Origin of the sequence: Aphanizomenon sp. UHCC 0183, assembly GCF_009712065.1 — a bacterium.
GTDB lineage: Bacteria > Cyanobacteriota > Cyanobacteriia > Cyanobacteriales > Nostocaceae > Dolichospermum > Dolichospermum heterosporum.
Genome location: NZ_VILC01000007.1, coordinates 1 through 48,384 on the forward strand (window position 1 = coordinate 1; position 48,384 = coordinate 48,384).

Sequence of the window (48,384 nt, forward strand, 5' to 3'; positions counted from 1 at the left end):
TAAATTTGACGAACTACTAGTTCCCTCCAAAACCATCCCCTATCGCTGGGTAGAAATTGCTGTAGGCATTTATTTAATATCTAACTTTTGGTAGATGACGATGGATATACTTAGTGCATATTTCGATTTTATCCAATTCAAACATCAAAGAAAACTAAAAAACTAGCGAATTCTCGGAAAATTGGCGGTTTTTGCTATTGCTTTTATTTTTAAATGTGCTTATTATATCAGAATATATAATACTTGTTACATCAGGCAATGAACCAGATATTAAAAAGACCATTGGTGGTCAAAAAAACCGAAATTGGGGGCTAATCACGAAGCACTCCGTAGGAATCTCAGCCCTCACCAATAAACAGCCCCGTATTCGGTTTTTACTTGCTGATGATCCTGGTGCTGGGAAAACCATCATGGCAGGATTATTAATTAAAGAACTAAAAATTAGAGGATTAGTTAAACGCATCCTGATTATTACTCCTGCTAATCTAACATTTCAATGGCAACGAGAACTCAAAGACAAATTTCGAGAAGAATTTGAAGTGGTACGCGGAGATGTCCTTCGGGCTAATTATGGTTCTAATCCCTGGCAAGAAAAAAATCAAGTTATCACTTCCGTATCTTGGATTCCTTTTAATGATGAATTAACCCCTAAAGAAGAAGAATGTATTGTAAGTCCAAGTAGAGGAAAAGATAAAGCCTATTTTGAAAGACAAATGGGAAAAGCAATGGCGGAAGGATGCCATATTTTATCCCCAGAAGGAATTGGGGTAATTGTTTTTGCCCATAAATCTACATCTGGATGGGAAGCACAATTACAAGCAATGGTAGATGCGGGTTGGACAATAACAGGTTCGTGGCCTATTGATACAGAATTAAATAACAACATTTAGAACAACTTACTCGCTTAGTAGAATTCAAAGGCAGCACCGCCAGACTCTTACCAGTATTAGAACGTACACAATATTTATTTGGTAAAGAAGAAGCCCAAACCCCCAGCAAAACCAAAGGTAAAAAAGGCAAAAACAAAGAACCTGAACAACTCAACTTATTCGCAGTGCTAGGTATCACCGAGACAGAAGAAGATACAGACTGGGGTGAAAAAACAGTCCCGCAATTAGGGAATACTACATTAGACCGCATTCACCAAAGCATGATTTTATTTGCAGCCGGACGCAGCGAAGCCCTAAAACGCTTTTTAGTAGATGAAGGGGCAGGAAACGACCAACGCTTTTGGGGACTTGCTCAGGCATTATCCGCATTATACCCCACCGGCACAGATGAAAAACGCTGGGTAGATGGGGGGTATTAGCAAGAAAGAAAGGACTAGGATTTTAAATAGGAGGACAGTTACAGAATATTGCTATTAAGCTCCCTGACTTCTTTTTCAGCCTGTAGATAAATATGATAAATTAATGTTATAAGTCGGGGATCTGCTAGGCACATACAAATACAATCTAAAGGAGAAAATAAATGTCTACAAGAGAACAATTAATCAATGAAATATCCCAAACACCTGATATATTAATAAGAGAAGTTTTAGACTTTCTGTTATTTATTAAATCCAGGTCAAATCAAGAATCAGTGGAAAAACATGATTCTCCTAATTCTGATTATCCATCTTTGTTAAATTTCGTAGATCAAATTAATTCTGAAACACCAACAGCAGATAATTTACAGCTACCAAGAGATTTATCAAAAAATCTAGATCACTATTTATATGGTTCACCTAAAGAAGAATTATGAGAAAAATATTTGCTGATACAGGCTATTGGATTGCTTTACTAAATCCTGATGATGATTTACATCAAAAAGCTAAACAAATAACAACCTCTATAAAATTTATTCCTCTTGTTACCAGTGAAATGGTATTTACTGAATTACTAAATGCCTTTTCTGGAAAAGGTATTTTTTATAGACAAAAAGCAGTTAAATTTATTAATTACTGCTTTGATAATCCTGAGATTGAAGTAGTTATACAAACAGATGAACTATTTAAAAGTGGACTAGATTTATATAATCAACGACCAGATCAAGCATGGAGTCTTACAGATTGTACATCATTTTATATTATGTCCCAAAAAAATATATTAGAAGCACTTGCTTATGATAAACATTTTGAACAAGCTGGGTTTATTGCTTTGTTACGTTAAGTAATTAAGAAGATTATTTTAATTATGAAAACAAAAAATAAAATTATTCACTATCAACACCAAACAACATCAAAATATGATTATTCCAGAACTTGAACAACAACTTCTTCAACTTTCCCCCAACGATAAACTTTACATTATCCAACTACTAGCACAAAGCCTAACTATGGAGAATAAAAATAACAAAACACTTCCAGAACAACCAAGTAAACTTTCCGAATTTTTCCGTCAATCTCCTTTAGTTGAAGTAGCTGAAGAATTAGAACTAGCATATCGAGAAGCATCAGCAGAAAATGACCTAAGTTGGGAAATTACTATAGGAGATGGTTATACATGAGTAAAAATTACCCTCATAAGAGAACTCCACAAAAAAAATGATCTGCTTGCAGCAGCGCTAGTTCCCTCCGGGACGCTCTCGCGAACGCTATCCAATGGTAACTGTTCACACCCCCCCCTATCTTTAACGAGAGATCAAGGGTTTCGATAATTTTAGAGGGGGGGAGTGAATAACTACTTCCAATGGTATCTTGCTTGTCCTTGTATTATTAGCGGGCAAGATGCCCGCACTACAAGAAATTTTGGGATATTTTTTAAATTGGAAGTCTCTAACTGTTCACACTCCCCTACATCTTCTCAAATGTGGGACAGGCATCTTGCCTGTCAACAGTCCTCAACTCAACCTACATCTTCTCAAATGTGGAACAGGCATCTTGCCTGTCAACAGGCTAGAAGCCTGTTCCACTATTTAATGATTAATTGAACTATTAAAACCTACCTTGCACACTCACACATTTATCTCACACCCTAAAACTTATGGCAACTATTAAACCTTGGTACAAAATTGATGGACTAACACCCCGCGAAGACTTACGGGAAGGTAAACCTTTAGATGCTTCGGAATTTGCTGTGCATCTTGACAAAGTACGAGATAAAACTGCACCTGCTTACTACCAAAATCCAGAACAATTTTTTGACCGTACCTATCTCACTAAATATTTAACTGAATTTTCCGCCCAGGTTATCCGTCGTCTGTCTGGAGAAAAAACAGAAACTTCTGCTGTATTTAACCTGGCTACTCAGTTTGGTGGCGGTAAAACCCACGCTCTCACTTTACTTTACCATTTAGCTAAAGGTGGATCTATTGCTAATAATTGGACTGGTGTACAAAAGATATTACAAAAAGCTGGTATTTCTTCAGTTCCAGAAGCAGCAGTAGCCGTGTTTGTCGGCACTGAATTTGATTCTCTTACAGGACGGGGAGGAAATGATGGTACATCATTACGGAAAACACCTTGGGGAGAAATTGCCTATCAATTAGGTGGTGAAACTGCATTAGCTGTATTGGCACAACATGAAGCAGAGTTTATTGAACCCAAAGGTGACGTAATTAAACAATTTCTGCCCAAAGATAAACCATGTTTAATATTAATGGATGAAATTATTAATTATGTTAGTTCCTATCGTGGCAAGGGTTATCACAACAGTTTATACAATTTCATTCAAGCATTATCAGAAACTGCTAGAGGTTTAGATAATGTGGTGTTAGTAGTTTCCGTTCCCGCTTCAGAATTAGAATACACTTCAGCCGATGAAGGGGATGAACAACGGTTTAAGAAAATGCTGGATAGGGTGGGTAAACCTATCATGATGTCAGCAGAAGCGGAAACTTCAGAAATTATTAGAAGAAGACTATTTGAATGGGATGCTGGGGCTGTAAGTGCTAACGGTAGGATTATGTTACCAAAAGATGCGATCGCCACTTGCAATGAATACGCTGACTGGGTACTAGATCATCGTCAACAACTACCTAGTTGGTTTCCCCTGGATAATCCCCGTGAAGCCTTTTATGCTACCTATCCTTTCCACCCCTCAGTGTTAAGTAATTGGACAAAAATATTTACAGTCATTGCGAGCGAAGGGAAGCAATCACAACCCTTGCGATTGCTTCATTTCACTTCGTTCCATTTGCAATGACATTGTGTAACTAATTCTGTCCCATTACTTATCAGTATTTGAGCGCAAATGGCAAGTGTTACCCCGCTTCCAACGTACTAGGGGAGTATTGCGTTTATTAGCTTTGTGGGTTTCTCATGCCTATAAAGAAGGATACCAAGGCGCACACCGTGATCCTTTAATTACTTTAGGAACTGCACCCCTAGATGACCCACAATTTCGTGCTGCTGTTTTTGGACAATTAGGCGAAGATAGATTAGAAGGTGCAGTAACAACAGATATTTGTGGTAAAAAAGATTCCCATGCAGTGCGTTTGGATATGGTAGCTGACGACCAAATTAAAAAAGCACGACTGCACCGCAAAGTCACAACCACAATATTCTTTGAATCTAACGGTGGTATTCTCCGTACGGAATCTACTATCCCAGAAATTCGGTTAGCAGTAGCAGAACCATCTTTAGATATTGGTAATGTAGAAACAGTTTTAGAGACATTGGCGACTAATTGTTATTTTTTATCAATAGAAAAAAATAAATATTGCTTTAGTCTGTCACCTAACTTAAATAAGATTTTAGCAGACCGTCGCGCCAATATCCAATCAGAAAGAATTACAGAAAGAGTCAAAGCCGAAATTCAAAAAGTTTTTACTTCTCATCCAGGAATTCAATTAATTGAATTTCCAGAAGTATCCGGTAAAATTACTAATCAGCCTGTTTTGAATTTAGCAATATTATCACCAGAACATTCTATGCAAGATAGTCAGACTTTAAAAATGATTGAGTCAATGACTAAAGAATGTGGTACATCCAACCGAACATTTAAGAGTGGAATAATTTGGGCAATTGCTGATACTGATACCAAACTACGAGAAGAAGCTAGAAAAGTTTTAGCATGGGAAGATATTAACGATGAAGAAAAAGAAAGATTAGATGAAAACCAAAAACGTCAGTTAGGAGAAAATCTGAAAAAATGTGAATCTAATTTAAAAGAAAGCGTGTGGAATGCCTATAAATTTGTGGCTTTATTGGGGAAAGATAACAAAATTCGTGTAATTGATTTTGGACAAGTAAACTCTAGTCAAGCTGATAAATTGGTGAATTTAATTATCAACCGGTTACGCCAAAGTGATGACGTTATTGATACTATTAACCCGCGCTCTTTAAGTAGAAATTGGCCACCTGCATTTACAGAATGGAGTACCAAAGCTGTCCGCGATGCCTTTTTTGCATCTCCATTATTTCCCAGACTGTTGAATAGTGATGCTGTCAAAGATGCTATATCTCGCGGTGTCAAAGACGGAACTTTAGCTTATGTTGGTAAAAGTAATAATGGCTATCAACCTTTCTGTTTTCAATGTGATCTTTCTGTTAGAGATGTAGAAATTTCTGAGGATATGTTTATCATTACTAAAGAAACAGCAGAAGCTTACCAAACAGCTTTAGTTGCAAGTATTTCTATTCCTGAAAAGCCATCAATACCACCAGAAACTGGGGAAACTACTACTGACAACCCAGATAATAATAAAAGTGGTTTTACACCGATTCCAAATACTGTGGGAGATAAACCTGCGCCCTATGATAGTCATAGGAAAAAATCACAAGATGAACCAGAACCAAAAGATGAACCTGAGATTATAACCCCAGTTGTATTACCAAAATTATTAAAGTGGAGTGGTGTAATTACACCGCAAAAATGGATGAATTTTTACACGAAAGTTGTATCTAAATTCGCAACCATCAAGGATTTGAAATTAACATTAAAAGTGGAGGTTTTAGTAGAGGGAGAAATAGCTACCCAAAAGATTGAGGAAACTAAAGTTGCACTGGCTGAATTAGGACTAAATAATGATGTTAAGACTGATATAGATTTACTGAATTAGTTGGGAATAAGTAATTGGACAAAAATATTTACAGTCATTGCGAGGGAAGGGAAGCAATCACAACCCTTGGAATTGCTTCATTTCACTTCGTTCCATATCACTAACGCCACGCAATGACATTGTGTAATTAATTCTGTTTCAGTACTTACTTAAATTAAGCGATCGCTTCGCCATAGGCATCGCTATTTAAGTAATTGGACAAAAATATTTACAGTCATTGCGAGGGAAGGGAAGCAATCACAACCATTGGAATTGCTTCATTTCACTTCGTTCCATATCACTAACGCCACGTAACGCTAACGCAATGACATTGTGTAATTAATTCTGTCTCGCTATTTATAATTTCGACTTTTTACAGTACAGCCATGCAGAAGACATTTAACGACAACCCAACCCATCCAAAACGCGCCTTACAAATCTGGCAAATTCTGATTAAACAAGTTCAAAGCCTCTCCAGTATTAAATATTATTCCTTTTCCCTCTCCTCTTAGGAGAGGGTTAGGGAGAGGTGCAAAGGAGAGGTTTACCAGAGGGGTTTCATATTTGGTTTACTGATGAACCGTTTTCAGTTACCCAAGAACGTCGGCTTAAATCCCCGGCTGAAAAAAGGCTGAAACCTGTGCCAGGATTACTTGTGTGTACTTCTTGTGGTGCGGGCATCTTGCCTGCTAATCATCAAGGACAGGCAGGATGCCCATCCCACAAAATTGAGTAATTTATCTTTTGGTGCTATACAATAGTTAACAAATAAAATTAGGAGTTTATAAGTAGTGTCTGAAGAGACTAAGACCCATTGCTTTGTAGTTGGCATTGGAGCTTCTGCGGGAGGACTACGAGCATTAGAAGAGTTTTTTGATAATATGCCCGCAGACAGTGGTGCTGCCTTCGTTGTAGTCCAACACTTGTCTCCAGACTTTAAAAGTTTAATGAAAGAACTGCTAGAACGGCGCACTCGCATGACAGTGAAGCGGGTACAAAGCGGAATGCAGATTGAACCGAATACAGTATATTTAATTACGCCTCAGAATAATTTAGTTGTTAATGATGGGATATTAGAGTTAATTCAGCAAAGCGAACCGCCGCGACAACAACCGAATTTCCCCATTGATATTTTTCTCGATTCTCTGTCAAGAGATCATGGTGAGCAAGCAATGGCTGTGATTCTCTCAGGAACGGGAAGTGATGGCACAAGGGGATACAAAGCATTAGCGAGTCCGGTGGGTTAACCTTTGTCCAGTCACCAGGAACAGCAGAATTTGATGGGATGCCCCAAAGTGCGATCGCTACAGGTATTGTAGATCAAGTGCTACCACCGGCAGAAATGGCAAGGACGATTTATGAAATCATCCAAATGCAGCGCCAAGGAGCAAGTCCAGGGGAATCATTACTCCCAGAATTAGAATCAGAGAAACTCCGCGCCATTATTCAAATTCTTAATCAATATGAAAAGCTCGATTTTTCCTATTATAAACCCAGCACCCTCAGCCGCCGCATTTACCGCCGTTGTTCCCTGAGTGGGCATAATCTCTTAGATGAATATGTACAATATCTAACCACCTCCAGCGAAGAACGAGCGCTGCTGCGAGATGATTTAATGATTGGGGTGACAAGATTTTTCCGGGATTCAGAAGCCTGGGAATACTTAGATAAAGAAGTCTTACCTGAATTAATTAGCCCCTTAGAAAATGGTCAACAGTTGCGGGTATGGGTGACAGCTTGCGCTACCGGGGAAGAAGCCTATTCTATGGCGATTTTGATGGATGAAGTCATCAACCGTTTAGGTAAACAACTGAGTGTGAAAATTTTCGCCACAGATATAGATGCAGCCGCTTTAAGTAAAGCCGCCGAAGGGATTTATCCTGAAAGTATTAGTATTGATGTTTCTCGTAAACGCTTAGAAAAATATTTTACCTTCCGTAACCGTAATTTCCATGTGTCGCGGGCGTTGCGGGAAATGATTATTTTTGCTCCCCACAACTTGGCGAAAAATGCCGGATTCACGCGAATGCACCTGATTAGCTGCCGTAATGTCCTGATTTATATGCAGCCAGTTTTGCAACAGCACGTAATGAGGATGCTGCATTTTTCTTTAATGCACAAGGGTATTTTGTTGTTGGGTGCAGCGGAAACACCGGGGGAATTAATTGAAGAATTTAGTCCCCTGTATGAGAAGTTTAAAATTTATCAAAAGCGGCGAAATGTGCGTTTACCGATTCTGAATCAAAATTTAGAATATATAACTCCCGTCGTCGCCCGTCCTAGTCAAACTAGACGGGGGACAGTGCAATTTGATCCAGCTTTGGGTGCGGCTTTTAGTGCTTTTGTCCGCCGCCGACAATGTACCTGTTTGTTAGTTAATGATGATTTGGAACTGTTCCACGTCGTTACTGATATGGTACAGATTATGCAAGTCCCAGAAGGACAAATGACCAGAGCGATCGCTGATTTAGTCCCAACTACCCTAAAATTACCTATTAATACTGCCCTACATCGTGCCAAACGCGAACGAAAAACCGTTCTTTACGGTAATATTCACTTAAATCAGGGCAATAATATTCGTAGTGTCAATTTAGAAGTTACCTATCATACGGGAGATACCCGCATGACGGACTTCTTCATGTTAATTATTGAGAATGAAGAACGTCCTTCTCTACCCAACCGTCCTGAAGCTTTTCAGCAAGACGCGGAAGCAACCCAACGCATTCTTGATTTAGAATACGAATTACAGCAAACCAGAGAAAATCTCCAAGCCACAATTGAAGAATTAGAAACTACTAACGAAGAACAACAAGCCACTAATGAAGAACTCTTGGCTTCTAATGAAGAGTTGCAAAGTACCAATGAAGAACTACATTCCGTTAACGAAGAACTATATACAGTTAATACAGAATATCAAACGAAAATTCGTCAATTATTAGAATTATCCAACGACGTGGATAATTTGCTGCGAAGTAGTGAAATTGGCGTAATTTTCCTAGATAGAGAATTGCGAATTCGGAAATTTACCCCCGCAGCTACAACTGCTATTAACCTACTAGAAACTGATGTCGAACGTCCGGTTCAGCATATTACCCATAATATGAATTGTCCCAATCTGCTGGAACTATTACAGCGGGTAGTGGAAACGGAACGCCCCATTGAACAAGAAGTAAGAATTAATAATACAGAAAATCATTTGTTGATGCGGTTATATCCATATCTCAGAGATGATGGACAAGCCGATGGTGTGGTCATTACTTTTGTAAATATTAATGAAATTAAGCAAGTCCAGGAAGCTCTACAACGTCGCACGGAGGAATTAGAAAAACTTTATAATACAAATCCTGTGGGGTTGGTACTTCATGACGAAGAATTCCGCTTTGTGCGAGTTAACGAAGCAATGGCGGAAATTAATGGTTTACCAGCCAATGCACATATTGGTAAAAAACTCCGAGAAGTATTACCAGATTTAGCCAATCGGGTTGAACCGATTTTAGATCAGGTATTAACAACAGGAAAACCAATTCGCAATATAGAGATTTCTGGGTTTACACCTTCACAACCAAATATCCAAAGACATTGGATTGCTAGTTATTATCCTGTTAATCAACTTGACGGCGGTAAGGCTGTCAGTTCGGTAGTTGTGGAAGTTACCGAACTCAAACAAGCACAAATGGCTTTGCTCCAAAGTGAAGAAAGATTACGAGCTTTAATGAACTCTAGCCAAACTATTTTATTTAGTTGTCAACCCACTAGAGATTATCGAGCTACCTTTATTAGTGATAACGTGCAGTTGATTCTTGGCTATTCTCCTGAAGTATTTTTAGATGAAACTGGATTTTGGTATGATTATATCCATCCTGAAGATAGAAATCGGGTGTTAGCAGGATTAAATAGGTTAGAATTTGATAATACCTATTCCTTAGAATATCGGTTACGCTGCGCTGATGGTGACTATCGGTGGTTTTTTGCTCAGTTGCGGTTAATTAGGGATCAAGAAAATGAGCCGTTAGAGTGTGTAGGCTATTTAGTTGATATTAGCGATCGCAAAGCCGCCGAAAAGATTCTCGAACAACAGGTGCAGCGAGAACGACTATTAAAACAAATCACCGACGAAATTCGTCAAAGTCTCGAACCCCAAAAAATCTTTGAAACCTCCGCCAACCGCATTGGGGAAGCCTTTGGCGTAGATCGTTGTTTCCTGCATACTTACGAAATTGAGCCAACAGAGCATCTCCCAGTCGTCGCCGAATACTTGAGTGGTGATATCCCTTCTATTCAAGGAATATTAGGACCTATTGCCGGTAATCCCCAAATTCATCAACTCCTCCAACAAGACACAGCAATCATTATAGATGATGTATTTGCAGATCCATTGGTATCATCAAGTAGAGAAATTTCTCAACAAATTGGACTAAAATCAGTATTGGCAATTCGTACATCCTATCAAGGAAAAGCCAACGGACTGATTTGTTTACACCAATGTAATCATCAACGCCATTGGATTACTGAAGACATTGCCCTGTTAGAAGCCGTAGCTGCTCAAGTGGGAATTGCGATCGCTCATGCTAAACTTCTACAACAAGCCGAACAGCGACAAATAGAACTCGCTCAACAAAACCTAGCCCTAGAAGCAGCCACCGAAAAAGCTCAAGCCGCTAGTCGCACCAAAAGTGAATTTCTGGCCAACATGAGCCATGAAATTCGCACACCCATGAACGCTATTTTAGGATTCTCCGAACTATTACAAAATCTCGTCAGTGATGATTTAGCCCAAAGTTATCTCCAAGCCATTCAAACCAATGGCCGCACCCTACTAACCCTAATTAACGATATCCTGGACTTATCGAAAGTTGAAGCTGGGAAACTCAAACTCAACTACGAATCTGTCAATCTTCCCTCACTGCTGCAAGACATTCAACAAATGTTTTTGCAAAGAGCCAAAGAAAAAGGATTATTTTTAAATCTGCAAGTTGATGAATTCATTCCCGGAGCAATATATATTGATGAAGTCAGGTTGCGACAAATTTTCGTAAATGTTGTTGGTAATGCGATTAAATTTACCGAAAAAGGTGGTATTACCATCCGTGTCCATAGCCGCACTAACCCTAATATTCCCAATCATGCCCACTTAGAAATTGCCGTTTCTGATACAGGGATTGGGATTTCTCCCCGTGATCAAATTTTGATTTTTGATGCTTTTCGTCAAAGTCAAGGACAAAGTAATCGCAAGTACGGCGGAACCGGGCTAGGATTAACTATTAGCCGCCGTCTAACCCAAATGATGGGTGGTACTGTTGAGGTAACAAGTGAGTTGGAACAGGGTAGCACCTTCACCTTAATATTTCCCGAAATTACAGTCACTCAAACTACAGCAAGTTCACCATCATTCACCCCAGAAAATCATGATTTAAGTCAATTTCCGGCTCTGAAAATTCTCATTGTTGATGACGTACAATCTAACCGAGATTTGCTCTTCGCCTATTTTAATGCTACTGCTCACCAAATTATCATGGCAGACAATGGGGCGATCGCTCTTAAATTAGCCATTGAGCATCATCCTGACCTGATATTACTAGATTTGGTCATGCCGCAAATGGATGGAATCACCGTTCTACAAGCCCTGAAGCAAAATCCCTCAACAGCGGATATTTGTGTAATCATCGTCACAGCTTCCATTCAAGAACAGGACTTTGAAGAATTACAACCCTTAGCTCAAGGATTTCTTCGCAAACCAGTTAGTCGTCAGGATCTTTTTAGTGAGTTGCAACGTTTATTCCCCGCGCAGTTATTGGTAGACTTAAAATCTACCTCCCAAACACAAACCATCATTTCCGCAATGCCGCCCCAGTCCTTAGAAAAGTTACCAGAACTGATAAAATTATTACAACAGGAAGAAGCATCTGTCTGGAAAACCTTACACCAAACCCTGCTAATTGACCAATTACGAGCTTTTGCGCTGCGATTGCAAAATTGGGGAGAACAGTATAAATGTCCTGATTTGATAGAATACGCTAATACGCTAAAAACCCAAATTGATACCTTTGATTTGGCTCATTTGGCTGACACCGCTGCTAATTTCCCACAAATTAGCAAAAAGTTACAAAAATTGCTAATATTTTAGACAAATATCCAAACAGTACAATATGAAGTAAATAGGGAGCAACGCGATTTTGTGAGTTCGGGTTTTTATTCTCAATAAATACCATTCATTCTCAACAAACTGGTCTTTATTTTTCTGTTTTCACCTTTTTTCAGTAGCGATTCCTAAGGAGTGCTTTGCTTTATTTATCTGAAAAAGCATTAAACGTCGCGTAATCAATAACTTTTACATCCCACATTCCGCACCCCCCGGTGTCACAATCGGTTTTTTCTGATTTTTATCCCCATTTAATGTTGTATTTTGTACCAAAACCAAGAAATATTGGTAGGCGATAGCGAAGCGCTGCTGCAAGCAGTTCGCTAAAACCAAATCTCCAAACGACCAATTTTCGTTGTGTAACAGTTTAGGGTGCGGAAGGTAGGTTACATTTGAGATAGAGTTTGACTGATCATACACAAGAACTAAAAAGTAGGAGAATTTCAATAATGGGTCTTATGAATACTCTAGGTTTCCTGTTTCATCACCCCCTTGCCTCATTAAATAAATTTAAAGCATTTAGTAATTTTTTACATTGGCAACTTCATTATAGATCAGCTAATCAATCATTATCAGCCTTTCTTTTTCTCTTTGTTGAAAATACAAAAATTATTCTAAGACCTGGTGAAACAGGTGCTACAGGAAATATTTATACAGGTCTTCATGAATTTGTAGATATGTCCTTAATTATGCATTTTCTGTCAAAAGAGGATCTTTTCTTTGATATTGGTGCAAACATTGGCTCTTATTCGTTGCTTGCTGGAGGAGTAAGTAATTCTTCTGTAATTGCATTAGAGCCAGTGAGTCATACTTTTTCTAAACTAATTGAGAATATAGGAGTTAATAATCTTTTCGAGAAAGTCAAATGTCTTCAGTATGGTGCAGGTTCATCAATCTCTCAGGGAACTATAACCACAGATTATGGATGTCAAAATAAGATTATTTCAGAAAGTCAAATTGATATGACTACGCCACGCAGGCTATCAGAAGCTAATAGTGAGTTAATAAATATTACAACTATAGATGAACTATCAAAGCTTTATGGATTTCCGACAGCAATTAAAATAGATGTTGAAGGGTATGAAGATTTTGCTTTTGAGGGAGCATCTAAGACACTGAATAGTGATATACTCTCCTTAATTATAATAGAGACAGTATCAGACTCGCTTCATCAGCAATTTTCCCAAGCGGGATTTGTGAGAGTTTATTATAATCCTTATACCAGAGAAATATTAAACACTCCTATACCCTCATTTACCCCAGGTAATTATATCTATGTTAAACATCTTAATCTTGTTATCCAGAAAGTGAACCAAAGTCCGACATATTTAATTCATAATATGGGTGTGAGGATTTAATCAGCTATCCCTCTTCTGTGACTTTCTGAATAAAGCAAGTAGCAAATAACCCATTGTTTTTTACATCCAGCGTATTATTATAAATTCTACAAATATATAAGGCGACTGGAAGTCACGGCTACACAAACAAAGTCCGTCTACACGGACTAAGAAAAAATCAGAATTCCGAACCCACGCAGGTGGGTTTTGTCTGTGTAGATGCGGTTTTTAACCGCCGCTTTAATGTTAAGTTAACTATATAAATAATGGAAAAAATTGCTTTTAATCCCCAAGATTGTACAATATTAATTGTTGATGACCTGATTCAAAATATTCAAGTTTTAGGAAGAACCCTAGAAACACAAGGGTATTCTATTACCTATGCTTTAAGTGGAAAAGAAGCTCTCCAACGTCTGCAAGCAATTCAACCAGATTTAATTTTATTAGACTTATTAATGCCAGAAATGAGTGGCTTGGAAGTTTGTGAACAAATTAAGAAAAATCCAAATTATCATCATATCCCAATTTTATTTCTGACTGCTAGTCACGAAGAAGAACATTTAATAGAAGCCTTTGAAAAGGGCGCGGCTGACTATGTAACCAAGCCTTTTCGATCTACAGAATTATTAGCCCGTGTGCAGACACATATTCAACTAAAACGCCAAACTAGACAGTTACAACAAAGTGAAAATAAACTCAATACCATCGTTACTCATATCAAAGATGGAATTTTAATTGTTGATGAAGCAGGAGTTGTAAAATTTGCTAATCCGGCTGCGGCGCAAATGTTTGATAGATCCTTATCCAATTTAATCAATCATGAATTGGGACTACCAATTGTAGTAGGAAAAGTTGCAGAACTTGATATTATTCGTTCTCGAGGAATTATCGGACGGGCAGAAATTACTGTTGGTAAAACTGAATGGTTAGATCAAAAAGTCTCAATTGTTTCTATGAGAGATGTGAGTGAACGCAATCAAATTGAGAATAAATTAAGAATTGCTTTAAACAAACAGAAATTACTAAGTCAGAAATTAAAAAAACTAGCAAATACTGATGTCTTAACTGGAATTGCCAATAGACGCAACATTTTAGCAATTTTGAAAAAAGAATTTCAACGAACTCAATGTTACAAAGAACCTTTTTCACTTTTAGTAATTGATATTGATCACTTGAAATTTGTCAATGATTCCTATGGATATCCCATTGGTGATCAAGTTTTAAAAGAAATATCTCAACTGTTAGTTAAGTGGTTACGCAATGAAGATACAGTAGGGCGTTTGGGAGGTGAGGAATTTATGATCATTTTACCAGCGACAACGTTACAAAAAGCGATGGAAATAGCTGAACATCTATGTGAACAAATTCGTAATTTAGAGATAGATACTACCTTTCAACCCATGAAAATTACTATCAGTATTGGCGTAACTGCCTATCAATCTGATGATAAAACCGACACAGTGATACTAAGACGTGCCGATGATGCTCTTTGTCAAGCTAAAGAGTCTGGACGCGATCGCGCGATCGCCATTTCTGGGTAAAGAAAAATGAGCTAAATCAGGTCTAAATTGAAAGCCATAATTTTTTAGAACCAGAGTAAAGCTCAGATAAAATTATATAATAATTTGGTTTTGATGAGGTAGAATGTTTAATCTATTGAGGCACACATTTTTTAAATATGGATGCTAGAATGGACGCTTTTGGAATCAGAGTTCGCTATTTCAGAAAACGTTTAAAACTTTCCCAAGATGAATTGGCTGAAAAATCTGACTTACATCGTACATACATTGGTGCTGTAGAGCGAGGTGAACGAAATATTAGTTTAATGAATATTTTTCGTTTAGCTGATGCTCTTCAAGTTACAGCTAAAGATTTGTTTGATAATCAAATAGAAAATGGAGAAAACACAAAATGATAAATGAAGATGAGTTACTGAATATAGCTATAGGAAATATTAGAAAAGTTTCAGAATTTAACCCTTACAAGAGCTATGATGGTGTCAATAACAGAGAAGAATTTCAGCAATTCATAGCTAATGATCCTGCCTTTGGTTCTGTAGGTTTAGATGACGAAAGATACATTATTGCCAGAGTAGGAGGAAATCTTGTAACTTCTTTACATCGCAAAATTGGTGATATGTATGAGAATTTATTTGCCTATTTATTAAAAGAGAGTTTTGGCTTAAATGAGAATGAATTACACTTTAGTGTCAATATTAAAATTGGTGAGCGTGAGCAAGATCGATCCATTGATGGATTAATAAGAAAAAATAAGTTTAACCAAAATATTCCTCAAAATTGGATTCAACATGAAGGAATAGGATTTGAAGTCCGTTCATGCTATCAAATTGGTGACTCTAAAAGAATTCAGGCTGATTATGATACGTCCTTAGCTTTGAAATCATATCAAATTCTCCCTGTAATGTTAATTTTCTGCAATACATCTTTAAAAAGCCCTGTACTTAGATTATCAAAGAGTTGGGAACTCTATGAAGGAATAAACAGTTTTAATTTAGTTCATACTATTACTGGTTTCGATCTTTATAATTTTCTTCAGAGAAATTCAGAATCTTTGAAAAAAGAGATAGATAATATTTTCTCTAATTTTTAATACATACTGCTGTTTCATACAAACGTTTTTTACCACCTCTTTTTCTAAAGGAAATTATTTTCTCAACTTCAAAACCCTCGTGTTGAAAAAGCTGCCCCAAAATCACCTCTGTAAATATCTCTACATTTGAGAGCCTAGAATTACCCACAACATAAACACCCTGGAAATTTCTGGATACGCTCTGTTTTAAACATTTTATATGTTTCCACAAATCAATAAAGTATTTGGTGGCATAATTACACATCAAGATATTTTGATTTTTAAGCTCATCATAGTAAGAAAGATATGGCTTAATCTCATCAGGAACTATAATTAAATCCTTTTGTAAAATTGAAGTCGCTCTACCCCATGTTCCACCTATTGCTTGTAAATCTATTTCCGTAGCTTCACTAATATCTTCTAATAGTTCTAAGAAATGCAATTGAGGTCTGGTTTGATGAACATAACTATAACGGTTTGGATAGGGAGGTGAAGTAATTACAAAATCTATAGAACGATTAATAATCTTATTTTGTAAGTTGTTTGTGGAATTACCGACTATAATGGAGTTAAAATTTGAAAATAATATTTGCTTTTGATTGAGCTTGATCAAATCTTCCTTTATGTTCTGGAGATTTGTACTAATTTCCAAATAAACATCTATCTCCCTCTGATGATTATCATCAAATGTAATAGTTGGATGATTTCTATGAATATTTGCACAATCTAAACACGCTTTATTCAAAGACAACCAGATATATTCAGAAATAGGATTATATTTTTCCTGATTCATTATCTCACGGCAAATAATCAAATTCTTTAACACATGAATTTTCCACCAACGAAAGACATTATGAATAATTGGAACTCTGGTATTGAATATCTCAATAACATCTTCTAGTGAAAATGTCTGATATTTTTTAATCGTATCAAATATTTCTTCAAGATAAATATTAATTAAATGCGTATTATCAATATTCCATAGTAACGACTTATTTCCCACTTGCTGAAGTAGAGGATTAATCTCAATTCCCATAGCCTTAATTCCATGCTTCTGACATTCAATAACTGTTGTGCCTCTACCACTAAATGGATCAACGACAAAATCATCTTTACTAATTTTAAATATATCAATAAAAAAGCGAACTAAATTTGGCGAATAGCTAGGGGTCAGCCGATACCATCTATGTACTGACTCTGTTTGTCCTGCTTTAAATGTGATATCACCTATATCAATTTCTTGATAGTTAAAACCAGATTCCTCAATGCTTCTATAAAAACAGTTAGCAATATGAGTATTTTTATCTTCAAATAGTGATAGTTGTTGAAACATGATAACTTTAATGGTAAATTGCTACTTAAAAGTAGCACAAAATGTTCATATTGGCAATACTGCTTCAACTATAAATTTAGACTCTCCTGCCACCCACTACTATAGTACATAAGTTCTATTTTGGCTAATTTACTGCCATCTCAAAAATTCATCCCTAAGATTCTTTGATCCCCCTTTATTAGTTGTTACATACAGTCCTAAACTGTAGATGAGAGTGAAAGGCAGTTGGGAGAAATTTTGTGAAAAAAGTTTTAGCAATTATTCTGGGTGGGGGTGCGGGTACCCGGCTTTATCCGTTAACTAAACTCCGCGCCAAACCAGCAGTACCAGTAGCAGGGAAATATCGTCTAATAGATATACCTGTTAGCAACTGCATCAATTCCGAAATATTCAAAATCTACGTCCTGACTCAATTTAACTCAGCCTCTCTGAATCGTCACATCGCCCGTGCTTACAACTTCAGTGGGTTTAGCGATGGGTTTGTGGAAGTGTTAGCAGCACAACAAACCCCAGAAAACCCCAACTGGTTCCAAGGTACGGCTGATGCTGTGCGTCAGTACATCTGGATGTTACAAGAGTGGGATGTAGAAGAATTTCTGATTCTTTCCGGTGATCACCTTTACCGCATGGATTACCGACAATTTATCCAGCGTCACAGAGATACCAATGCTGATATTACACTTTCTGTAATTCCTATGGATGATCGTCGCGCCTCAGACTTTGGCTTGATGAAAATTAATGATTCAGGTAGGGTAATTGACTTTAGCGAAAAACCCAAAGGTGAAGCTTTAGCACAAATGCGTGTTGATACCACCATCTTGGGGTTGACAAAGGAACAAGCTGCATTACAGCCATATATCGCCTCAATGGGGATTTATGTCTTTAAAAAAGATGTTTTGATTAAGTTGCTAAAAGAATCTTTAGAACGGACTGATTTCGGTAAGGAAATTATTCCTGATGCAGCGAAGGATCACAATGTTCAAGCTTTCTTATTTGACGACTATTGGGAAGATATTGGGACAATTGAATCTTTTTATGAGGCTAATTTAGCCCTGACTAAGCAACCCCTACCTCCTTTTAGCTTCTACGATGAAGCAGCACCGATTTATACTCGCGCTCGTTACTTACCCCCCTCTAAACTGTTGAATTGCCAAATCACAGAATCCATGATTGGCGACGGTTGTATTTTGAAAGATTGTCGGATTCAACATTCAGTTTTGGGAGTGCGATCGCGGATAGAATCAGGATCGGTAATTGAAGAAACCCTGATCATGGGTGCTGACTATTACCAACCATCTGTAGAAAGACAATGCAGTTTAGAACAAGATGATGTTCCCGTCGGTATTGGTACAGACACCATTATTCGTCGTGCCATCATTGATAAAAATGCCCGCATTGGTCACAATGTAAAAATTATCAATAAAGACAACATCCAAGAAGCAGAAAGAGAAAAGCAAGGATTCTATATCCGTAGCGGCATTGTCGTTGTTCTCAAGGGTGCTTTAATTCCTGATGGTACAATCATTTAGTTAGTAGTGATTGGTAATTGGTAATTGGTAATTGGTAATTGGTAATTGGATGATTTATCTTTCTTGTCCCCTGTCCCCTGTTCCCTGTTCCCTGTTCCCTATTCCCTATTCCCTATGACTAAATTAATTTTGCTAATTGGTCTTCCTGGTAGCGGTAAATCAACCTTAGCAAAACAATTATTGACAGAATGCCCTCAGATGCAGCTAATTTCCACAGATGCTATCCGAGGGCAGCTTTTTGGCTCAGAAGCAATTCAAGGACCCTGGCTGCTAATTTGGCGCGAACTGGAACAGCAATTACAGCAAGCCATAACCGCAGATCAAGAAGTGATTTTTGATGCTACCAACGCCCAAAGGAAAAATCGTCGGGAAGTAATTACTCTCGCCCGTGATTGTGGCTTTAGTTATATCATGGGGGTTTGGGTAAAAACTCCAGTTTGGCTATGTTTGGCCCGAAATCAAAGACGGATTCGCCAAGTTCCCCAAGATATAATTCTCCGAATGCACCGTCAACTCCAGGATGCTCCCCCTAGTGTAGAAGAAGGAATAGATGAGCTTATATTCTTTTAATCATAGCAGAAGTACGGGAATTGCGATCGCCCATTCAGCAAGAACCACACTTGATTATGGCAATGGTTTGTTAGTTTAATATCAGAATCATTTTGCCTGTAAATCTCATATCTTAGAAAAACATATCCTAAATTTATACAGGAGGCTAGTAGATGGCTGCAACCGACTTTAAAGACTACTATGCAATGTTAGGAATTAGTAAAACCGCCACTTCAGAAGAAATTAAACAAGCTTTTCGCAAACTAGCCCGTAAATTTCATCCTGATGTTAACCCCAATAACAAACAGGCGGAAGCCAAATTCAAAGAAGTTAATGAAGCCTACGAAGTATTATCGGACCCAGATAAACGCAAAAAATACGATCAATTTGGTCAATATTGGAAACAAGCCGGTCAAGGTTTCCCCGGTGGTGGTCCAGACATGGGTGGAGTTGATTTTGGTCAATACGGCAGTTTTAATGACTTCTTAAACGAATTATTTGGTGGTGCAAGTCCCCGCAGCGGACGACAAAGTTACTCTTATCGGACTCCTTCCGGTAGACCAGGTGGCGGTTTTAACGATTTTGGTTTTCCAGATAGCGGTACTGGTGGCACACAAGATACAGAAGCTGTAATTATTTTAACTTTTGCAGAAGCATTTTCCGGTGTTCAAAAACGCTTTAGTTTAGGAAACGAAACTATTGATGTGCGTATTCCTGGTGGCGCTAAAACTGGGACTCGTTTACGGGTAAAAGGAAAAGGCCAAATTAACCCCATGAGTCAACAACGGGGAGATTTATACTTAAAGGTAGAATTACAACCCCATACTTTTTTCCAAATAGAAGGGGACAATCTGGTTTGCGAAGTCTTAATTACCCCTGATGAAGCCACATTAGGTGCAGCGATAGATGTACCCACACCCGATGGTCATGTCAGTGTTAAGCTACCTGCGGGAGTTCGTTCTGGTCAATCTCTGCGCTTACGTGGTAAGGGTTGGCCTATAGCTAAAGGTGGACGTGGTGATCAATTTGTCAAAGTAGCGATCGCTCCCCCCAAAGACCTCACCCCCCAAGAACGAGAATGTTATGAAAAAATTCGGGCTATCCGCACTTACAACCCCCGCAGTCATTTAGCACAAGTTAAATTGTAAGAACTATTGAGAGTATTTCCTGAAAAAACAATCCAGAACTGCTATTTTGTCACCTTACAAAAAACTCTCCCCAATGTTTCACATCCCATGCTGTAGTAATTTGCTACAGCCTTAATATTAACTTATATATATTTAAAAACTCGTAGTTAATTTAAAGAAAATATTTACTTATGTAAAGCTTGCCTTTAAAGTTACATTTCCTGTATAATAAAAATTGTGTGGTCGAGTCCTTTGTAGATATATATACAAAATAGTTAGTATTTCGTCTGAATATTAAGTACCTGGGCAGAGGAAAATCAAAATATATTTCGCTTTTTGAAATGGCTAAAACTCAACGATAATAACCCATCGAGGTGAATTTACATATCGTTACACATTTTGGTTATTTCACATCCACCTACTTAATTCAGTCAAATTCAAAAACTATCTTGTATAGCTGTATACAGAGGCATGGATTGTTGCCACTGAATAACATCTTGTGAGGAGTGATATAGATGAAAAAGCATTCTCTTATACTAATTAATCACTACAAACGCTTTTGCTACTTGGGTTTATTGCTAACCCTACCAACTTCACTGCTAACCACCACCATTTCAGTTAATTCCGCATCTGCGGCAGATGACATAGTAACTGAAAATCAGCCCAGTGAATTAATCACAGATAAAGTAGTCACAGCCGCACAATTAGAACCAAAGGTTGAATCTATTTCTGAGCAACAACAACCACAACTAATTGCACAAACAGCGGACAGCGATCCGGACGATATTAATAAAATCCGCCAAGAGCTACTAGTTGAACCCCTGATCAAACTTAAAATAGTAGCACCTAAGCCAACCTATCCACCTGGACTCAGTTTTGCTGCTCCCAGTGCCTTCGGCGCTAACATGGGTGACGTGTTTGTGGGAGCATCAGCAGCAACCGCTGGTAATAGAGGTAACTCTATAAATGACATAGACGCGAGTACCAGCATTGGTTTTGGTTTAGGTAATTCCCAAAAACTAGTTGGTCTAGAATTATCCTTCAACAACGGTAGTGTCAAAAAATTTGGCTCTAATGGCACCTTTGACTTAAAAGCTCACCGCATTGTCTACGCTAAGGGAACCAATCAAGTTGGTGTAGCTGCTGGCTGGAAAGCCTTTGCCCAGTATCAGACCAAGGCCAGTATTGAAGAGATCAGGCCTTCCAGTGTCTATGGTGTGGTAACAACTTACTCTCTTTTAAAGCCTAATGATGCTGTGAATAAAATGCCCGTCTCATTCTCCCTGGGGGTTGGAGGTGGTGACTTTAGGCAAGGTAACGCCAGTACTGGTGTATTTGCTGGAGCAGGTGTGCAAGTTCATCCTCAAGTCGGTGTGGGCTTTGGCTGGAGTGGAGTTGGCTTAAACCTTGGCGCTTCTTTCGTGCCTGTACCTACGTTACCCTTAACAATTACACTCCAAGGCGCGGATCTCACAGATAACAGTGTAGGCGGCACAACATTTGCGCTAAGTATAGGTTATGGTTTCAATTTCTTGCCTAAATAGGGCTTGCTGATAGAGTAGCGTGGCGATAAACCTGAAACCCTTGTATATAAAGATTTTAAGGGATATTAGAGCCAAAAAATATCCAGGGAATCAGTGACTATAGCATCAATTGTCAAACAGTTCCATATTTTAGATAATCATCATGTTGAAAACCAGAAATCTCATTTTTGCCCTCAGCTTGAGTCCTCTGCTGTTATTTGCTTGGCAGTTACCAAACAAAGCCCAGAGTTTCAGTCCCAGTAAAGGTTCAGCCGGTGTTGATGCTGGCGCTGCTACTGGTGCTGCACAAACTAGTGGTTTTTCTACGCCAACGACAGGAGGAGGAACAACACCAGCCGTAACAACAGCAGCAACAACAACGACAGGAACTTCTGTCACCATTCCTATCATACCTGGTGTTTCCGCCACCATTACAACTGGTGTTTCCTCCGGAGGTGGTCTGTCGGTGGGTAGTGCTGGAGGTGATGCTGGTGGTGGTGCTGCTGGTGGTGGTGCTGCTGGTGGTGGTGCTGCTGGTGGTGACACAACTACAACAGTTACCGTTTCAGCAGCGACCGTAGAATCAACTTCATCTAGCGTCACCGTGACAGATGGTGCAACAGCAAACACTCTTGTGATCTCTCTTGCTCCACAAGTCCAGGTTGCTGTGAATCAGTTGGCTGCTGCTATTGTTCAGACTCTTAGTACAACAGGTGGTACAACAGGTGGTACAACAGGCGGGGGTGGTACAACAGGTGGTACAACAGGTGGTACAACAGGCGGGGATGGTACAACAGGTGGTACAACAGGTGGTACAACAGGCGGGGATGGTACAACAGGCGGTACAACAGGCGGGGATGGTACAACAGGTGGTACAACAGGTGGTACAACAGGCGGGGATGGTACAACGGGCGGGGATGGTGGTACAGCATCCGTTGCTTCACTAGTCACAGGCGGTGCTGGGTCACAACAAGCTGCGGTAGCTCTGACAAACAGTCTCACTACTGCGGGTATTTCCTCACAACAAGCAACAGCACTAGTCTCATCTCTCACAGGTTTGTTTGGTTCTGGTGGTGCTTCCTTACCAAATCAGCCCCTAGCCCAAGCAACATCAGGACAGCTAGTAGCCAGCACTAAAGCTCTCAAACCTGTTTATGTCATTGCTCAAAGCGGTGCTGGGGTAAGTATAAATATCAATAAGCTGAATGATGCTATTGTTGCCTACAACGGGATTATCCTCAACAGTGAACCGAAAACTCTCAAGAATCTCTATCGAGATACAGGCTTCGTCCGTATTGGTGGCATACTCAAACAATTGAGAACTGCGATCAAATAGCCGTCGCTCATTGGTGTCAACTTAAGCTCAAATCCCTACCACATCTCGTTCCTAGTCTCTGACTAGGAATGCAGTTAATGAGGCTCTGCCTCTAATATTATTGAAGGCAGAGCCTTCTAGAATTCATTCCCAGTCAGAGACTGGGAATGAGATGACTTGAGTTCTTTGCGGGATAGAGGTTTTACGTTAAGTTAACACCAATGGCTGTCGCTCAACCCAACCTTGTAAGTAATTGGACAAAAATATTTACAGTCATTGCGAGCGAAGGGAAGCAATCACAACCCTTGCAATTACTTCATTCCACTTCATTCCATATAGCTAACGCCACGCTGCGCTAACACAATAACATTGTGTAATTAATTCTGTCTCACTACTTATCTTAGAGGTATGTTAGAAGAAGTGGTAGACCGTCCCAACCTGCTAGATTTTTTCGTTTCATAAGCATTTCCTGAGTTGCTCAAAACGGGGATTTTGGGATTATCAACGGAATGACGGGGATTTTAGCAACTAATCCGGATCAGGTGTATATAAGTAATGTATATGTATAACTTTGAGATTATCCTAGTATTTATGGTTTAATTTGTAATAAAATAAGCATATACTCATCAAATCAAGGAGTTATTTATGAGTAATCGGTTCAAATCAAAAACCTCTTGGTTCGTGGCGACATTAGCCATATCTAGTTCCCTAATTGTCACATTCCCAGTACAAGCCGAATTGCCTCCCGTTGCCCAAGTAATTTATGTTGACCCTGTTAATGGTTTAAATGCTGCTGAAGCTGGAACATCAGCAAACCCCTACAAAACCATTACTTCCGCCCTCAGTCAAGCCAAAGCGGGTACAGTTATTCAATTAGCTCCTGGTAATTATAGCAACGAATCATTCCCCATATTACTCAAACCAGGCGTAACATTACGGGGTGATGAATCCAGCAGGGGTGAGAGAGTAGTTATTTCCGGTGGTGGTGATTATATCAGTCGCACCTTCGCTAAACAGAATATTACTATCCTGACAAATCAAGATACCACAATCGAAGGTGTAACCGTCACCAACACCAATCAAAGGGGTACAGGTGTATGGATAGAATCAACTAATCCAACGATCAAAAACAGTACCTTTATTAACAATGCTAGAGACGGAGTTTTTGTTACAGGTACAGGAAATCCCAAAATTGAAAATAACAGATTTGTACAAAACAGCGCCAACGGTATTTCCCTAACCAAATCAAGCCAGGGAGAAGTTCGTAATAATTTATTTCAGAATAACGGCTTTGGTTTAGCCATTGGTAATACTTCCGCGCCCTTGCTAACAGAAAATCAAATCGTTCAAAACAAAGATGGTATAGTGATTTCCGAATCCGCTAAACCTTCAGTGCGTAAAAATACAATTCAGAACAACATTCGGGATGGTGTTGTTCTCATTCATGATGCTTTACCTGATTTGGGGACTAGTAATAACCCAGGTGGCAATGTCATTGCTAATAATGGTCGTTATAACTTCAACAATGCTACGAAAAACAACACCATGTTTGATGTCACAACGACAGAAACACCAGATACTTCGCAAAACGCTGATTTATCAGCCGATGATCCCAACATAGCACTGCTAAAAAAATGGGAACTAACACCTATAGCCTGTAACTCTGGTAGCGAAGTCGTCACCATCATCATGAGTAGCAGACGATACTGCATTACGCCCCATCCTGACTTAACAGCTAAACGTTATCAATATAATCAGGCTACTGGTAACCTCAAAGCTTTAGCAGATTCCCCTACACCTACTTCGTCTCGGAAAAGAGGGGGTTTATAGGTTGCTGTATCAAGGACTTACACAAACAAAATATCTCTCAAACCCTAATTTCTCCGTGACCTCCGTGACCTCTGCGGTTCGTGCGTAAATCAGATCCAGAATAGCCTAAGTAATTGGACAAAAATATTTACAGTCATTGCGAGCGAAGGGAAGCAATCACAACCCTTGCAATCGCTTCATTTCACTTCGTTCCATATGGCTAACGCCGCGCTGCGCTAACGCAATGACATTGTGTAATTAATTCTGTCTCACTACTTATCTCTTCCTATTTTTAACATTTAAGAAGTCTTATGAAACATCAATTGAAAACAGCGATGATAGCGGCAACTTTAGCCCTCTCCAGTATTTTTGCCTTGGGGTCTACAGTTCAAGCTTTCCCAAAGGTAGATAATAGTGTTAATTCAGATGTAGATCCATCAGAGGAATCCTATACAGGAACTCAATTCACCTGTGTACCTGACGGAAATGGTAACGTAGCCACCGTTGGTCAGCGACCTGGTGGAGAACCAATCCCTGTAATTATCTGGACTTCAGATAGTTCCAAGTATTTTGGCAAAAAAGTTACTCCTCAAAGCCGTTGCCAAATCGTGACAGAAAGATTTAATCAGGCTGTAGCTGAAAGTGGTGGTAGTCTTAAAGATGTTGTGTTGATGAACGGTCAAGTCGCAAGTAAAACCGTCATTTGCGTAGTTTCTATTAATGACACTGGTTGTGATGGCAGTAATACTCTGTTTACCTTCAACCCCAAGAATGCCAAGAAGGCAGACCAAATTCTTGCCCAAATCCTGCAAATCAGTCGTGAGGGTTCTAGCGCCGGCGTAATTCGGGAAACAAAAGGTCGTGTCCAGGTGAGATTGAACGATTTGCTAACCATGAATGCCAATCACCCACTCCGGCAAACCAGAAGAAACCCTCCTGCTCAAAATAACCCCGGTGGTTTGTAATTATCAACATCCTGCTAATAAAGTCTAGAGAAAACTAGACATTTACTTCAGTCAGGAACTGGAAAAGTCTCATTTCTTCTTCTTTTTAACATTTAGGGAGTCTTATGAAATATCAATTAAAAACAGCGATTGTAGTTGCCACTTTAGCCCTATCTAACATTGTTGGTTTGGGATATACGGTTCAAGCCTTACCACCAGTGGATAATACAATTGATAATAGTAACAGTAGTGCGATGCCAGATGTAGAACCATCAGAGGTAGCCAACACTGAGACTAAATTTACCTGCGTCCCCCAGGGTGATGGTAGCGTGGCTACGGTTGGTCAGCGACCCGGTGGTCAGCCAATCCCTGTCATTATCTGGACTTCAGCAGCTTCAAAGTATTTTGGTGAGAAATTTACTCCCCAAGGTCGTTGCCAAATCGTGACACCAAAATTAAATCAAGCTGTAGCTGAAAGTGGTGGTAGCCTCAAGGATGTTGTGTTGATGACCGGTCGAGTTAACAATAAAACTGTCATTTGCGTAGTTTCAGCAAATGACACTGGTTGCAATAGACGCAATACTCTGTTTACACTGAAACCAGAAAATGCCAAGAAGGCAGACCAAGTTCTTGCCCAAATCATGCAAATCAGTCGTGAAGGTTCTAGCGCAGGTTCCGTCCGTGAAACACAAGGTCGTGTACAGATCAAATTGACAGATGTGTTAACAAGAAACCGCAATCTCTCTGGTCAGCAACCGGCAAAGACACCTGCCGTTCAAGATAACTCCCGTGGTTTGTAATTATTAACTCAAGTTGCTAGTAAGTAATTGGACAAAAATATTTACAGTCATTGCGAGGGAAGGGAAGCAATCGCCAGGGTTGTGATTGCTTCATTTCACTTCGTTCCATATGGCTAACGCCACGCTGCGCTAACGCAATGACATTGTGTAATTAATTTTGTCTCACTACTTACACTGCGGTGTAAGTGAATGAACCATTTTCAAGCCTTGTAATCAATCAAACTTTCGGAGCTTTTAATAGTCATATTATTTACGCCAACCTGTACTAGTAGTTCGTCAAATTTATTTTGACGGGTAATGATCAGCAATTCTCATTTTAAGGTTTCATGACATTTAAACCCTTACATTCATAGGGTTTTACAATTCTTAACAAATCCGGGGATAGCGAAGCGCTGCTGCAAGCAGTTCGCTGAAATGGCGCAAACTCGTTTCAAAATAAGAATTGCTGGGTAATGATGATCGGAAAAAACTTCTGTTCTTCCCTCCCCTACCTCCCCCACATCCCCCACATCCCCCACCCCCCCACCTCCCCCACCTCCCCACCCCCCTGGGTCAGGGAGAGGTGCGGGGAAAAAGGTGATGGGTATTCCTGTAATTAGGGAACAGATGAAATTCTGATATTTTCCCTGATTACTAATATACAATTGGTAAGCATGATTTAATCCACATTATTTGAATATTAATCATGTTTTCTCCCATAGCTCGCAGGTTGTTTTTAATATTTATTACCACGGTTTGTGTGATTCAGTTGTATGCCCATTCCACCCCAGTAGTGTTAGGTGCTACATCCGATCCTGATGTTGATGTTACCGCAGCCAAAATTGCCAATCAGGTAACTGTCAGGATTTTAACTCAATCTGGTTCTGGCTCAGGGGTGGTCATTAAACGTGAAGGGCAAACTTATACAGTATTAACAAATAATCATGTAGTTGCTGATAGTCCTGAAGATGGTTATGGCATTTTGACTGCTGATGGTAAGATTTACCAGGGACAACAAGTCAATGGCATGAATACGAAAAAATTGGACTTAGCCCTGGTAAAATTTACTAGTCCACAGGATTATCAAGTAGTAACATTGCCAAAGTCAAAAGCTATTTCTGAGGGAGAAACAGTATACGCCTCTGGTTTTCCAGCTTGGCATTTTGTCTTCAAAGGCAAGAAGATCACTAAAATGGAAGAAACCCGAAATTGGGGAGTTAAAGCCTTTCAAGTCAAGCCCGGAACTATTAAAATGCAGATTACTAAAACTCTCCCTGGAGGTTATCAATTAGGCAACACTAATGATATCTTTCAAGGGATGAGTGGGGGACCCGCCTTAAATCAGCAAGGTGAACTAATTGGTATTAATGGGCTGTTAAAGTATCCTTTTCAAGGTATTGAGGCTTTTACTTTTACCGATGGGACTATACCAAAAGAAGAAGATTATTTGCAAATGGAATCTCTCAGTTGGGCTATTCCTATTGACAATGTTCTTGCTTTTCTCGAAGAACAAGAAATTGTCAAGGAAGATAAAACATAGTTACTAGAATTTACAAGAAGACTCAGAATATGAATTTATATTTTACCAGGGTAAATTATACCATCTTGACTACGACAGTAATCGCAACTATTGTAATTTCTCTACCAACATCTGCTGCTGATACTGTTAGTACCCAAAAGATTGCTCAAATTGCTAAAAGCACCTCAGTCCAAATTAATGCAGGGGGTGATCTTACTCCCGGCGGTTCAGGAGTCATTATTGCTAAACAAGGTAATACTTACACTGTACTCACAGCTAATCATGTGGTGTGTGATGATTTAGGCCGGGCAGGAAAAATTACTTGCGCTACAGATACTACTTATTCCATACGCACAAACACGGGTAAAGATTATCCTGTCAAAGATATTAAAGTATTACAGCAAACTAGAAATGACGCAGATTTAGCTATAGCTACTTTTGTGGCTCCAGAAGATTATCCTATTGCGACTTTAGGAAACTCTGATCAAATGGTAGAGGGTGCAGATGTCTTTGTTGGTGGGTTTCCAGCCGTATTTGATAAGGTTGGAGCTGCCAGAGACTTTGCTTTCACTACGGGAATAGTTGTTTCTCGTGCCAGTAATGCCATTAATGGCTATGGTTTGATTTACGATGCTAGAACCATAACTGGTAATAGTGGCGGTCCTGTGTTTGATATTGCTGGTAGAGTTGTGGCGATTCACGGGTTAGCTGATACTTCAGGTAAGAATAAAACAGAAACGGGAGCAGTGGTAACACAGAAAACAGGATTTAATGCGGGGATTCCTATTAATACTTTTTTAGCTACAAGTGAGCCAATTATTAAAAACACCCCCATCAAGAAGGATAATAGTTCTACTAGTGAAAGTCCTGCTACCCGTTTAAACAATCCTCTGTCAGCAAGAGACTTTTATGCCAGAGGTATTACTAAACTAGATCAATATAATTATCAGGACGCAGCGGCAGATTTTACTCAAGCAATTAAGCTTGACCCTAAATATATAGAAGCATTCTTTAAAAGGGGATATTCATACACATGGGTCAGCAAACATCAAGAAGCTCTTACAGATTTTAACCAAGTTGTTGTTCTTGATCCTAACTACTTAGATGGCTACCTCAACCGGGGCTGGAGTCAGATATTCTTACAAAATGATCAAGCAGCCCTTGAGGATTTTAACCGGGCAATTCGTCTCAACCCTAACTATGCTGCCGCCTATGCCCATCAGGCTATGGCTTATATTAAATTAGGAAAGTATCAAGCGGCGTTGGAATCTTCCAAACAAGCTATTCGTCTTGATCCTCACAATAGTTATGGGTACACAATTCAAGCAGATGTGTTTAACAACTTAAAAGACTATCCAGCAGCCATAAAAGTGTCAACTCTAGCTATTATTATTGATCCTGATGATTTTAATGCTTACATTAACCGCGCCATAGCCTACACTTTAACTAGTAATTATCAAAATGCACTTGCAGATTATCAAAAATCCGCAGAAATATTTAATAGGCGTTATGTTAAAAAACCTGCGCCTGAAGCAGAGGAAAATCCCAAACCAACTTCTAATTCTCAAGCAGAAGCAAAGCCAAAACTAACTTCTAACTCTTCCACTGATGCTAATGTAGAGTTAATTAAAAGCTGGGAATTAACTAATGTTTCCTGTGATTCTGGGGAAAAGTTAGTCACAATTATGATTGATGGTAAACAATATTGTGTTAGTCCTCATCCTAGTTTAATTCAGAAAAGTTATCAATACAATCGGGGTACAGGTAAGTTAGAATCTTTGACTAAAGTACAGGAAAATCCAAAGCCAACTTCCCAGATTGCCACTGATGCTAATGTAGAGTTAATTAAAAGCTGGGAATTAACTAATGTTTCCTGTGATTCTGGGGGAAAATTAGTCACAATTATGATTGATGGTAAACAATATTGTGTTAGTCCTCATCCTAGTTTAATTCGGGAAAGTTATCAATACAATCGGGGTACAGGTAGGTTAGGAGCTTTTAATTAAACTGCGTCCTATTCAATTATATTTTTCCAGAAGTGTCTCTATACTGGCATTATGATCTAAAAAGGAAAATAAATGCCTGTAGAGCAGTTTGCCATCTTTATCTAATACAAATTGTGCTGGTAAAGGCGCTCCCAATGCTTGTCCAGTTTTATAAATACGAAATGTATGGCAACTGGAATCACTTAATAATGGCATTTTTAAGCCCAAGTCTTGAACTATTATTTGACTTTGCTTTTTGTCGGTGCTGGTAATTAATAAAATTTCAATTCCCCGATTTTTAAACTGTTCATAGTTCTCATTTAAAGCTTGAATATGGGGATAACAAAATGGACAATATTGCTTTTCGGTAAATATTCTGGTGAAGGCAATTATTACGGGTTGTTTACAGCGAAAATCAGATAGCTTAACTACAGCATTATTAGTAATATCTGATAGTTTAAAATCTGGTGTGCCTACACCCAATCTAAAATTATCTAACGCCGGTATGGGTAGAAAATTATGGAAAAATCGCTCATTAAATAAGCCAGTAAAATCAGTTGAAGTTAGCATAAAAAATTCAAAATTAGAAGTTTAATTACCAAATTTCCCATTCTCTAAATATCAGCAAAGTAAATTTTAGACTTCACCGGATCAGGATTCATGGTTTTGTCTCCAGGTTGCCAATTAACAGGACAAACTTCATCAATATGGGACTGAACGTGCTGAATTGCTTGTAATGTTCGCAGGGCTTCATCTACGTTGCGACCAAATGCTAAGTTATTAATAGTGGAGTGTTGTAGAATGCCATCTTTATCTACGATGAATAAACCCCGCCAAGCAATACCAGCGTTTGGGTCAAGAACGTTGTAAGCGGCACTAATTTCTTTTTTGATGTCGGAAACTAGGGGATAATTTATATCACCGACTCCACCAGATTTACGATCTGTTTGAATCCAAGCGAGGTGGGAAAATTCACTATCAACGGAAATACCCAATATCTCTGTATTTAGTTGGCTAAATTCTGGGTAGCGATCGCTAAATGCTGTTACTTCAGTTGGACAAACAAAGGTAAAATCTAAGGGATAGAACAACAGAAGAACATATCTACCACGATAATCAGACAATTTAATTGACTTAAACTCTTGATCTACTACGCTTGTTGCTGTAAAGTCGGGAGCTTGTTGACCAATACGGAGACATCCCTCTGTTCTATAGGTAAGTGTCATATTTTCGGCTGAATTAGGGACTTTTTAACTCAATATCATCAACAGCAAATTATATCACGAAGCAAGATATCTGCAAGTTGGTTTTTAGGGATATGCGCTCCTGTAGCCTACGTAGAAGCGCATCTAAAGACCGAAAGACTAACTTCTATTTTTGGTGCCAATCCTAATTAGGGCTTGCTGAATAAAGCTAAAACCGTTTATTAATAAAGGTTTCGCTGATTTTTATCACAAAAAAGTGCAAGGTTTTGGCTGATGGTGTCTCAAAATAGGTGCATTTTTCCTAGTCGGACTGGGAAAATTGAGGATATCCAGATCGTTGAAACTGTTCCCTGTTCCCTGTTCCCTGTTCCCTGCCTTCACAGACAACTTATTCAGCAAATCCTAATTATTCGCATACTTACCAATCACTTGAGCTAAATCTGGTACTGCTTCTTGTACGTGCTTTTCTGCGGAATTACGGAATTTTTCGTAAGTTCCTCGCACAAGTTGGCGTTTCGTATTTTTAACCCTGGCATCGGTTACGCTCAATAGCGCATTTGCGGTGCGATTACTATTGGCTGTGAGGTATTTCACTGGTTCACCATGTTGCACTCCTTCGCTCCAGATGGGATCAATTGCAGTTAAGCAAACTGGGAGGAGGGACTCAATAACATTGGGGATATAACCCGGTTGAATTCCCTTCAGTGCAGCAAAGGCGGCTTTTAGGGCTATGCCACTCATGCCTGACTTAGATGCTAGTTGTACGTCTATCATGGTGCAGCAGTCTTGGACAATTAAGTCCTTATGACTAGAATTCATTATTTCTTCACTCAGTCCCATTTTAATACTCCTACGTATCAAATTGCTTGACTTATTATTCTATAAGTAGTTGGATAAAATTAAATTCATTCCTAGAGTCAGGGAACAGGGAAGACTCAATTTTCCAGACTTGATATTACTTCTAACTAACTGCTTCTAAATCCTCCTGATAGCGCAGCGTGGCGTTAGCCATACTCCTGAATGGGCGCAGGCCCTGCGCCCCTACATCCTGATAGCGCAGCGTGGCGTTAGCCATACTTCTAGCCCTCACAGATAACTTTTTGGTGCAAACCCTAATTACCAATTAATTTCCCTGTTCCCAGTTCCCAAACATAAAAACTGAAGATATTATTAATTCCCCTGTTGAACTTATCCTCTGGAGAAGTTATTATGTATGGGAATAAGATGCGTCTTGGCAATGGCAAAATAGTCTAAAAAATAAAAAATAGTTCAGAAGACACCGATTTCAGGAGTTAATCAATTTTACCTTGAGTATCATTATTCCCCCGTCTCTCAGTAGATGATACTGTGGGATATTAACTTCACGATTGGGATAACCCCTGAATTCTTTGTTGATAAAATTTCTATTCAACTTTCACTGATCAGAATCAACCATAACAGTATGTCTTACGTATCTCTCCTAAAAAACATACCAGAAATATTCGGACAACCAACGGGAATAGCCGCCATAGCCTCCCTTGGTATCCACGGTGCTATTGCCTTGATTGTGCCATTAATGCCAGTTAATTCTAATCAATCTTCTAAAACTGACTCACCCAAAGCAGTCGGATTAATGGAATTGAGCGCGGCTGATCAAAGCCGATTACCACAACCTCCTAGCACATCCCAGGTAGCTTTACAGCAACCCCAGTTACCCCTACAGCAACAACTACCAGGTATTAATTTGAGTAGTCCATTAACTAGCTATCCCGCTTTACAACCGGAATTATCTAGTCAGTCGGTATTACCAGCTATTCCGAGTTCGCCAACCAACTTGAACCTGTCTTATCTACCCAGTAGGCAATCTATTGAAAGATTGACTCGCAATGATTTACAAATGGCAATGTCTAGATTGCCAGCCAGAAGTACATATAATCCCCCAACTGCTTCAACCTCTCCTTTTGTCAATAATTTAGATCAGCAAATACGAGAAACTGCACCTCTAGGTATTAATAAGTTGCCAGAACTGCGACAAAGTAATGAAATACCAGGAGAACCACTAAATAATCCATCTGCTGAAGCCATTGATATTGGCAGTACAACAGCAGCGGGTATTTCAGCACCACAAACAGTGGAATCAGGAAATAATGCCATTAAAGTCCCTCAATATGGGGAAAAATTAGCTTTAACAGATAATTCTCAGGGAAAATCACCAGCAATCATCACAAATGAATCTGAATCAAAAGGTAAACGAACGGAACAATTACTGGCTAAACTGAATTCTTACAATACTCTTAGACAAAATATTCGTCAAGAATACCCCAATGTAAAAGAGAAAGGGGTAATTCGTGAAACCATCTCTACAGATACACCTGAGATGGAAGGAACAGTTGTGGGTAGATTAGTTGTAGATGCAGATGGTAAGGTCTTAGATATTAAGTTCCAAGCAGGAGCAGAATCGCCGCAGCTACAATCTAAGGTTAGAGAATTTTTCATCGCCAATCCACCTCAAGCTGATAAGCAGTTAATTAGTTCTTATCCTTTCCAACTGAAGTTCCAAAATAATCCCAATGCTACAGGCGTAAGTTCTAAGATTCAACCTCCCGCTACTTCAAATACAGAAAAGGTATTTGAACCTCAAATCAAACCTTCAGTAACTCCCAACTCTCAAAAATTACCTGAACCTCAAATCAAACCTTCAGTAACTCCCAACTCTCAAAAATTACCCCCTGAGACTCCACCGGTAAATAATCTTGGTTCTATCACGTCAGCAACACCCAACAGTGATGCTCCCGCTGTCTATACTGAATCTAGTAAAAAACTTATTCAAACCTTACGCCAAATCAAGGAAGAAAGAAAAAATCCTTAGCACCATGATCAAAGATGCGGTGCGTTACGCCGTCGTTCTATGCTTTACACACCCTAGTACCGCAAGGCGGAAGTCAAAAGTCAAAAGTCAAAAGTCAAAATGAAGACAGTATAGGCTTTTGGAGGATTTAGAATGGTTGGTTTATTTACGCCGTTTTGTACTAGTAGTCTGTCAACCCGAAAATGACGGGTGAAGGTAAGCAGGGGGGGCAGGGGAGGGAAGAACAGAAGTTTTTTCCGATCATTACCCGTCAAAATAAATTTGACGAACTACTAGATATGTTTGAACCAAATTTATACAGATTTGTAAGGGTTTGGCAGTGTTAAACCCTTGCATAAAAAGACCGCAGAAATATTGTACATGGATTGGATTACTCTCTTGCGATCGCTACAATCTGACTTCCTGAAAAGGTTAACATCTGGTTGTCTACTTCATTGTCAAATAGAAGGTCAACATAGTGAATTAACTATTATTTCTGGTGAGAGATTAAAAGCATTACGGGAATTTTGCTGGTTAATGGCGGAAAAATATAAACGCACTTCTCCAGTCCGTGATGTTTTTATTAATAATCTTAAAGGTAAATTAGGCGAGGAAGTTGTTAAGGAAAGATTAGCTAATTTTATTACGGAAGTAGATTATGAAAAACGCTTTGGTGGTGATGGTAAAAGTGATTTTACACTCACTGCTAATTCTGCCATTGGCGTTGAAGTCAAATCTCGTCACGGTAGTATTGATAGAGTAAGATGGTCAGTTAGTGCCGAAGAAGTGGAAAAAAATGCAGTAATTGTCTGTATTTTGATTCAAGAAGAAGTCAATGAAGCACAATCTGCATATCATCTTTTTTTAGCTGGATTTCTACCCACGCAAATGATTAAATTGAAAACTGGGAAAATTTCCTTTGGGATTAATCAATTATTGTATGGTGGTGGTCTATTTTCCTATTTAGAACAATTTCCAATCTCAGCAAATTCTTATCCATCTAATTTATCTCAAAGTCAAATAATTAAACCCCAATCTACACCTGTTGATTTAACTATTTTTTATTTAGATCTTGGTGATGAATATTTCCAAAAAGGCGAGTATGCAGCAGCAATTAATAGTTATAATCAAGCCTTACAGTTTAATAATAGTGATGCTGACATTTATTATAAACTAGGCTTGGTTAATTATCAATTAGGCGAGTATCACACAGCAATTACTAACTATAGTCAGGCAATAAATATTAATATTAATCATCTGCAAGCATATCATCAAATAGGTTTGACACATTATCAAATAGGGAATTATCAAATAGCTATAGAGGCTTATACCCAAGCGATTATAATTAATCCCCATATTGCGATTAATTATAAAAATCGTGCTGATGTTCGCTCTCATATTGGTGATACTCAAGGAGCAATTGAAGATTATAATCAAGCAATTAAGCTGAATCCTGATTATATTACCACACAGAAAGATAGACAAATATCTCGTTACCTATTAGATGATCAACAGAAATCACAGCCAGTAATTAATATTGATTTTGATGATGCTATTGGGTATAAAAATCGTGGATATGATCGGTTTGAATTAGGAGATTATGAAGGAGCAATTGCTGACTATACCCAAGCCATTCAAATTAATCCTGATGATATTGATACTTATTATTGTCGGGGTAATGCTCATTTCGATTTAGGAAAATATGCAGCAGCAATCACCGATTATACTCAAGTAGTGAAAATGAACTCTCACTATATCAATGCTTATTATAACCGAGGAAACGCCCTATTAGAAATTGCAGACAAACAAGGAGCAGTAGCAGATTTTCATAAAGCCGCAGATTTATATTGGCAAGAAGGAAAATTAGCAGAATATCAAGATATAAAAGCTAGAATAATAGAATTAGAAATAGAAGCATCTTTAGATATTTTAAATTTTTAATCCCAATTTCATGAAGTCGGGGATCTCAACCTCTCGATATTTACAAAAATATCACTCAATCTCTTAATTGAGTCGCGCAAAAAAGAAGATGCGGGGGTTGACAATTGATTTTAAATTTGTTATCATAAAATAGATAAGGAAGAACTATCATAAAATAATTATAGTTGGAAGGAAACCCAACACATAATTTTTGCCGTTACAAAAAATGTAACCAGGTTCGATATAAGTTTAAGGTATGCTAACCTACTTAGAGATTAGAGGATGTTTGAAAAGTATCAGAATTAATCGAGATTCCCCCAACCCTCGGATGCTTTGCTACGGTGTAAGTAGGTGAGCGTTAAAAATTGTCGTTGGGGGAAGGCAGGGGGAAAGAGTTTGGGTAATTTATTTTTTGGTGTTCCCTTATTCCTCCTTTGTGGGAGACGCTATGGGAGATTATAGAGATTAAAAGATTGGGCGGATTAGGTTGTTTGCTATGATAAAAGTTACTAAAATCTGTGAAATCAGCGCAATCCGTCTAATCCGTGATTCAGACCCTTTTCCCCTCGTAATGCTTATGATCCGCAATTCTAACCTACTTACTTAGTTTCCATCCAATTATCCCCTGCATGAATATCAACAACTAAAGGCACAGATAAAGAAACAGCATTTTCCATCACCGACTTAATTTGTGGTTGCAATTCTTCCCATTCTTGGGGAGGAACTTCAAACACTAATTCATCATGAACTTGCAACAACAACCGCGCTTGATATTTCTTCAGAACTTCATGCAATTGCACCATTGCTATTTTGATAATATCTGCACTAGAACCTTGAATTGGTGCATTAGCAGCAGAACGGAGTAACCCAGCATCATATTGACCTAAATTCTTTAATTTCTGTAAATTAATATCTTCCAACTTACTACCTTTTAACTGCCGTAAACTATTACTAGTAAACTCAAAATAACGTCGTCTACCCAAAAGAGTTTCCACATAACCATAGGCGATCGCTTCTTTTTTCACCTTCTCCAAATATGCAAAAACATTGGCATATCTTTCATTAAATCGCTCAATAAATAACTTCGCATCTATCGGATTTATCCCCGTTTCTCTAGCGAATTTTTGCGCTCCCATCCCATAAATTACTCCGAAATTAATCGTCTTCGCAAAACGCCGTTCATCTGAAGAAATATCTTCTTTCTCAAAGACTAATTTTGCCGTCACAGTATGAATATCTTCATTTTGCTGATAAGCTTGAATTAACACAGGTTCTTGACTCAAATGCGCCAAAATCCTTAACTCAATTTGTGAGTAATCAGCAGCTACCATTAACCAACCTGATTCCGGTAAAAAAGCTTTTCTAATTTGGCGGCTAAAAGCAGTGCGAATCGGGATATTTTGTAAATTGGGATGAGAAGAAGATAACCTACCTGTAGAAGTTGCAGTTTGGTTAAAATCAGTATGTAATCTTTGACTTTTGGGATGTACCAAAGCTGGTAAAGCATCTACATAGGTAGATTTTAATTTTGACAAAGTCCGATTTTCAATAATGGCTTCCACAAATCCAGTATTATCAACTCCTTGGAGTTTTTCTAAAGTTGCTGCGTCTGTAGAATAACCAGTTTGAATTTTGCGAGAATATTTGGTACTCAAGCCTAATTTATCGAAAAGAATATGACTCAATTGTTTAGGAGAACCTAAGTTAAATTTTTCTCCAGCAATTTCAGTAGCTATTATTTCTAACTTGGCTAATTCTATTTCTAATTGCTGTGAAAGTTCTTGCAGATAATCTGAATTAATCCGAACTCCTGTATATTCAACTTCCGCTAAAACTTCCTCTAATGGTTGTTCAACTTCATTTAATAGTTTATATAAAGTTGGAGTTTCTACTAACTTTTCCCGTAATTTCGAGACTAATGCAAATGTAGAATAAACATCCATTCCGCAATAATCAGCAACCGCAGCAATACTAATATCAGCAATAGTCTTTCCTTTAGGAACTAAATCTCCATAGCTTTTCGCACTCAATCCCAAATATCGCAAAGATAAATCACTTAAATTATGACTACTATCGGGATTAATCAAATAACTGGCTAACATCGTATCAAAAACCACTCCAGCTAAATTAATTCCTTGACACCGCAGAATTAAGCGATCAAATTTAGCATTTTGTAAAGCCTTGGGATAATCAGCACTTTCCAAAATCGGACGCAGTGCTTCTAATACTAAATCTCGACTTAAATTATCGCCGATTTTATGACCAATGGGAATATAAGCAAGTTCATCTGATTCCGTTCCCCAACAGCAACCAATTCCCACCAAATCCGCATCTCGTGGTTCTAAAGCAGTAGTTTCTGTATCCCAAGCAACTGGGTTTTCTGGATTTGTGAATTTTCTTAAAAGTTTTACCAATTCTGTTAATTTAGCTTCTGTATTAATAATACGCGGTTGAATTGGTGAAGCATTTTGTTTTATTTCTTGTGCTGTATCGTCTGCACTAAAAAACCACAAATCATCATCTGTTTCTGCTGTGATTTCCGCTACCTTATTTTCTACAACTTCTCCGCCAAATTTTTGTTGTATTTCATTAATTGTCTCTAAAAATCTTTTAAACTCTAATTTCTCTAAAATCGGAATCAGCAAGTTATTATCAAAACCTGTTAATTGACAATCTTCTAAATCAACTTCTAGGGGAACATCACAAACTATCTTAGCTAAATAACGAGATTTTTCTGCGTCTTCTTTACCAGTAATTAGTTTTTTCTGAGTTGCACCTTTAATATCATCTATAGCTGCATAAATTTCTTCCAAAGAATTATAAGTATTTAATAATTGAACTGCTGTTTTTTCCCCAATTCCTTTAACTCCGGGAATATTATCTGATTTGTCACCACATAAGGCTTTAAAATCAACAACTTGTGTAGGTAATACTCCTAATTTCTCTTTTACTTCTTCGGCTCTAAATTCAGCAATACTATTTGTAGAACGTTTTAATGCTTCCGGAGAGAAGTTTAAAACAGTAATTTCTTTATCAGCATCAATTAGTTGAAATAAATCCCTATCCCCGGAAAGTATTTTAACTCGATATCCAGAGGTAGCGGCTTTTTGTGCCAATGTTCCTAGTACATCATCTGCTTCATAACCAGGTGCAGTGAGTATGGGTAAATTTAAGCTTTGTAATAACTCATAGAGGTTTTCTAAGTCGGGAATAAAGTCTTCTGGAGTTTCCGCACGTCCAGCCTTGTAAGTATCATCAGCTTCATGACGGAAAGTAGGTAAAGCCAAATCAAAAGCTACAGCTATAGCTTGCGGCTGTTGTGTGGCTATTACCTCTAGTAAACATTTAATAAAACCGAAACAAACACTGGTGGGGATACCAGCTTTTGTGCGAAGTCCTCCGTCTCTACCTTTAGCAAAAGCAAAGTAGGAACGAAAAGCTAGAGAATGTCCATCTACAAGGATGAATATGGGTTTGTTGATCACGGAAGAATTAAAAGTCAACTGCTTAACCAAATTAGAAACTTATTACATTCTAATTTTTTTTCTCCAGATTTAATATGCAACATAGTAGTCTATCAACCCGAAAATGACGGGTGAAGGCAAGCAGGGGGAGGAGGGAAGAACAGAAGTTTTTTGGCGTTGCTGAATCGAGGTATGAAATTTCCAAATTGAACCTTTAAAAATCAAACCTCAGTGCGTCTACTCTTCGAGATCACGAAGCGTGATTGCGCCTTTGCGTGAGACTAAAATTCATACCCTTAATCAGCAACGCCGTTTTTTCCGATCATTACCCATCAAAATAAATTTGACGAACTAATAAGAGACTTCCAAATAAAAAAATGTCCCAAAACTGATGCAGAAATTCTCTCTCTGTGTACTCTGTGCCTCTGTGGTTCGTTTCTTAGGATAATTTATTTCTTGGAAGTCTCTAAGTAATTGGACAAAAATATTTACAGTCATTGCGAGCGAAGGGAAGCAATCGCAAGGGTTGTGATTGCTTAATTTCACTTCGTTCCATATGGCTAACGCCACGCTGCGCTAACGCAATGACATTGTGTAATTAATTCTGTCTCATTACTTATACAACCGAAAATCATCCTTTAATCCATAAAACGTCCTATCTGTCAATAGTATATTTGTTCTACATAATTTCCGAGATAATTCCTGTCTAAAAATTCGTCTCAGAACTTGCTATTAATTAGTAAAGTTTTGTATTATTTTTCAGAATTTATTTCTCAAATAACCATAAATAAGGGCTTTTGAAGATAACCTTCTCAGACTTATAAAAAATTGACAATAAAAAACCAATTATGAAATTCTTGATAATCCTACCAAATTGCTGAAAGTATTGCAAGCTCGTTGCTAAATAAAAATTATTCTCAATTAATTCTTAAGAAAATCTAAAGGTGAATTATCATAAGTTATGAATATTAAAAGTATTACCATCCTTACATAATTTTTACTTATACTGTTAAATTTTGTGATAACTTCCTTACCATTAATCAGGTGTTGATAAAATACAGCAACGCTTGGGTTGCTTTTCTGTTTCCAGTTCTAGGAATAATTTTATTATGCTACAAAGACTATACGTAAATAACTTCAGATGTTTAGAAAACTTTGAACTGACCATGAAAGAGATGCCATCTGCTCTTTTGATTGGCAAAAATGGTGTAGGTAAATCAACTATTGCTAAGGCATTGGAGGTACTTCAATCTATTGCTAGAGGTACAAATAGATTGCGGGATCTTGAGAAAGAGCCTCGCCTTATTGGCCCCAAAGATTTCGCTCATGGCAAGTCTGACGTTCCTATTCGATTAGAAATAGAAGTATTACTTAAAAATAAATTATATAAATATGTCTTAGCATTGGAGTTGCCAGAAAAATTTAAAGAACTGCGAGTTTTTGAAGAACAACTTCTAGTTGCAGGAAATTTAATTTATTCTCGAAAAGCCGCCCAAGTAACTATTCATAATAACGATAACGCACAAAATAAGGAAGCTCAGTTTTTAGTAGATTGGCATTTAGTGGCAATGCCAATAATTGGTAATGATAGTCTTCATGTTTTCAAGAATTGGCTTTCTGAGATGATTATTTTAGCACCAATTCCCAGTTCAATGATAGGAAATTCCTCTGGTGAAACTTTAGAACCAAAGCGAGATGGTTCAAATATTGGAGAATGGCTTTCTGGGATACTTGGTCGTTATCCTGCTGCCTATAGAGAAATTGACAAATATCTCCGAAATATTATGCCAGATTTTCAAGATTTTGTCACTGAAATTATTGGTAAAGACTTGAAAACCCTAATTATTAGATTTGAAAAAAACAATGCGACTTTGAATGTTGATTTTCAAGATTTATCAGATGGTGAAAAATGCTTTTTTCTTTGTGCTGTGGTCTTAGCTGCCAATAAATTCTATGGACCAATTTTCTGTTTTTGGGATGAACCTGATAATTATCTTTCTCTATCAGAAGTAGGTCATTTTACCAAATCTCTACAACGTTCATTTAAAAATAGTGGACAAATTTTAGTAACTTCTCATAATCCTGAAGCAATTAGAGAATTCTCTGATGAAAATACCTTTTTCCTAGATCGAAAAAGTCACTTAGAACCAACTTTAATTAGATTGCTTAGTGAAATACCCAGTAGTGGTGATCTAATCAATGCTTTAATTTGTGGAGACATAGAATTATGAGTGTAGACAAGTATAATCCACACCTTATTATTTTACCGGAAGATGATCATAATCGTCAGATTGCTAATGGATTTAAAGAAGATTTAAGTGTAAATTTTGGTGTTATTCAAACTTTGAGAATAGCTGGTGGTTGGAAAAAAGTTCTAGAGGAATTTAAAAATAATCATATTAGTAGTATGCGACAATTTCCACAAAGAAATATGTTATTGCTGATTGATTTCGATGCTCAAGAAGATAGATTTAGTTATGCAAAAGATTATATTCCAGAGGATCTAAGAGATAGAGTATTTATTCTGGGAGTAAAAACTGAACCAAGAGATTTGAAAGAAGATGTGCTTAAAAATTTTAACCATATTAAAAGTCTTCAGAATATCGGAGAAGAACTTGCTAAAGAATGCGCTGAAAACAGAAATGGATTATGGGGACATGATCTTCTAATACACAATAAACCTGAGTTAGAACGGATGATTTTATCTGTTAAACCATTTCTGTTTCTAAAGTAAGTAGGTGGGCGTTAAAAATTGTCGTTGGGGCAAGGGAACAGGGAACAGGGAACAGGGAACAGGGAACAGGGAACAGGAAGAGAGTTTTGAGTGATTTTACTTTTCTTCACATACCTTTAAATTTTTCTGTTCACCTACTTAGAGTGAAAAATAAAATCCTAAAACAAATTAATCAGGTTGGTTTTGCTGTAATTCTTGTAATTATCATCATTTCCCTTATAATCAAGTTTACGCAACTAAGTAGGTGAACACAATAAAACCAAACTGTGTAAAGAAACGTAAAATCGCTGAAAACTTCTTTACTCTTGCCTCTTGCCTCTTGCCTTGCTATAACGATAATTTTCAACGCCAACCTACTTAAGTCTCTACTGTTAACTTTTTACTGGAACTTCAATTTTGGGGAATTTATGCACAAAGCGCCTGCTGAAGTGAGTGATATTAAACTGTTGGTTTTAGATATAGACGGGACAATTGCTGGACATTCCAATACTCTCAGTCATATTGTCAAGGAAGTGATTGCTGCTGTACAAACAAAGGGAATTAAAGTTGCTATAGCAACAGGAAGAATGTATTGCTCGGCTTTGCGGTTTCATCAGGAAATTGGATCTACACTGCCTTTAGTAGCTTATCAAGGCGCTTGGATTCAAGATCCAAATACTCAGGAAATTCACCGTCATTTATCTGTGTCTAGAGAAATTGCCTTACAACTACTAGAATACTTTGAACAGCCAGATTTGCGATCGCTCCTCTCCGTGCATTTTTACATCAACGACCAACTTTATGTCCGAGAAATTACCAAAGAAACGGAAAATTATCAACAACGCTGTGGTGTAAACGCCATTCCCGTCGGTGATTTACGTCAACTATTAGATCATGCACCCACTAAAATTTTAGCCTTATGTGATGACGCAAACTTAATTCAACAACTTTTGGCTAATTTACGCCGCAGATATCAACCCACAGAATTATATATAACAACATCTGTCGCTACTTTCTTGGAAGCAGCTAATACTCATGTTAATAAAGGCAATGCTGTCCGCTATCTAGCAGAAGAAATACTAGGTTTAGAAAGTCATCATGTCATGACTATTGGTGATAATTTCAATGATGTAGAAATGCTCAGTTATGCTGGCATTAGTGTCGCCATGGGTGACGCACCAGCCGAAGTGCAAGCGATCGCTCACTGGGTAGCACCTAGTGTAGAATTAGATGGTGCAGCCATAGCAATGGAAAAATTCTTACTTAATTAAAACTCTACACATAAGAAAAGACACCGACGACTGGCCGTGTTTCGTCTCGGTGTCCTTCCTAATTTCGCTCCTCACACACCTGCGATTTTATGCGGAGATATTTATTTTGTCAAGATAATTTCTCAAAGATTTTGTAAAGTTTGTGTGAATATCAATAAATCGCAAAACCTGTAGGGGCGCAGGGCCTGCGCCCTCGATTGCATTGCATCCTGGCGATAACCGCTTAAAGTTCCACAGGTGCAACAATTCCCAACTTGTCCTCTAACACACACCTTAAAACCAACTGAGTTGCTATCAGCAATCCCAAGCGAGCTTGAGCTAATTCTGGATCATGAATTTTCACTTCCCCCCAAATCCGACAATTACACCAAAACCGCTCAAAAGCTTGACTTAAATTCCCACCTGCCTTTTCCCAGTCAATAGAACTACTATCAGCACAAACCAAATCATCTACCACCTTAACTAATTGATAAATTAGAAAACTCTCATCAAAGTGATCAAGAAGAAGTTTCTGCTCACAATTTAGCAAAGGTATAGAGTTGACAGCCATAAAACCATTAAAATCTGTCCTATCAAGTTCAATCAATCCTTCATTTTGTCCTAAGCGCAGCAAAGAACAGCAGCGGGAATGAGCATATTGAATTGCAAAAACCTTTAATGAACTTAATGAAGTTGGTAATTGGTCATCTAAAAAATTATTCACCAAATCTCCAGTTTTTTTGGCAACTATTAAATTTTGTAACCAAGCAGCTAAAGTAGAGTCCATGAGTTCTATATGAATCTCACCGGGGGGAACTACTTTCACCCTAAATAAACTATCACTGTTTTGGGATAAATGTCCGGCAATGCTTTCGGCAAGCGTGGCCATAGCTCCAGCACCGTCCATAACTGGTAAATTCTGAGATTTTGATATTCTCATAGCCACGCCAGAGATATATAAAATTTTTTGATTATATCCTCCTTGGTAGAGAGGAACTTTTATCCCTTTTATGCTTGTAATTTCCTCCTTATTAGTAAAAATACTGAGAGAAGACATTAAATACCCATTTATTAACTGTTTAATTGCTTTATTTTGCCCAAAAAGTAGTCTATGCGACACGTATCCTTTTGTAAAAAAATTATGGTGTGCATCATTTTATCCTGTTCCATCTACCTTGAGATAGAAGTTTACTGATGTCGGGAAAAATGAGAGTAGGATGAAATTTGATAAATAATGTATAAAAAATGGGTAATCTTTACTACCCTTGTTGTACAGTAGGAAGTATAAGAAAAAATAGAGAGCAATTTAGCTTTCTATCCCATTGGAGGGCTGGCGCTGTTAGGCGTTATGCCTACCCCGTTAACACAAAGACACTCCTTGCACTTTTCTTATCAAGTCTTTGTTTTCAGCCAATAGCTCTTTGTTACCTATGCAATCTCCATCTTCCTTTTCCGAAGCTTCGCGTCCTTTCTTAACCTGGCAACGTATTCTTGACTGGGCCCAAGAACACTACCGCTGCCGCACCTTCAGTAAAGACGAGCGCATTCCAGCTAGACCTGGTTTGCTCTATTTAGTCCAAAGAGGTGCTATCCGCATGGTAGGAACTGCCCAAGTCAGTGCTACTGCTAGTCAGTTAACATCTAGACGCATTAACAGAACACCCGAAGAAGCCTTCTTGGGTTTTGTGGGAGCAGGACAACCTTTTGAAATTGTTGCTCAATCTCCATTCACCCTCCAGTCCTACGCCCACGTTGACCAAACAGCAGTGCTGTGGATGTACTGGCATGACCTAGACAACTGGCCTCACTTCCGCCGTGAAGTTATGGATGCTTTTAGATATCAGCACCAGCGCAAGTTGTTATGGTTGAGCGCTTTAGGACAACGTCGTACAATTGACCGACTCTTAGGATTCCTCACCCTACTGATTGAGGAATATGGAGAGCCTTCAATGAGCGAAACCGATCCTGATGTCATTCGTGGTTATTGCTTACCCTTCCCCCTTACCCATGCTCAAATTGGCAGCGCCATTGGTTCAACCCGTGTTACTGTCACTCGTTTAATGGGTAAATTACGTCAACGTGGCTTAATCCTTACCCAAGGAGATAATCTGATTTGCCTACCCGCTGAATCTATCAATAGAGCCAGCTAGAACGTAGTTCAAATCTCTAATGAGCAGTAGATTGATAGATGTTAACTGAGAGCTTGCCACTCTCGGACACACCAATGACAGGTATTAGCGGATTCTAACTAATCCAAGTTGGGTAATTAGTTCTGTCAGCCTGCTCCTCATCTTCACCAATCTGTTTGACCACCACAAGCAGATTTTGGGTAATCGGGTATGAAATGCAATACGTCTGGGACGAAAAGTTCTCTAGTGCCTTCATTATGAACGCGGCACTGATAACGCTAGATCGGCAAATTGGGGCCACCCACCTGGTTCCAATTATTGATCTTGGCTGTGTAATATGAATATTTATCTGGGAATATTTCAAACTTTTAAGATCAGTTTTCTCTTCGTCCTAAAAATGCTTAAGTAGGGTTTGCACCAAAAACTTGTCTGTGAGGGCTAGAAGTATGGCTAACGCCACCCTGCGCTATCAGGATGTAGGGGCGCAGGGCCTGCGCCCATTCAGGGTATGGCTAACGCCACCCTGCGCTATCAGGAGGATTTAGAAGAAGTTATAAGTAATATCAAGTCTGGAAAACCGTTCTATAAAACTTACCCAAAATTACCAAAGTCTAGACACATCTGGACAGCGATAATCTTAGTGTTTATTTCCTGCTTCATCGCGGTCTTAGAATGACTTCCAATCTTGTTTGCCCGCTCCACAGGCAATCTCGGTAGAACTTACCGTTTCTGACCGTAGTTCCTAAAAAGAACCGCTACGCTACAGGGATAAAAATATCCACAAACCATCGGTCAATATTCTTAGCTGCGTTGAGGTCACGATCCTCTGTATGTCCACAATCAGGACAAACATAAACGCGGCTTTTTAATGGCATTTTATGACGATGATCCAATTTCGGTGCAAGATTGTTAGTTATACATTATGTTTGAGGCATTATGAATGTTTAAATTACCAAATATACCTACATTACCCGAAATTATTGATGATCTGCCAAATATCTGCGGTTGGGAAAAGGAAGTGTTGACTGTAGTTAACCACAATGAACCTATTTTTTTACCGATTACTAATCTGAAATTAGCAGATATTAATGCAGTATTTGCGATCGCTCTACATATGCACCAACCCACTATCCCAGCCGGGAATAATGGTGCATTAATCAGCAATTTGCAATATATGTTTACACATCAGCAAGAGGGAGATAACCACAATGCTGCCCCTTTTGCTAGTTGTTATAGTCGCATGGGAGATTTCATTCCTGAATTAGTTGCACAAGGTTGTAATCCCCGTGTGATGTTGGATTATTCTGGTAATCTTTTATGGGGATTGGTACAAATGGGCAGAAGTGATATTCTAGATAATCTCAAACACATCACTTGCAATCCTACCTACCAACCCTATGTGGAATGGTTGGGGACTATGTGGAGTCATGCCGTCATCCCTTCCACACCTATAGCAGATATTAAACTACACATTATCACTTGGCAACATTATTTTGCGGCAATTTTCGGATGGGAAGCATTAGCAAGAGTCAAAGGATTTTCCCCTCCAGAAATGCACTTACCAAACCATCCAGATACCTTATTTGCATTTATTAAAGCATTGAAAGAATGTGGTTATCGTTGGTTATTAGTGCAAGAACATACTGTAGAAACAATTAATGGTCAGCCTTTAAATTCTAAACATTTACCCCATCGGTTAATAGCTCGCAATTCCTACGGAGAAGAAATTAGTATTACTGCATTGATTAAAACCCAAGGTTCAGATACTAAATTAGTTGCCCAAATGCAGCCATATTATGAAGCCAAAACTTTATCTAAACAAAAATTAGGTGATGTTGTTGTACCCCCCATAGTTAGTCAAATAGGTGATGGTGAAAATGGTGGTGTAATGATGAATGAATTTCCCGGCGGTTTTCAACGAGCTTGGGGGGATATGGTGCAAAATGGGGGAGGTAAAACTGGTGTTGTTGGTGTTTGCGGTACAGAATATTTAGAATTATTAGCAGCAGCAGGTTGTCAACCCGAAGACTTTCCTATTTGTCAAGCAAGTGGGCAACATCAAATCTGGGCGCAAATTGCCGAAGATAATTATCAACCAGATGTTGTAGAAAATGTGATTCAAGAACTGAAAAAAAAACACCCCAATTTTCATATTGATGGGGCATCATGGACTAATCATATTAGTTGGGTGCAAGGATACGAAAATGTTTTATCTCCCATGTACAAATTGAGCAATTTATTTCATGAGAAATTCGACGATTTATTATCAGATCAATCCAGTGTAAATTTGACTCAAGACAGTCACTACCGCCAACTGCTATTGCATAATCTCTTATTACAAACTAGCTGTTTTCGTTATTGGGGGCAAGGTACTTGGACGGACTACGCCCAGGAAATTTACCGCCGGGGAGAGAAATTACTTTAAGAGGATATTCAGG

The 48,384-nt window shown here is 38.4% G+C and carries 37 protein-coding genes and 2 pseudogenes; 31 read left to right on the plus strand and 8 right to left on the minus strand.

Translation table 11 applies throughout. From position 1 onward, the window contains the following. The first annotated feature begins 215 nt into the window (after positions 1 to 215). From FJR37_RS26780 to FJR37_RS03395, 14 genes and pseudogenes are all read left to right on the plus strand, one after another. The gene (locus tag FJR37_RS26780) at positions 216 to 890 is read left to right on the plus strand and encodes an SNF2-related protein (protein ID WP_371416089.1); all 675 of its coding nucleotides are present in this window, start codon (positions 216 to 218) and stop codon (positions 888 to 890) included. 164 nt (positions 891 to 1,054) lie between these two features. Then, a complete protein-coding gene (locus FJR37_RS26785) occupies positions 1,055 to 1,309 on the plus strand; it encodes a hypothetical protein (RefSeq protein WP_168465292.1) in 255 nt (84 codons plus the stop codon). Between the two features lie 161 nt (positions 1,310 to 1,470). Beyond that, positions 1,471 to 1,743, plus strand: coding sequence for a hypothetical protein (locus tag FJR37_RS03340; RefSeq protein ID WP_168465293.1), 273 nt, complete (start codon positions 1,471 to 1,473; stop codon positions 1,741 to 1,743). After that, the gene (locus FJR37_RS03345) at positions 1,740 to 2,150 is read left to right on the plus strand and encodes a type II toxin-antitoxin system VapC family toxin (protein WP_168465294.1); all 411 of its coding nucleotides are present in this window, start codon (positions 1,740 to 1,742) and stop codon (positions 2,148 to 2,150) included. The genes FJR37_RS03340 and FJR37_RS03345 overlap by 4 nt, the downstream gene beginning before the upstream one ends. A 76-nt stretch (positions 2,151 to 2,226) precedes the next feature. Further along, the gene (locus FJR37_RS03350; protein ID WP_199308516.1) at positions 2,227 to 2,487 is read left to right on the plus strand and encodes a hypothetical protein; all 261 of its coding nucleotides are present in this window, start codon (positions 2,227 to 2,229) and stop codon (positions 2,485 to 2,487) included. A gap of 476 nt (positions 2,488 to 2,963) precedes the next feature. Further along, on the plus strand, positions 2,964 to 4,124 hold the full coding sequence (locus FJR37_RS03355; protein ID WP_254434496.1) for a DUF499 domain-containing protein: 1,161 nt from the start codon (positions 2,964 to 2,966) through the stop codon (positions 4,122 to 4,124). Positions 4,125 to 4,179: 55 nt separating this feature from the next. Beyond that, positions 4,180 to 5,982, plus strand: a complete 1,803-nt coding sequence (locus tag FJR37_RS03360; RefSeq protein ID WP_174763380.1) for a hypothetical protein — start codon at positions 4,180 to 4,182, stop codon at positions 5,980 to 5,982. 508 nt (positions 5,983 to 6,490) lie between these two features. Beyond that, complete coding sequence (locus tag FJR37_RS03365) at positions 6,491 to 6,697, plus strand: hypothetical protein (protein ID WP_168465295.1); 207 nt, start codon at positions 6,491 to 6,493, stop codon at positions 6,695 to 6,697. Between the two features lie 145 nt (positions 6,698 to 6,842). After that, positions 6,843 to 8,101, plus strand: a pseudogene (locus FJR37_RS27605) (chemotaxis protein CheB); the annotation flags it as partial. A 498-nt stretch (positions 8,102 to 8,599) separates the two neighbouring features. After that, positions 8,600 to 12,085 (plus strand): PAS domain-containing protein, encoded by a 3,486-nt coding sequence (locus FJR37_RS27610; protein WP_371416091.1) that lies wholly within the window; start codon positions 8,600 to 8,602, stop codon positions 12,083 to 12,085. 473 nt (positions 12,086 to 12,558) lie between these two features. Next, the gene (locus FJR37_RS03380) at positions 12,559 to 13,458 is read left to right on the plus strand and encodes an FkbM family methyltransferase (RefSeq protein ID WP_160289967.1); all 900 of its coding nucleotides are present in this window, start codon (positions 12,559 to 12,561) and stop codon (positions 13,456 to 13,458) included. 245 nt (positions 13,459 to 13,703) lie between these two features. Further along, a complete protein-coding gene (locus tag FJR37_RS03385; RefSeq protein ID WP_168465298.1) occupies positions 13,704 to 14,978 on the plus strand; it encodes a diguanylate cyclase in 1,275 nt (424 codons plus the stop codon). 137 nt (positions 14,979 to 15,115) lie between these two features. After that, entirely contained in the window at positions 15,116 to 15,352 is a 237-nt protein-coding gene (locus FJR37_RS03390) for a helix-turn-helix domain-containing protein (protein WP_039201598.1), read from the plus strand. Next, entirely contained in the window at positions 15,349 to 16,047 is a 699-nt protein-coding gene (locus tag FJR37_RS03395; RefSeq protein WP_168465299.1) for a type I restriction endonuclease, read from the plus strand. The genes FJR37_RS03390 and FJR37_RS03395 overlap by 4 nt, the downstream gene beginning before the upstream one ends. Here the strand turns inward: FJR37_RS03395 and FJR37_RS03400 are convergent. Further along, positions 16,037 to 17,359: a DNA methyltransferase gene (locus FJR37_RS03400; RefSeq protein ID WP_096669722.1), complete on the minus strand. Its 1,323-nt coding sequence runs from the start codon at positions 17,357 to 17,359 to the stop codon at positions 16,037 to 16,039. The two genes, FJR37_RS03395 and FJR37_RS03400, sit on opposite strands and share 11 nt — an antisense overlap. A 239-nt stretch (positions 17,360 to 17,598) precedes the next feature. Between FJR37_RS03400 and FJR37_RS03405 the strand changes: the two genes are divergently transcribed. From FJR37_RS03405 to FJR37_RS03450, 10 genes and pseudogenes are all read left to right on the plus strand, one after another. After that, entirely contained in the window at positions 17,599 to 18,888 is a 1,290-nt protein-coding gene (locus FJR37_RS03405) for a glucose-1-phosphate adenylyltransferase (protein ID WP_039201600.1), read from the plus strand. A gap of 114 nt (positions 18,889 to 19,002) precedes the next feature. Then, on the plus strand, positions 19,003 to 19,458 hold the full coding sequence (locus FJR37_RS03410; RefSeq protein WP_168465300.1) for an AAA family ATPase: 456 nt from the start codon (positions 19,003 to 19,005) through the stop codon (positions 19,456 to 19,458). A 152-nt stretch (positions 19,459 to 19,610) separates the two neighbouring features. Then, the gene (locus FJR37_RS03415; RefSeq protein ID WP_168465301.1) at positions 19,611 to 20,585 is read left to right on the plus strand and encodes a DnaJ C-terminal domain-containing protein; all 975 of its coding nucleotides are present in this window, start codon (positions 19,611 to 19,613) and stop codon (positions 20,583 to 20,585) included. Positions 20,586 to 21,079: 494 nt separating this feature from the next. After that, a complete protein-coding gene (locus tag FJR37_RS03420) occupies positions 21,080 to 22,108 on the plus strand; it encodes a hypothetical protein (protein ID WP_254434497.1) in 1,029 nt (342 codons plus the stop codon). Positions 22,109 to 22,250: 142 nt separating this feature from the next. Further along, positions 22,251 to 23,423, plus strand: a complete 1,173-nt coding sequence (locus FJR37_RS03425) for a hypothetical protein (protein WP_168465302.1) — start codon at positions 22,251 to 22,253, stop codon at positions 23,421 to 23,423. Between the two features lie 624 nt (positions 23,424 to 24,047). Further along, positions 24,048 to 24,950: pseudogene (locus FJR37_RS03430) on the plus strand (DUF1565 domain-containing protein); the annotation flags it as partial. A gap of 572 nt (positions 24,951 to 25,522) precedes the next feature. Continuing rightward, positions 25,523 to 26,176, plus strand: coding sequence for a COP23 domain-containing protein (locus FJR37_RS03435; RefSeq protein ID WP_168465304.1), 654 nt, complete (start codon positions 25,523 to 25,525; stop codon positions 26,174 to 26,176). A 104-nt stretch (positions 26,177 to 26,280) separates the two neighbouring features. Then, positions 26,281 to 26,955: a COP23 domain-containing protein gene (locus FJR37_RS03440; protein ID WP_168465305.1), complete on the plus strand. Its 675-nt coding sequence runs from the start codon at positions 26,281 to 26,283 to the stop codon at positions 26,953 to 26,955. 685 nt (positions 26,956 to 27,640) lie between these two features. After that, the gene (locus FJR37_RS03445; protein ID WP_039201324.1) at positions 27,641 to 28,474 is read left to right on the plus strand and encodes a serine protease; all 834 of its coding nucleotides are present in this window, start codon (positions 27,641 to 27,643) and stop codon (positions 28,472 to 28,474) included. A gap of 65 nt (positions 28,475 to 28,539) precedes the next feature. Then, positions 28,540 to 30,459 (plus strand): tetratricopeptide repeat-containing serine protease family protein, encoded by a 1,920-nt coding sequence (locus tag FJR37_RS03450; RefSeq protein ID WP_254434498.1) that lies wholly within the window; start codon positions 28,540 to 28,542, stop codon positions 30,457 to 30,459. A gap of 12 nt (positions 30,460 to 30,471) precedes the next feature. Here the strand turns inward: FJR37_RS03450 and FJR37_RS03455 are convergent, their stop codons facing one another. The 4 genes from FJR37_RS03455 to FJR37_RS27365 all read right to left on the minus strand — a co-directional run bounded on the left by FJR37_RS03455 (position 30,472) and on the right by FJR37_RS27365 (position 32,733). Continuing rightward, entirely contained in the window at positions 30,472 to 31,008 is a 537-nt protein-coding gene (locus FJR37_RS03455; RefSeq protein ID WP_168465307.1) for a peroxiredoxin, read from the minus strand. A gap of 44 nt (positions 31,009 to 31,052) precedes the next feature. Next, positions 31,053 to 31,664, minus strand: coding sequence for a peroxiredoxin (locus FJR37_RS03460; protein WP_039201327.1), 612 nt, complete (start codon positions 31,662 to 31,664; stop codon positions 31,053 to 31,055). Between the two features lie 381 nt (positions 31,665 to 32,045). Further along, positions 32,046 to 32,483 (minus strand): hypothetical protein, encoded by a 438-nt coding sequence (locus FJR37_RS03465; protein ID WP_039201328.1) that lies wholly within the window; start codon positions 32,481 to 32,483, stop codon positions 32,046 to 32,048. A gap of 121 nt (positions 32,484 to 32,604) precedes the next feature. Continuing rightward, positions 32,605 to 32,733 carry a hypothetical protein gene (locus tag FJR37_RS27365; protein WP_256366860.1) on the minus strand — a complete coding sequence of 43 codons (129 nt, stop codon included), beginning with the start codon at positions 32,731 to 32,733 and terminating at the stop codon, positions 32,605 to 32,607. A gap of 351 nt (positions 32,734 to 33,084) precedes the next feature. Here FJR37_RS27365 and FJR37_RS03470 point away from each other — a divergent pair, with 351 nt between their 5' ends. Both FJR37_RS03470 and FJR37_RS03475 read left to right on the plus strand, forming a co-directional pair. Further along, the gene (locus FJR37_RS03470; protein WP_168465308.1) at positions 33,085 to 34,491 is read left to right on the plus strand and encodes a hypothetical protein; all 1,407 of its coding nucleotides are present in this window, start codon (positions 33,085 to 33,087) and stop codon (positions 34,489 to 34,491) included. A gap of 360 nt (positions 34,492 to 34,851) precedes the next feature. Continuing rightward, positions 34,852 to 36,411 carry a tetratricopeptide repeat protein gene (locus FJR37_RS03475; RefSeq protein ID WP_039201332.1) on the plus strand — a complete coding sequence of 520 codons (1,560 nt, stop codon included), beginning with the start codon at positions 34,852 to 34,854 and terminating at the stop codon, positions 36,409 to 36,411. A 578-nt stretch (positions 36,412 to 36,989) separates the two neighbouring features. Here FJR37_RS03475 and polA read toward each other — a convergent pair. Further along, positions 36,990 to 39,893 carry a DNA polymerase I gene (polA, locus tag FJR37_RS03480; RefSeq protein ID WP_039201339.1) on the minus strand — a complete coding sequence of 968 codons (2,904 nt, stop codon included), beginning with the start codon at positions 39,891 to 39,893 and terminating at the stop codon, positions 36,990 to 36,992. Positions 39,894 to 40,963: 1,070 nt separating this feature from the next. Between polA and FJR37_RS03485 the strand changes: the two genes are divergently transcribed. The 3 genes from FJR37_RS03485 to FJR37_RS03495 all read left to right on the plus strand — a co-directional run bounded on the left by FJR37_RS03485 (position 40,964) and on the right by FJR37_RS03495 (position 43,838). Then, positions 40,964 to 42,085: an AAA family ATPase gene (locus FJR37_RS03485; protein WP_039201334.1), complete on the plus strand. Its 1,122-nt coding sequence runs from the start codon at positions 40,964 to 40,966 to the stop codon at positions 42,083 to 42,085. Then, positions 42,082 to 42,588, plus strand: coding sequence for a hypothetical protein (locus FJR37_RS03490; protein ID WP_053539497.1), 507 nt, complete (start codon positions 42,082 to 42,084; stop codon positions 42,586 to 42,588). The genes FJR37_RS03485 and FJR37_RS03490 overlap by 4 nt, the downstream gene beginning before the upstream one ends. 407 nt (positions 42,589 to 42,995) lie before the next feature. Continuing rightward, the gene (locus FJR37_RS03495) at positions 42,996 to 43,838 is read left to right on the plus strand and encodes a Cof-type HAD-IIB family hydrolase (RefSeq protein ID WP_168465309.1); all 843 of its coding nucleotides are present in this window, start codon (positions 42,996 to 42,998) and stop codon (positions 43,836 to 43,838) included. Between the two features lie 223 nt (positions 43,839 to 44,061). Here the strand turns inward: FJR37_RS03495 and FJR37_RS03500 are convergent, their stop codons facing one another. Beyond that, a complete protein-coding gene (locus FJR37_RS03500; RefSeq protein WP_168465310.1) occupies positions 44,062 to 44,874 on the minus strand; it encodes a DALR anticodon-binding domain-containing protein in 813 nt (270 codons plus the stop codon). 373 nt (positions 44,875 to 45,247) lie between these two features. Here FJR37_RS03500 and FJR37_RS03505 point away from each other — a divergent pair, with 373 nt between their 5' ends. After that, a complete protein-coding gene (locus FJR37_RS03505) occupies positions 45,248 to 45,967 on the plus strand; it encodes a Crp/Fnr family transcriptional regulator (RefSeq protein WP_027401051.1) in 720 nt (239 codons plus the stop codon). 734 nt (positions 45,968 to 46,701) lie between these two features. Here FJR37_RS03505 and FJR37_RS03510 read toward each other — a convergent pair. Further along, on the minus strand, positions 46,702 to 46,821 hold the full coding sequence (locus tag FJR37_RS03510; protein WP_233455410.1) for a transposase: 120 nt from the start codon (positions 46,819 to 46,821) through the stop codon (positions 46,702 to 46,704). A gap of 65 nt (positions 46,822 to 46,886) precedes the next feature. On the opposite strand from FJR37_RS03510, the gene FJR37_RS03515 reads away from it, so the two are divergent. Continuing rightward, positions 46,887 to 48,371: a glycosyl hydrolase family 57 gene (locus tag FJR37_RS03515; RefSeq protein WP_168465311.1), complete on the plus strand. Its 1,485-nt coding sequence runs from the start codon at positions 46,887 to 46,889 to the stop codon at positions 48,369 to 48,371. Positions 48,372 to 48,384: the final 13 nt, after the last annotated feature.

Coding starts and splice junctions, on each gene's coding strand:
- FJR37_RS03340 (WP_168465293.1), top strand. CDS start 1,471: ATGTCTACAAGAGAACAATTAATCAATGAAATATCCCAAACACCTGAT.
- FJR37_RS03345 (WP_168465294.1), top strand. CDS start 1,740: ATGAGAAAAATATTTGCTGATACAGGCTATTGGATTGCTTTACTAAAT.
- FJR37_RS03350 (WP_199308516.1), top strand. CDS start 2,227: ATGATTATTCCAGAACTTGAACAACAACTTCTTCAACTTTCCCCCAAC.
- FJR37_RS03355 (WP_254434496.1), top strand. CDS start 2,964: ATGGCAACTATTAAACCTTGGTACAAAATTGATGGACTAACACCCCGC.
- FJR37_RS27610 (WP_371416091.1), top strand. CDS start 8,600: ATGTTAATTATTGAGAATGAAGAACGTCCTTCTCTACCCAACCGTCCT.
- FJR37_RS03380 (WP_160289967.1), top strand. CDS start 12,559: ATGAATACTCTAGGTTTCCTGTTTCATCACCCCCTTGCCTCATTAAAT.
- FJR37_RS03385 (WP_168465298.1), top strand. CDS start 13,704: ATGGAAAAAATTGCTTTTAATCCCCAAGATTGTACAATATTAATTGTT.
- FJR37_RS03390 (WP_039201598.1), top strand. CDS start 15,116: ATGGATGCTAGAATGGACGCTTTTGGAATCAGAGTTCGCTATTTCAGA.
- FJR37_RS03395 (WP_168465299.1), top strand. CDS start 15,349: ATGATAAATGAAGATGAGTTACTGAATATAGCTATAGGAAATATTAGA.
- FJR37_RS03400 (WP_096669722.1), bottom strand. CDS start 17,359: ATGTTTCAACAACTATCACTATTTGAAGATAAAAATACTCATATTGCT.
- FJR37_RS03410 (WP_168465300.1), top strand. CDS start 19,003: ATGACTAAATTAATTTTGCTAATTGGTCTTCCTGGTAGCGGTAAATCA.
- FJR37_RS03415 (WP_168465301.1), top strand. CDS start 19,611: ATGGCTGCAACCGACTTTAAAGACTACTATGCAATGTTAGGAATTAGT.
- FJR37_RS03420 (WP_254434497.1), top strand. CDS start 21,080: ATGAAAAAGCATTCTCTTATACTAATTAATCACTACAAACGCTTTTGC.
- FJR37_RS03425 (WP_168465302.1), top strand. CDS start 22,251: ATGTTGAAAACCAGAAATCTCATTTTTGCCCTCAGCTTGAGTCCTCTG.
- FJR37_RS03435 (WP_168465304.1), top strand. CDS start 25,523: ATGAAACATCAATTGAAAACAGCGATGATAGCGGCAACTTTAGCCCTC.
- FJR37_RS03440 (WP_168465305.1), top strand. CDS start 26,281: ATGAAATATCAATTAAAAACAGCGATTGTAGTTGCCACTTTAGCCCTA.
- FJR37_RS03445 (WP_039201324.1), top strand. CDS start 27,641: ATGTTTTCTCCCATAGCTCGCAGGTTGTTTTTAATATTTATTACCACG.
- FJR37_RS03455 (WP_168465307.1), bottom strand. CDS start 31,008: ATGCTAACTTCAACTGATTTTACTGGCTTATTTAATGAGCGATTTTTC.
- FJR37_RS03460 (WP_039201327.1), bottom strand. CDS start 31,664: ATGACACTTACCTATAGAACAGAGGGATGTCTCCGTATTGGTCAACAA.
- FJR37_RS03465 (WP_039201328.1), bottom strand. CDS start 32,483: ATGGGACTGAGTGAAGAAATAATGAATTCTAGTCATAAGGACTTAATT.
- FJR37_RS03470 (WP_168465308.1), top strand. CDS start 33,085: ATGTCTTACGTATCTCTCCTAAAAAACATACCAGAAATATTCGGACAA.
- FJR37_RS03475 (WP_039201332.1), top strand. CDS start 34,852: ATGGATTGGATTACTCTCTTGCGATCGCTACAATCTGACTTCCTGAAA.
- FJR37_RS03485 (WP_039201334.1), top strand. CDS start 40,964: ATGCTACAAAGACTATACGTAAATAACTTCAGATGTTTAGAAAACTTT.
- FJR37_RS03490 (WP_053539497.1), top strand. CDS start 42,082: ATGAGTGTAGACAAGTATAATCCACACCTTATTATTTTACCGGAAGAT.
- FJR37_RS03495 (WP_168465309.1), top strand. CDS start 42,996: ATGCACAAAGCGCCTGCTGAAGTGAGTGATATTAAACTGTTGGTTTTA.
- FJR37_RS03500 (WP_168465310.1), bottom strand. CDS start 44,874: ATGTCTTCTCTCAGTATTTTTACTAATAAGGAGGAAATTACAAGCATA.
- FJR37_RS03505 (WP_027401051.1), top strand. CDS start 45,248: ATGCAATCTCCATCTTCCTTTTCCGAAGCTTCGCGTCCTTTCTTAACC.
- FJR37_RS03510 (WP_233455410.1), bottom strand. CDS start 46,821: ATGCCATTAAAAAGCCGCGTTTATGTTTGTCCTGATTGTGGACATACA.
- FJR37_RS03515 (WP_168465311.1), top strand. CDS start 46,887: ATGTTTAAATTACCAAATATACCTACATTACCCGAAATTATTGATGAT.